At 28.3% G+C, this 57,671-nt stretch carries 61 protein-coding genes (1 of these 61 running past the window's edge); 33 read left to right on the forward strand and 28 right to left on the reverse strand.

The features are described 5' to 3' along the window. Nucleotides 1–101 precede the first annotated feature (101 nt). Nucleotides 102–1,100 carry a hypothetical protein gene (locus L988_RS08470; RefSeq protein WP_156110645.1) on the reverse strand — a complete coding sequence of 333 codons (999 nt, stop codon included), beginning with the start codon at nucleotides 1,098–1,100 and terminating at the stop codon, nucleotides 102–104. 122 nt (nucleotides 1,101–1,222) lie between these two features. Beyond that, on the reverse strand, nucleotides 1,223–1,957 hold the full coding sequence (locus L988_RS08475) for a MipA/OmpV family protein (protein WP_047383395.1): 735 nt from the start codon (nucleotides 1,955–1,957) through the stop codon (nucleotides 1,223–1,225). Nucleotides 1,958–2,186: 229 nt separating this feature from the next. Between L988_RS08475 and L988_RS08480 the strand changes: the two genes are divergently transcribed. Next, nucleotides 2,187–3,047 carry an alpha/beta hydrolase gene (locus tag L988_RS08480; protein WP_047383397.1) on the forward strand — a complete coding sequence of 287 codons (861 nt, stop codon included), beginning with the start codon at nucleotides 2,187–2,189 and terminating at the stop codon, nucleotides 3,045–3,047. Between the two features lie 31 nt (nucleotides 3,048–3,078). Beyond that, nucleotides 3,079–3,423, forward strand: a complete 345-nt coding sequence (locus L988_RS08485; protein ID WP_047383399.1) for a hypothetical protein — start codon at nucleotides 3,079–3,081, stop codon at nucleotides 3,421–3,423. Nucleotides 3,424–3,661: 238 nt separating this feature from the next. Here the strand turns inward: L988_RS08485 and L988_RS08490 are convergent, their stop codons facing one another. Then, the gene (locus L988_RS08490) at nucleotides 3,662–4,843 is read right to left on the reverse strand and encodes a MalY/PatB family protein (RefSeq protein WP_047383401.1); all 1,182 of its coding nucleotides are present in this window, start codon (nucleotides 4,841–4,843) and stop codon (nucleotides 3,662–3,664) included. A gap of 195 nt (nucleotides 4,844–5,038) precedes the next feature. Between L988_RS08490 and L988_RS08495 the strand changes: the two genes are divergently transcribed. From L988_RS08495 to L988_RS08505, 3 genes are all read left to right on the forward strand, one after another. Continuing rightward, the gene (locus tag L988_RS08495; RefSeq protein ID WP_047383403.1) at nucleotides 5,039–7,075 is read left to right on the forward strand and encodes a TonB-dependent receptor; all 2,037 of its coding nucleotides are present in this window, start codon (nucleotides 5,039–5,041) and stop codon (nucleotides 7,073–7,075) included. Between the two features lie 72 nt (nucleotides 7,076–7,147). Then, nucleotides 7,148–7,552 (forward strand): nucleoside-diphosphate kinase, encoded by a 405-nt coding sequence (gene ndk, locus L988_RS08500; RefSeq protein ID WP_047383405.1) that lies wholly within the window; start codon nucleotides 7,148–7,150, stop codon nucleotides 7,550–7,552. A 78-nt stretch (nucleotides 7,553–7,630) separates the two neighbouring features. Further along, nucleotides 7,631–7,858, forward strand: a complete 228-nt coding sequence (locus L988_RS08505) for a hypothetical protein (protein ID WP_047383406.1) — start codon at nucleotides 7,631–7,633, stop codon at nucleotides 7,856–7,858. 11 nt (nucleotides 7,859–7,869) lie between these two features. Here L988_RS08505 and L988_RS08510 read toward each other — a convergent pair whose 3' ends face one another. Further along, nucleotides 7,870–8,247, reverse strand: coding sequence for a YkvA family protein (locus tag L988_RS08510; protein WP_047383408.1), 378 nt, complete (start codon nucleotides 8,245–8,247; stop codon nucleotides 7,870–7,872). Between the two features lie 207 nt (nucleotides 8,248–8,454). Here L988_RS08510 and L988_RS08515 point away from each other — a divergent pair, with 207 nt between their 5' ends. Further along, on the forward strand, nucleotides 8,455–8,757 hold the full coding sequence (locus L988_RS08515) for a hypothetical protein (protein WP_047383410.1): 303 nt from the start codon (nucleotides 8,455–8,457) through the stop codon (nucleotides 8,755–8,757). Nucleotides 8,758–8,845: 88 nt separating this feature from the next. On the opposite strand, the gene L988_RS08520 is transcribed toward L988_RS08515, so the two are convergent. Beyond that, nucleotides 8,846–10,177, reverse strand: a complete 1,332-nt coding sequence (locus L988_RS08520) for an MATE family efflux transporter (protein ID WP_052191772.1) — start codon at nucleotides 10,175–10,177, stop codon at nucleotides 8,846–8,848. 95 nt (nucleotides 10,178–10,272) lie between these two features. Between L988_RS08520 and L988_RS08525 the strand changes: the two genes are divergently transcribed. Then, entirely contained in the window at nucleotides 10,273–10,890 is a 618-nt protein-coding gene (locus L988_RS08525) for a Crp/Fnr family transcriptional regulator (RefSeq protein ID WP_047383412.1), read from the forward strand. 17 nt (nucleotides 10,891–10,907) lie between these two features. On the opposite strand, the gene L988_RS08530 is transcribed toward L988_RS08525, so the two are convergent. The 3 genes from L988_RS08530 to L988_RS08540 all read right to left on the reverse strand — a co-directional run bounded on the left by L988_RS08530 (nucleotide 10,908) and on the right by L988_RS08540 (nucleotide 13,990). After that, a complete protein-coding gene (locus L988_RS08530) occupies nucleotides 10,908–11,168 on the reverse strand; it encodes a metalloregulator ArsR/SmtB family transcription factor (protein WP_047383413.1) in 261 nt (86 codons plus the stop codon). 79 nt (nucleotides 11,169–11,247) lie between these two features. Further along, nucleotides 11,248–11,955 carry a glycerophosphodiester phosphodiesterase gene (locus L988_RS08535; RefSeq protein ID WP_047383415.1) on the reverse strand — a complete coding sequence of 236 codons (708 nt, stop codon included), beginning with the start codon at nucleotides 11,953–11,955 and terminating at the stop codon, nucleotides 11,248–11,250. Between the two features lie 85 nt (nucleotides 11,956–12,040). Further along, nucleotides 12,041–13,990 (reverse strand): molybdopterin-dependent oxidoreductase, encoded by a 1,950-nt coding sequence (locus tag L988_RS08540; protein ID WP_047383417.1) that lies wholly within the window; start codon nucleotides 13,988–13,990, stop codon nucleotides 12,041–12,043. A gap of 91 nt (nucleotides 13,991–14,081) precedes the next feature. Between L988_RS08540 and L988_RS08545 the strand changes: the two genes are divergently transcribed. Then, nucleotides 14,082–15,458: an MATE family efflux transporter gene (locus L988_RS08545; protein ID WP_047383419.1), complete on the forward strand. Its 1,377-nt coding sequence runs from the start codon at nucleotides 14,082–14,084 to the stop codon at nucleotides 15,456–15,458. A gap of 348 nt (nucleotides 15,459–15,806) precedes the next feature. Continuing rightward, entirely contained in the window at nucleotides 15,807–16,004 is a 198-nt protein-coding gene (locus tag L988_RS08550; protein WP_047383421.1) for a hypothetical protein, read from the forward strand. 93 nt (nucleotides 16,005–16,097) lie between these two features. Here L988_RS08550 and L988_RS08555 read toward each other — a convergent pair whose 3' ends face one another. After that, on the reverse strand, nucleotides 16,098–17,051 hold the full coding sequence (locus tag L988_RS08555; RefSeq protein ID WP_047383424.1) for a carbohydrate kinase family protein: 954 nt from the start codon (nucleotides 17,049–17,051) through the stop codon (nucleotides 16,098–16,100). 169 nt (nucleotides 17,052–17,220) lie between these two features. Here L988_RS08555 and L988_RS08560 point away from each other — a divergent pair, with 169 nt between their 5' ends. The 5 genes from L988_RS08560 (at nucleotide 17,221) to L988_RS08580 (ending at nucleotide 22,438) form a co-directional block, all read left to right on the forward strand. Next, nucleotides 17,221–18,435 (forward strand): DEAD/DEAH box helicase, encoded by a 1,215-nt coding sequence (locus L988_RS08560; RefSeq protein WP_081982712.1) that lies wholly within the window; start codon nucleotides 17,221–17,223, stop codon nucleotides 18,433–18,435. Between the two features lie 33 nt (nucleotides 18,436–18,468). Continuing rightward, a complete protein-coding gene (locus L988_RS08565; RefSeq protein WP_047383426.1) occupies nucleotides 18,469–19,050 on the forward strand; it encodes an HD family hydrolase in 582 nt (193 codons plus the stop codon). Between the two features lie 213 nt (nucleotides 19,051–19,263). Further along, entirely contained in the window at nucleotides 19,264–19,536 is a 273-nt protein-coding gene (locus L988_RS08570) for an HU family DNA-binding protein (protein ID WP_047383428.1), read from the forward strand. 73 nt (nucleotides 19,537–19,609) lie between these two features. Next, complete coding sequence (locus L988_RS08575) at nucleotides 19,610–21,199, forward strand: NAD(P)/FAD-dependent oxidoreductase (RefSeq protein ID WP_047383430.1); 1,590 nt, start codon at nucleotides 19,610–19,612, stop codon at nucleotides 21,197–21,199. Nucleotides 21,200–21,229: 30 nt separating this feature from the next. Beyond that, on the forward strand, nucleotides 21,230–22,438 hold the full coding sequence (locus tag L988_RS08580; RefSeq protein ID WP_047383432.1) for a radical SAM protein: 1,209 nt from the start codon (nucleotides 21,230–21,232) through the stop codon (nucleotides 22,436–22,438). Between the two features lie 65 nt (nucleotides 22,439–22,503). On the opposite strand, the gene L988_RS08585 is transcribed toward L988_RS08580, so the two are convergent. Further along, complete coding sequence (locus L988_RS08585) at nucleotides 22,504–23,058, reverse strand: DJ-1 family glyoxalase III (RefSeq protein ID WP_047383434.1); 555 nt, start codon at nucleotides 23,056–23,058, stop codon at nucleotides 22,504–22,506. Between the two features lie 103 nt (nucleotides 23,059–23,161). Here L988_RS08585 and L988_RS08590 point away from each other — a divergent pair, with 103 nt between their 5' ends. From L988_RS08590 to L988_RS08620, 7 genes are all read left to right on the forward strand, one after another. Further along, a complete protein-coding gene (locus L988_RS08590) occupies nucleotides 23,162–23,803 on the forward strand; it encodes an epoxyqueuosine reductase QueH (RefSeq protein ID WP_047383435.1) in 642 nt (213 codons plus the stop codon). Then, the gene (locus L988_RS08595; protein ID WP_047383436.1) at nucleotides 23,796–24,716 is read left to right on the forward strand and encodes a TIGR01212 family radical SAM protein; all 921 of its coding nucleotides are present in this window, start codon (nucleotides 23,796–23,798) and stop codon (nucleotides 24,714–24,716) included. Before L988_RS08590 ends, L988_RS08595 begins: the two co-directional genes overlap by 8 nt. Then, the gene (locus tag L988_RS08600) at nucleotides 24,716–25,573 is read left to right on the forward strand and encodes a MurR/RpiR family transcriptional regulator (protein WP_047383438.1); all 858 of its coding nucleotides are present in this window, start codon (nucleotides 24,716–24,718) and stop codon (nucleotides 25,571–25,573) included. The genes L988_RS08595 and L988_RS08600 overlap by 1 nt, the downstream gene beginning before the upstream one ends. A 117-nt stretch (nucleotides 25,574–25,690) precedes the next feature. Further along, nucleotides 25,691–26,521: a glucosamine-6-phosphate deaminase gene (gene nagB / locus L988_RS08605; protein ID WP_047383440.1), complete on the forward strand. Its 831-nt coding sequence runs from the start codon at nucleotides 25,691–25,693 to the stop codon at nucleotides 26,519–26,521. Nucleotides 26,522–26,536: 15 nt separating this feature from the next. After that, nucleotides 26,537–27,676: an N-acetylglucosamine-6-phosphate deacetylase gene (gene nagA, locus L988_RS08610; RefSeq protein WP_047383441.1), complete on the forward strand. Its 1,140-nt coding sequence runs from the start codon at nucleotides 26,537–26,539 to the stop codon at nucleotides 27,674–27,676. A gap of 87 nt (nucleotides 27,677–27,763) precedes the next feature. Next, on the forward strand, nucleotides 27,764–28,309 hold the full coding sequence (locus L988_RS08615) for a YeeE/YedE thiosulfate transporter family protein (protein WP_255359933.1): 546 nt from the start codon (nucleotides 27,764–27,766) through the stop codon (nucleotides 28,307–28,309). A gap of 2 nt (nucleotides 28,310–28,311) precedes the next feature. Beyond that, complete coding sequence (locus L988_RS08620) at nucleotides 28,312–28,887, forward strand: YeeE/YedE thiosulfate transporter family protein (RefSeq protein WP_047383443.1); 576 nt, start codon at nucleotides 28,312–28,314, stop codon at nucleotides 28,885–28,887. Nucleotides 28,888–28,930: 43 nt separating this feature from the next. On the opposite strand, the gene L988_RS08625 is transcribed toward L988_RS08620, so the two are convergent. From L988_RS08625 to L988_RS08635, 3 genes are all read right to left on the reverse strand, one after another. Continuing rightward, nucleotides 28,931–29,761, reverse strand: coding sequence for an NAD(P)H-hydrate dehydratase (locus tag L988_RS08625; protein WP_052191773.1), 831 nt, complete (start codon nucleotides 29,759–29,761; stop codon nucleotides 28,931–28,933). A gap of 155 nt (nucleotides 29,762–29,916) precedes the next feature. Further along, nucleotides 29,917–30,909, reverse strand: a complete 993-nt coding sequence (locus L988_RS08630; protein ID WP_047383445.1) for a tyrosine-type recombinase/integrase — start codon at nucleotides 30,907–30,909, stop codon at nucleotides 29,917–29,919. Nucleotides 30,910–30,950: 41 nt separating this feature from the next. Further along, nucleotides 30,951–31,631 carry a pseudouridine synthase gene (locus L988_RS08635; RefSeq protein WP_047383447.1) on the reverse strand — a complete coding sequence of 227 codons (681 nt, stop codon included), beginning with the start codon at nucleotides 31,629–31,631 and terminating at the stop codon, nucleotides 30,951–30,953. Nucleotides 31,632–31,876: 245 nt separating this feature from the next. Here L988_RS08635 and L988_RS08640 point away from each other — a divergent pair, with 245 nt between their 5' ends. After that, complete coding sequence (locus L988_RS08640) at nucleotides 31,877–32,419, forward strand: hypothetical protein (protein ID WP_047383450.1); 543 nt, start codon at nucleotides 31,877–31,879, stop codon at nucleotides 32,417–32,419. Between the two features lie 68 nt (nucleotides 32,420–32,487). Here L988_RS08640 and nfo read toward each other — a convergent pair whose 3' ends face one another. Further along, nucleotides 32,488–33,354, reverse strand: a complete 867-nt coding sequence (nfo, locus tag L988_RS08645) for a deoxyribonuclease IV (RefSeq protein WP_047383452.1) — start codon at nucleotides 33,352–33,354, stop codon at nucleotides 32,488–32,490. Nucleotides 33,355–33,497: 143 nt separating this feature from the next. On the opposite strand from nfo, the gene L988_RS08650 reads away from it, so the two are divergent. The 3 genes from L988_RS08650 to L988_RS08660 are packed head-to-tail and all read left to right on the forward strand — an operon-like array spanning nucleotide 33,498 to nucleotide 37,946. Then, nucleotides 33,498–34,592, forward strand: a complete 1,095-nt coding sequence (locus L988_RS08650) for an alanyl-tRNA editing protein (RefSeq protein ID WP_047383454.1) — start codon at nucleotides 33,498–33,500, stop codon at nucleotides 34,590–34,592. 59 nt (nucleotides 34,593–34,651) lie between these two features. Continuing rightward, complete coding sequence (rlmN, locus tag L988_RS08655; RefSeq protein WP_047383456.1) at nucleotides 34,652–35,698, forward strand: 23S rRNA (adenine(2503)-C(2))-methyltransferase RlmN; 1,047 nt, start codon at nucleotides 34,652–34,654, stop codon at nucleotides 35,696–35,698. Between the two features lie 28 nt (nucleotides 35,699–35,726). Continuing rightward, nucleotides 35,727–37,946: a transglycosylase domain-containing protein gene (locus tag L988_RS08660; RefSeq protein ID WP_052191774.1), complete on the forward strand. Its 2,220-nt coding sequence runs from the start codon at nucleotides 35,727–35,729 to the stop codon at nucleotides 37,944–37,946. Nucleotides 37,947–38,024: 78 nt separating this feature from the next. On the opposite strand, the gene L988_RS08665 is transcribed toward L988_RS08660, so the two are convergent. Genes L988_RS08665 through L988_RS08680 form a run of 4 tightly spaced genes read right to left on the reverse strand, consistent with a single transcriptional unit; the run spans nucleotide 38,025 to nucleotide 42,537 of the window. Next, complete coding sequence (locus tag L988_RS08665) at nucleotides 38,025–38,822, reverse strand: Cof-type HAD-IIB family hydrolase (protein ID WP_047383458.1); 798 nt, start codon at nucleotides 38,820–38,822, stop codon at nucleotides 38,025–38,027. A 24-nt stretch (nucleotides 38,823–38,846) separates the two neighbouring features. Then, complete coding sequence (locus L988_RS08670) at nucleotides 38,847–39,587, reverse strand: MipA/OmpV family protein (RefSeq protein WP_047383460.1); 741 nt, start codon at nucleotides 39,585–39,587, stop codon at nucleotides 38,847–38,849. A gap of 16 nt (nucleotides 39,588–39,603) precedes the next feature. Next, nucleotides 39,604–41,406 (reverse strand): polysaccharide deacetylase family protein, encoded by a 1,803-nt coding sequence (locus tag L988_RS08675; RefSeq protein WP_047383462.1) that lies wholly within the window; start codon nucleotides 41,404–41,406, stop codon nucleotides 39,604–39,606. 15 nt (nucleotides 41,407–41,421) lie between these two features. After that, on the reverse strand, nucleotides 41,422–42,537 hold the full coding sequence (locus L988_RS08680; RefSeq protein WP_081982828.1) for an aminopeptidase: 1,116 nt from the start codon (nucleotides 42,535–42,537) through the stop codon (nucleotides 41,422–41,424). A 126-nt stretch (nucleotides 42,538–42,663) separates the two neighbouring features. On the opposite strand from L988_RS08680, the gene L988_RS08685 reads away from it, so the two are divergent. Then, nucleotides 42,664–43,404 (forward strand): YaaA family protein, encoded by a 741-nt coding sequence (locus L988_RS08685; RefSeq protein WP_047383464.1) that lies wholly within the window; start codon nucleotides 42,664–42,666, stop codon nucleotides 43,402–43,404. 22 nt (nucleotides 43,405–43,426) lie between these two features. Here L988_RS08685 and L988_RS13685 read toward each other — a convergent pair whose 3' ends face one another. Together L988_RS13685 and L988_RS08690 are read right to left on the reverse strand one after the other, a co-directional pair. After that, nucleotides 43,427–43,603, reverse strand: a complete 177-nt coding sequence (locus L988_RS13685) for a hypothetical protein (protein ID WP_156111948.1) — start codon at nucleotides 43,601–43,603, stop codon at nucleotides 43,427–43,429. Between the two features lie 123 nt (nucleotides 43,604–43,726). Continuing rightward, nucleotides 43,727–44,491, reverse strand: coding sequence for a DeoR/GlpR family DNA-binding transcription regulator (locus tag L988_RS08690; protein WP_047383466.1), 765 nt, complete (start codon nucleotides 44,489–44,491; stop codon nucleotides 43,727–43,729). 160 nt (nucleotides 44,492–44,651) lie between these two features. Between L988_RS08690 and L988_RS08695 the strand changes: the two genes are divergently transcribed. Then, nucleotides 44,652–46,157 carry an NAD(P)/FAD-dependent oxidoreductase gene (locus L988_RS08695; RefSeq protein ID WP_047383468.1) on the forward strand — a complete coding sequence of 502 codons (1,506 nt, stop codon included), beginning with the start codon at nucleotides 44,652–44,654 and terminating at the stop codon, nucleotides 46,155–46,157. 39 nt (nucleotides 46,158–46,196) lie between these two features. Here L988_RS08695 and L988_RS08700 read toward each other — a convergent pair whose 3' ends face one another. The 4 genes from L988_RS08700 to L988_RS08715 all read right to left on the reverse strand — a co-directional run bounded on the left by L988_RS08700 (nucleotide 46,197) and on the right by L988_RS08715 (nucleotide 50,796). After that, nucleotides 46,197–46,862, reverse strand: coding sequence for an ABC transporter ATP-binding protein (locus L988_RS08700; RefSeq protein ID WP_047383470.1), 666 nt, complete (start codon nucleotides 46,860–46,862; stop codon nucleotides 46,197–46,199). Then, nucleotides 46,855–48,048 carry an FtsX-like permease family protein gene (locus L988_RS08705; RefSeq protein ID WP_047383472.1) on the reverse strand — a complete coding sequence of 398 codons (1,194 nt, stop codon included), beginning with the start codon at nucleotides 48,046–48,048 and terminating at the stop codon, nucleotides 46,855–46,857. Before L988_RS08705 ends, L988_RS08700 begins: the two co-directional genes overlap by 8 nt. Then, complete coding sequence (locus tag L988_RS08710; protein WP_047383474.1) at nucleotides 48,032–49,231, reverse strand: efflux RND transporter periplasmic adaptor subunit; 1,200 nt, start codon at nucleotides 49,229–49,231, stop codon at nucleotides 48,032–48,034. The genes L988_RS08705 and L988_RS08710 overlap by 17 nt, the downstream gene beginning before the upstream one ends. Before the next feature lie 80 nt (nucleotides 49,232–49,311). Further along, a complete protein-coding gene (locus L988_RS08715; protein WP_047383476.1) occupies nucleotides 49,312–50,796 on the reverse strand; it encodes a mechanosensitive ion channel in 1,485 nt (494 codons plus the stop codon). A gap of 257 nt (nucleotides 50,797–51,053) precedes the next feature. Here L988_RS08715 and L988_RS08720 point away from each other — a divergent pair, with 257 nt between their 5' ends. From L988_RS08720 to L988_RS08740, 5 genes are all read left to right on the forward strand, one after another. Beyond that, nucleotides 51,054–51,614 carry a hypothetical protein gene (locus L988_RS08720; protein WP_052191775.1) on the forward strand — a complete coding sequence of 187 codons (561 nt, stop codon included), beginning with the start codon at nucleotides 51,054–51,056 and terminating at the stop codon, nucleotides 51,612–51,614. A gap of 75 nt (nucleotides 51,615–51,689) precedes the next feature. Beyond that, complete coding sequence (locus tag L988_RS08725; protein WP_047383478.1) at nucleotides 51,690–52,262, forward strand: hypothetical protein; 573 nt, start codon at nucleotides 51,690–51,692, stop codon at nucleotides 52,260–52,262. Between the two features lie 73 nt (nucleotides 52,263–52,335). Continuing rightward, entirely contained in the window at nucleotides 52,336–52,635 is a 300-nt protein-coding gene (locus L988_RS08730) for a hypothetical protein (RefSeq protein ID WP_047383481.1), read from the forward strand. A gap of 42 nt (nucleotides 52,636–52,677) precedes the next feature. Beyond that, entirely contained in the window at nucleotides 52,678–52,932 is a 255-nt protein-coding gene (locus tag L988_RS08735) for a hypothetical protein (protein ID WP_047383483.1), read from the forward strand. 348 nt (nucleotides 52,933–53,280) lie between these two features. Beyond that, nucleotides 53,281–53,649 (forward strand): hypothetical protein, encoded by a 369-nt coding sequence (locus L988_RS08740; RefSeq protein ID WP_047383484.1) that lies wholly within the window; start codon nucleotides 53,281–53,283, stop codon nucleotides 53,647–53,649. A gap of 159 nt (nucleotides 53,650–53,808) precedes the next feature. On the opposite strand, the gene L988_RS08745 is transcribed toward L988_RS08740, so the two are convergent. The 3 genes from L988_RS08745 to gltS form a co-directional block, all read right to left on the reverse strand. After that, on the reverse strand, nucleotides 53,809–54,243 hold the full coding sequence (locus L988_RS08745; RefSeq protein ID WP_047383487.1) for a hypothetical protein: 435 nt from the start codon (nucleotides 54,241–54,243) through the stop codon (nucleotides 53,809–53,811). Nucleotides 54,244–54,365: 122 nt separating this feature from the next. Next, complete coding sequence (gene murI / locus L988_RS08750; RefSeq protein ID WP_047383488.1) at nucleotides 54,366–55,166, reverse strand: glutamate racemase; 801 nt, start codon at nucleotides 55,164–55,166, stop codon at nucleotides 54,366–54,368. 23 nt (nucleotides 55,167–55,189) lie between these two features. Further along, on the reverse strand, nucleotides 55,190–56,389 hold the full coding sequence (gene gltS, locus L988_RS08755) for a sodium/glutamate symporter (protein WP_047383490.1): 1,200 nt from the start codon (nucleotides 56,387–56,389) through the stop codon (nucleotides 55,190–55,192). Nucleotides 56,390–56,620: 231 nt separating this feature from the next. Between gltS and L988_RS08760 the strand changes: the two genes are divergently transcribed. Then, on the forward strand, nucleotides 56,621–57,157 hold the full coding sequence (locus L988_RS08760) for an HdeD family acid-resistance protein (protein WP_047383492.1): 537 nt from the start codon (nucleotides 56,621–56,623) through the stop codon (nucleotides 57,155–57,157). Between the two features lie 56 nt (nucleotides 57,158–57,213). Here the strand turns inward: L988_RS08760 and L988_RS08765 are convergent, their stop codons facing one another. Then, on the reverse strand, nucleotides 57,214–57,671 hold the 3' portion of the coding sequence (locus L988_RS08765; RefSeq protein ID WP_047383494.1) for an LD-carboxypeptidase. It continues 448 nt past the right edge of the window; 458 of the gene's 906 nt are visible here — the last part of the coding sequence; its start codon lies beyond the right edge, outside the window; it ends in the stop codon at nucleotides 57,214–57,216.

Below are 57,671 nucleotides of genomic sequence, written 5' to 3' on the forward strand. Positions count from 1 at the left end.
AAGCAGTTCAGATTTCATTGATAACATTGAAACAATCCCTAAGAATACCATCGAAACCATAACCATTACCGTTGCAACTGGTCTACGTATAGCAATACCTGCTAATGACATATATTTTTCACCTCTCCAATTTTTATTTTTTTTATACTATAATCAAAATTGTCAGGTATGTTTTCTTCAGTTATTCGTAAACTTAGTATTCCTCTTGAATATCCGCCTGTTTCTAAATTATTTTTAAGATTATCAACTTTATGTTTAGAGAGATAGAATTTAAAACTATTTTGAGAGTGATACTCAACATTATAATTATTTAGATAGACATTATATTTTTTATAATCAGGTGTTCGAGAAAATATATTATAAAAAGTCCAAATAAAGTTTAAATTTTGAGGTAAATTGTGAACAGTTATCTCATATATTTCATCGTCATTTAGTTCAACAACTTCACCTTCATAATAATTGCCTTTAGTGGGAAATAAAGCTAACTTATATTTATTTTCTATTTCAGAGTTTGAACTACCTTTAAGTTGCTCATAAAGATTGAATGTAGAAACGATAATTCCCTGAATAAAATCAGTAATTTTTTTAGGGGATATCTCTGAACTTAAATTCTCTTTATTTTTAATATTACTTATTTCTTTAATTTTTATATTGCTTATTGAATTATCTTTTAACAAGTCATTTTTATAAAATTCTCTTATTATTAAAATGTAATCATTTGGAGACGTTTGCAACATATTTTTTTGTAAATATAACTTAGGAGAAACTATCAATTCAAATTTATTATCTTTAATATATTTAAAATCTTGAGTAGAGATAACATTAGTTGGAATATTTTCATTATTATTTAAAGAATATAATTGAAATGTTATAAACTCTAAATTTTTTAAAGATCCGGATATAATATATTCAAAATTTTTAGAGAGAAAGAAAGATTGATATCTAACTGTAGGATTATCACCTAAGATTTTTCTATTATTTTTCATCCAATCGATTAATTTTGGTTGAGTAGATAAGAAGTTTGTTAGAAATAGTTCGTTCCCCAATGAGAAACTATCTAAAATAAATCTATTTAACTCCTCGCTTTCTAAACTATCCAAATCTTTATTTACTATAAACTCAGATGTTATTGTGGATAACTCTTTAAATGGAGATTCTGTTTTTGCAAACGAATTTTTTTTAAAAGAAAAAAATAATAAAAAAATATAAAAAAAATATAAAATTAAAGTGCGTATTTTAACCCACCTCCCACTGTCCAGAAGTAATCTTTTTTAACAATAGGAGATTTTTTTATTGTGTTTGACAAAACTTCATAGCTCCCAAATGTATAGATAGAGAATGACTTATTTAATTTTTTTTCTAAAGCCATGGATACTCCCACTGCATAAGTTTCCTTAACAGAATAAGGGGCTGTTATTAAGCTGTTCTTTTTAGCTTCATCAGCTGTTATTCCAAAATAGTAGTTTGAAAAATCTCTAGAATATATATTTCCATAGATTGATGGAACGAAAAGAAAGTTATGGGGTAGAGTTATACTTCTTAATATATTTAAGCTAGTTTTATTTCCCTTCTTTCCAAAATTTGTAGAGAGTGAAAGATAGTTGTCTTCTAAAAATTTATAGTCTAAAGATAGCCCACTCATAATTTGTGATTTTCTTTTTTCAATATTTTGATAGCCAACTTTTAAATCCTTGCCTTTGATTGGATAACCTGCAAAAAATTCACTGCTTATTGAAAGAGATAGTGTTTCATCGCCCCAAAAAGTATATCCAATTTCACTACTTTCAATAAAAAATCCGTTGTATTGAATATCTAAGGTAGGCAAAACATAAGAGTTTTGCTGTTTTTTTGTTTTATAGACTGAATTGTTCACACCACTAGATAAACTTAATGAGAAATTGTTGCTAGCTAAGAGTATTGAAGGTAAAAATAGATTAAAAAATAATAATTTTTTCATAAATAATCTCCCGTTACTTTAATTTATTTTAATTTTAATTCTAAAGGAAAAATTGAAAATTTAATAAAAACATACACAAAATTTAATGAAAAGGTACACGAAAATTAAAAAAAGTGTATCAAATAAAAAAAAATAACCATATTTATGAATTGATATTTTCAATTGACAGCAAATTTAAAAGGTGTTATATATAAATAATATTTAAAACTGAAGGGAGATGTATAGAAAAATGAGAGAGTTTAAAATTTATTCTGATAAAAATATTTTAAAGGGAATTCATTATGAAGCAAATTCTCAAAATAAAAAAAATGGAATTATTCTAATGTGCCATGGATTTGCAGGAGTTCAAAATTTGTTTTTTCCAAAATATGCTGAAAAATTTTCTTTAGAGGGATTTGATGTTATTACCTTTGACTATAATGGGTTTGGAGAAAGTGAAGGAGAAACACAGATAATCCCTACAAATCAGATGAGAGATATTTCAAATGTTATTTTATATTTGAGAAAAAATGAGGATTTTAAAGATAAGCAACTGTATTTATGGGGAACTTCTTTAGGTGGGTTATATGTATTGAAATTAGCGGCTACACTACCTGAAATTTCAGGAGTATATGCACAAATTACATTTTCAGATGGACTAAGAAATAATACATCTTTATTAGATCTTGAAGGAAAGGAGAAGTACTTGAACCAGCTTGAAAATATTAGATATAAGGAGATTTCAGAGAATAAGAGGTTATTACTTCCTCTAAAGAAATTGTTATCTGATTCTCAAAGCAAAACATTTTTAGATAGATATAAAGAGGAGTTTTCAATGCTTTTGAGCACAAAATTATCCTTAGCAACTATTAGTGATATCAATGAGTTGTCGATAGATTCATATTTAGATAAAATAAATGTTCCGGTATTACTTTTAAAAGCCAATAATGATATTGTGAATCTACCTCAGGAGATGGATTTTATATATAAAACATTAAAATGTAATAAAAAATTATTAGAATATGATTGTGGTCATTATGATGTCTATGAAAATGAGGTATTTTTATCATCTATAACTGAACAAATAAAGTGGTTTAGTAAAGAAAAATAAAATAGATTTATAAAAAAGAAAGGGAAGATTTATGTTAGAAAATGAAAAAAATCAAAAGTTGATAATTTTGTTAAGTACACTTTTAATATTTGCAGGATGTACCAGTTCTAAAGTAAAAGAATATACGGGAATGTATACTTATGGTCATGAAGTTGAAATATTTACTGATGATAAAACAGGACAAGAATATTGGATCTATGACGGAGAAAGTGATAAGTTAAATAGGCATATGAACGAATTGTTAATCAAAGGTGAGACCGCTTATTCAGAGGTTAAAGTTAAAATTAAAGGAATTGATAAAGGTAAAGCAACTAATGGGTTGGCAAAAGATGGGGATAGAGTGCTGAAGGTTTTAAAATACGATATAATAAAATAGTGAAAAACTGGAGGTTTTGATATCTCCAGTTTTTATAAATTATGCTTTAATAATATCTTTATATTTCTCTGGATATTTATTAAAAAGAAATTTAACAAAAGAACATTTCGATAAGACATCCTTCCAATGGTTTTACCGTTGTTATCTTCATCATGAAAGATTTTCATTTTCTACCATTTCCTTTGAAAGTCAGTTTTAAATTATTTTAAATATTTAGTATTTCTAATTCACTTTTTATTTATTTACTTCTTAAAGTATTATAAACTCTTTCAAGAGCTTCTTCTAAAATTAATCTAGGACAAGCAACATTTATTCTTTGGAATTTCTCCCCAGTCATTCCAAATAATTTTCCTTCATCAAAAGCAACCTTTGCTTCATTTAATAATAAACTTGTTAATTGTTCATCAGTTAAATTATAATTATTAAAATCTAACCATGCTAAATAAGTTCCTTCTGGAATTACATATTTTACAGCGGGCAATTTTTTATCTAAGAATTCTTTTAAATATATTAAATTGCTATCGATATACTTATTTACATCTTTTAACCATTGTCCTCCACTTGTATATGCTGCTTTTGTTGCTGAAATTGCAAATGGTGATGGATTAGAAACAGCCATTTTATTAGTTATCTCATCTTTCCAAAGCTCTTTTATATTGTCATTAAAAATAAATATATTTGATAGATTAAGTCCTGCTAAATTGAATGATTTACTTGGAGCAGTACAGATTACAAGTAAATTTTTTATAGTATCTTTTAATTTTCCCATTGAATTAAAAGTTATTCCCTCTCTTAATAAATCACAATGAATCTCATCTGAAACTATATAAACATTGTATTTAGAACATATGATAGCTATCTGTTCTAATTCTTTTTGATTCCAAACTCTACCAACAGGATTGTGAGGACTACACAAGATAAGCATTTTATTATTGGGATTTTTAGCTTTCTCTTCTAAATCTTCAAAATCAATTTCATAATATCCATTATTGTTTACTAAGTTATTCTCAACAACTCTTCTATTGTTATTTTTAATCATATTTTTAAATGGATAGTAAACAGGAGATTGAATAATAATTCCATCCTTTTCTTTAGTTAAAGCTCTTATAAGTATTCCCAATGCAGGAACGATTCCAGGGCTATAGAAAATTTCACTTTTATTAACAGAATACCCATATTGTTTATTTACCCAGTTCGTAATAATGTCATAATATTCGTCATCAAAAGAACTATAACCATAGATATTACTGTTAACTCTTTCTTTTAAAGAGTTGACAATTGAATTACAACATTCAAAATCCATATCAGCAACCCACAAAGGTAAAACTTCATGATTTAAATCAGGATACATAAAATTAATAAAATCCCATTTGATTGAATTTGTATTTTTTCTTTCTTTTAAAATATTAAAATTATTCATAAAACCTCCTCATCATATAGTTAAGTAACCTAACTAAAATTCACTTGATACATTTATACTTCATAAATAAAAAAAGTCAAGGTCCTTAACTGAATTTTTTTATATTTTTTAATACTTGACACAAGTGAATAAAAAATATATACTAACACTAATGTTTTGATTATCAAATAATTTGTATAATGAATTGGAGGGGAAATGAAAAAAAGAATAGGATTATTAGCTTTTTTACTAGCAACAACAGGATATGCAGAGGATATATTTTTTAATGAGAGTGATCAAGAAAAAGGACTTGTAAAATTAGAGGAGTCGGTTATAACCACAACAGGGTTTGAAACAAATATAAGAGAAATACCATCAAATGTAACGGTAATAAGCAGTCAAGAGATTCAAGAAAAGGGATACACAAGCGTTGAAGAAGTTTTAGAAAAAATTCCAAGCGTAACTATAACAAAAGGAACCTTTGGAAGTACTGTAGATTTAAGAGGTCAAGGTTCAGATAAAGCTAGAAGTAATGTAAAAATACTTGTAGATGGTGTTTCGATTGTTCCTTTAAATAAAACTCATACAAGAATTCCTTTAGATTCTATAGATTTGAATACCGTTGAGACAATCGAAGTAATTCCAGGTGGAGGAGCTGTACTTTATGGAACAGGAACAGCCGGTGGAGTTATAAATATAATTACAAAATCTGGAAGTGGAATGAAACCTACAAATAGAGTTAATTTTGAAATCGGTTCTCATGGACGAGAAAGAATATCGACTTCTGCAGGAGCATTATTGACAGAAAATTTATTACTTCAGACAAACATAGCTTATGAAGAGGGCGATTCATACTTAGATGAAAAAAATCAAGAGCTTGTAAGTGCGGATATTTTAGCAAAATATAAAATATCTAATAAATCAGATGTTACTCTGAAATTTGAAAAATCAAAAGATAAGAGTCAGGATCCAGGTGGAATGTTAACAAAAGAAGAATATGATGAAGATAGGCAACAAATTGGAAGTTCGGCTTCTGTAAATCAAAATACGGAAATAAATAGAGATATGGTTACAGCTATTTATAATCAAGAGCTGTCTGATTCTTTCAGATTTAGTCTTCAAGGAACTTATCAAAGAAAAAATGATAGATTTTCTTCTGACAATGGTAACAAATCAGTTCAATTTTTAGATAATGAAATAAAAGAAGAGCAAGTAGATATAAAGCCAAAACTCCAATGGAGATATGGAGAGAATAGTAGTTTGGTTATGGGATTTGACTATAGCTATTTGAAATCATCTAGAGATATTGAGGGAGTTGGAAGTAGAAATCAAAATGCTTTAGATAAAAGAGCAAGCGAAAGTTATTCGATTTATGCTTTAAACAGTTATAAGTTAAATAAAATTGAATTGATTCAAGGAGTTAGATATAATCAAACAGAAAATAAGTATGAAACAAGAAATAGATTAAATCCTATAAGAAGTACACCAGAAAGTACAGATACAATGGATAATATGGCGTATGAACTTGCACTTAATTATTTATACTCTGATACAGGGAATAGTTATATAAGATGGGAGAGAGGGTTTAATACACCAAGTCCAACAAGTATTTTTAATAATCCAAATAATTCACAAATAGCAAATGGATTTGAATATGGTCTTTCTGGAGTAAAGGATGAGACTTATGATTCCTTTGAAATAGGAATGAGAGATTATTTCATGTTTTCATATATTAGTCTAGCAGCTTTTTATAGTGAGACTACTGATGAAATTTATAGAGAAGGAAATTCTGCAAATTGGGTATCATATAACTTAGATGAAACTCGAAGAAAAGGAATAGAGTTATCATTTGAACAATATTTAGGAAAGTTCACATTATCAGAAGGATATTCATATATTGATGCTGAAATTACAAAAGGGAACTATAAAGGGAAAAATGTTCCTGGAGTATCTAAGAATAGTTTTCACTTGAGTGCAAAATATGATTTCAATCCAAAAGTAAATACAATTTTGTCAACAGTTTATAAAGATGCGATATATGTGGACAGTAAGAATACCGGGGGTAAAGTGAATGATTATATGGTCACAAATCTAATTGTAAATTATAAGGTTAACGATGCGATGAGACTATATGCTGGAATTAACAATGTATTCAATGAGATGTATGCAGATAGTTTAGATATAGATGGAGATATTTTATATCGAGCAGCGGATGAAAGAAATTATTTTGTTGGAATAAATTATATTTTCTAAAATCAAATAAAGGAAATTAAGTTAAGAAATAGTATCAAATATATAGGATGTAAATACTAAATAGGGGGCACTATGGAAAAAACATTGCTAATAATAAAACCGGATGCAGTTGAAAGAAAGTTGATAGGGGAGATTATTCAAAGAGTTGAAAGAAAAGGATTGGAAATAAAAGCTCTAAAGATGGAAACGATTTCGTTAGAAAAAGCTAAAAAACATTATGAAGATCATAGAGGAAAAGAATTTTATGATAATTTAGTTGAATTTATAACATCTGGTCCACTAGTTTTAATGGTGATAGAGGGTAAAGAGTGTATAAAAATAGTTAGAGCTATGGCAGGAAGCACTTCACCTATAGATGCGGTTCCAGGAACTATAAGGGGAGATTTTTCGTTAGATGTATTAAAAAATATTGTTCATACTTCTGATAGTTTAGAAAGTAGCGAAAGAGAGATTAAAAACTTTTTTAAAAATATTTAATAAATTTTTTATAAAAAAAGGAGTTTATTAAAAATACTGTATAAATAAATATATGCTGAAAAAAGAGAGGTGTATTTTATGGAAAATAAAAAAAAATTAGAAGAGTTAAAAAAAGAAGCTACGGAAAATTTAAAAAAAGTTGAAGAGGTAAAAAAAGAAGAACTTGAAGATTTCTGGGAAAGATTTAAAAAATTAGAAAAAGTTTATAAAGATAATTTTGATAAACTTATAGCAGCAGAACTATTAGATGTTAAGATGTTAATTTTTAAAATTGAAGAAAAATTCAAATCGAAAGATGATAAATAAAAAAGAGCACACTATTCAGTGTGTTCTTTTTTATCGTTTGATATATTAACTCTAGTAAACTCTTTATAATCTCTTAAAACATCAGCATAGCTTCGAGCTACATATCCAATAAGAGTTGCATCATCTACCCATCCAGCGACAGGGATTAAATCTGATACAGCATCAATAGGTGCAATAACATATACTATAGCTGTAGTTAAAATAAAGAAACATTTTTTATCTAGTTTGTATTTTTTATTTTTTGTATCTTTTATTAAATTTATAATAAGAAGTAGATCCTCAGCAGTAGCACCTAAATTCATGGCTTTTTTTACAGCCAATTTCAAATCCTTAGAAGTTAATTTTTTTCCACTAAAGCTTTTAAAAAATTTTAAAATTATTTTATCCATAGACACTCCACTTAAAAATTACTGTATTATAGTATAATTCTTTTTTTAAAATTATTCAAGTTGTTTTTTTATGTGTTGGTGTGATTTCAAAATATACATTAACAACTATAATTAGATTATATGTATATAAAAATTATATTTTTAAAAGATGTAATTATAGAGTATAATTTATATCATGAATAATAATACCATAGGGAGGTACACACTATGAAAAAAGCGGTTTTATTTTTGTTAGCACTTTCCACATTAAGTTATTCAGCACCCAAGACATCATACAAAACAGGAGTGGCCTTTGCACTAGGAAGTTATTTCAATACTCCGGCGGTAAAGGTATTAGAGGCTGACAGAGTTGTTCAGCTAGAAGAGGGCTTATTTGCTCAAAAAATAAAATATCAAACATATAATGATTTTGGTGGACAAATCATAAAAGAAAAAATATTTGTATTAAAACAAATAAATTCTACATATTCATTTGTTGAAAAACTAAATGTAGGAGAAATAGATTTATAATAAAAAAAGACCTGTTAACAGGTCTTTTATTTTCCGAGATTATAGATAGTCCTATAATTAAATAATATATAAAATAAACAATAAAATTCTAAACGAGTATTCTAATATTTTCTTTTTTTAAATATAATAAAGTAATTAAAGCCATTAAACACTCTGTAATTGCGGAAGCTAACCATAAACCCTTTATTCCAAATTTCCATGACAAAATAAAAATCAAAGGAATTGTTAAAAAACATTGTTTAGAAACATTTAATATTAAACTTGTTTTAAATTTTCCAATAGCTTGAAAATATCCTGCTCCAATAACATTTATTCCTAAAAGAAAAATCATAGAAAAATAAATTTTAGAACTATTTATTGCAGTTAATTTTAATTGATAATCAGTTTTTGCAAAAATATTCATAAGAAAATCACTTGCTAAAACAGTTACTAAAAATCCAAGAGTGGCAACAATTGTGCTATATAACAAAGATTTTTTACAAATCTTTTGAACTCTATTTAAATTTTCACGTCCATAGTTATATCCTAAAATAGGTTGTGTTCCTTGATAAATTGCAACAATAGGCAAAAATACTATAAGATATAAACTACTTAAAATTCCAAAAGTAGCAATATATAAATCACCTCCAAGTTTTTTTAAAATAATATTTGTAAGAACAACAACAAGTGCAGTAAAAAACTGGACTAAAAATGCTGGTGTACCAATAATCGTAAGTTCTTTAACTCTCTGCCACTTCAATAGTAGATTGTAAGGTTTTAATTTCAAATGTTCACTGTATTTACTCAAGTATATCAGTTGAGAAATAACAGCTATGAAATTTCCAATAACTGTAGCTAAAGCAGCTCCTTTCATTCCTAAATTTAAAATATTTATAAAGATAGGATCTAAAATGATATTTGTCAAACATCCTATAAGTCCAATTAACATAGCTTTTTTAGGTGCTCCACTGCCAATTATCATTTCATTGGTTCCAACATACATAACCTGTAAAAATATTCCAACTGAAAGTGGTTTTAAATAGCTCATTGTATAATTAAAAAGTTCTCCACTTCCACCTAAAGCTAAAATAACTTTATCTGTAAATAAAAATAGTAAAATAGTTTGAAGTATTCCTATTAAAAATAGTAAGGTGAATCCATTCCCAAGAATATTTTCTCCACGCTTTAAATCTCCTTTTCCTAGATTAATACTCATAAGAACACCGGATCCAATTCCAAATAAAAGTCCTGTGGCTAAATTAAATGTAGAGATTGGCATTGTTAAACTAACGCCCGCAATTCCCATTCTTCCAATATAATAACCTATAAAAAATCTATCGGCTAAATTATAAAAAATATTAACTCCCATTGCAACTAGTGCTGGAAGGGAGTATTGAATAATAAGTTTACTAATTTTTTCTTTTTCTAATTTTTCTAACATGTCAAATTCTCCTTGTATTTAGTCTCTAAATAAGATATCATAGTTTCATCTAAAAAAACCGGATATATATCCGCTAATTAAAAAAAGAGGTTAAAATGAAGAATGAAATAAAATACTATTTAAAAAAATATAATTTAGAAAATTGTATAAAAAATGAATTTTTAAATAAATTATATATAAAAAGATTTCAAAAAGGCGAGATGATATTTTCTGTAGAAGAAGAATCACAAACTATATATTTTTTTGTAGAAGGAAAAGTTAAAGTCTATTCAGCATTTTACGGAAATAAAGAGATTCTTATTGAGTTTACTAAACCTATGCAAATTTTAGGTGAAGTTGAATATATTCAAAATAAAGATATAAATGTAAATGTAGAGGCATTAACACCTTGCATTATGATTGGAATATTAAGAACTGATTTCAAAAAAATGATTAGTCAAAACGATGAGCTTTATGAGCTTCTTTTAAAAACAATAACTGATAAATTAACTACAACGATGAGCAGAGTATTAAGTTATCATCAACAACCTTTAGAAGAAAGAATTTTAGATTATTTAAAAGAATTATCAAATCATAATAAAATAGAAAAAATAAAGTATATAGATATGGCAGAGTATTTAAAAATTTCTGATAGGCATTTAAGAAAAGTTTTGAAAAAACTTGTAGAAGAACAAAAAATTTTAAAAAATGGAAAAAACATTCAAATTTTATAAACAAAAAAAGGATAGATTTAACTATCCTTTAAAATGTTTATCACATCAATAACTTTTTTATTTTTAAGATTATAATAAACCCATCCGCCATTTTTTTTAGAAGCTAAGATATCAGCTTCTTTTAAAATTTTTAAATGTTGAGATAAATTAGATTGTGTAGCATTAAAAAAATCTTGTATTTTACAAACGCAAAGACTTTCTTCATTTGAAAGTAATTTGATTATTTCTAATCTTAGCGGGTGAGCTAAAGCTTTTAGGATTTTCACTTCTTTTTCCATTATATTTCTCCTTCAAATACTTATGATGATTGTATCTAATAATACTATGGTATCGTACAGGAGAGAAAAAGTCAATGAATTATTCTCTTATCTCTTTTGGATAGTTTGTAATTATTCTTGTAACGCCCATTTTTTTTAGTATTTCTGCATCTTTAGATGAATTGACAGTCCAAACGTTTATATCGATATTTTTACTCTTTAGATACTTCACATCTTCTTCAAGGATAAAACTTTTAGCAGGGTGATATGCAGTTAATTCAAATCCTAAATTTTCAATATATTTATCTAAATTAATAAGAGTACTTTCAACTAAAATTCCAATTTTGATAGACGAATCTAGATTTTTTAGATTTTTTAAAAGATTGTGACTAAAAGATGATACTATAATATTTTTAGTTGGATATTGTTGGATTATATCTACTAAAACTTTTTCAGAACCTCTTTCTCTTGAATACTCTTCTTTTAACTCGATATTGATTAACATGTGATCTGGAATTAGATCTAAAGTTTCCTCTAAAGTAGGGATCTTTTCTCCTTTAAACTCTTCACTAAACCAACTTCCAGCATCTAATTTTTTCAACTCTTCTAAAGTGTGTTCTCTAACATATCCATTACCATTCGATGTTCTTTCTAAAGTCCAGTCATGAAAAATAACCATTTTACCATCTTTGGTCTGTTGTACATCAAATTCAAAACCATCACAACCATCAACCATAGCTTTTTTGAATGCTGCAATTGTATTTTCTGGAGCTGTTCCTGAAGCTCCTCTATGTGCTAAAATTTCCATAAATCCTCCCGAGATTAACTTACTTAATAAATTTCAAAATCATTATATTTTTTTTGAACTTAAAAGTCAAATTCATTTACAGGATTTAAACAGAGATTTTTTTTATATTTATAAAAGTATCGTAATATGCTACCTGACCTCCAATGTCTGAAGCTAAACTATTTGTTAAAAAATTAGGATTACCTTGAGCTTTACTCCATTGCATAAAGATATAAGCCTCATCTTTTTTTAAATCGAAATCAATTTTGATTTTTGATTTTATACTTCCATTTTTAGATGAAACAAGAACAATATCCCCCTCCTCTAATTTTTCAGAATTTTCATGAGATATAAATATCTGAGATATATCTTCAATATCACCAACATGTTGATTAAATAGAGAATTTTTAGCATGTGGTGTAATTAGTCTGATGGGATATTCACTAGAATTTTTAGAAGCTTTCATAAGTATAGGCATAGGTTCAGCTCCATCCTTTAATGCGGTTTCACTATATATTTCAATTTTTCCAGAAGGGGTATTAAATTTTTTATCTTCCCAAGCTACATGCCCCTTTTGAATATTAATGTCCCTCTTTTTAAGATCATCTAAAGTTATGTTTAAAGGAGCGAGTACTTTATTTAGATATTCCTCTTTTGAAACAATAGGATAAGATTTTAAATTCATTTTTTTAGCTAAACTTTGGAAAAAGAAATATTCATCCATCTCTTTAGTTTCAGGATCTACAACTTTTTCATTATACATAAGTGAAGGCATAAGCATAGAAGAGTATATAATATCCTCACTTTCTAAAGTATTTGTTACTGGAATTATTAAATCACTGTTCTTAGCAGTATCAGTTAAAAACATATCAAAACAAACTTTAAATGGAATAGATTTATATGCATCTAAAGTTTTATTTAAATCAGGAAGTTGATTCAAAGGATTAGCCTTACTTATAAAAATAGCTTCAATAGTATTTTCTTTTACGAAATTAGCAAAATTTGTGATTGCGAACTCTCTAGAATTAATCGCGTAATTCGAACTAAGGTATGGATCTCTATTTAAAATTTGAGGATATATTTTACTAGAATAAAAAACACCAGCTCCACTTTTTCCAATATTTCCTGTCATAGACATTAAAGCATCGATAGCTCTAACATTATTTCCACCGTTAATATATCTTTGCATACCATAACCTATAAAGGTCATTACATTTCCAATAGATATTAATTTAAATAACTCATTAATTTTTTCGCTTGATACACCACACTCCTCAATCAATTCATTCATATTTAATGTTGAAAGATATTTTGAGAATTTTTCAAATCCATAGATATTTTCATCTATAAAATTTCTATCTACAGTATTTTTTTCTAAAGCTAATCCACTTAGAGCTAAAGCTAAAGCTCCGTCACCTCCAGCTCTCAAATTTATATGAAGATCACTTATTGTTGATGTTTCATTTTTTCTAAAATCAATAGTTACTATTTTAATTCCTAACTTTTTCATTTCAACAAGTTTTTTATAAAGATGAACAGAAGTCACTGCAGGATTTCTAGACCAAAGAATAATTACATTAGCATTTTTCATATCATCTAAATCACTAGTTTGTCTTCCACCAAAATCATAATCATGAGCAGCACATCCAGCAGACCAGCAAGTTCCACCTGTTGCTGTAGATATTCCACCTAAAAAATTAAAAAATATATCGTGAATACCTTTTAATAATCCACCAGCTCCTGACTCGCTATAGTGAATGATTGAATTTGTAAGTCCATCTTTTTTTATTTTTATTAACTTTGAATTTACAATTTCTATTGCATCTTCAAAGCTGATTTCTTTAAATCCCTCTCCTACTTTTAATAGAGGTTTTAAAATACGATTTTCATCATACAAACGATTTAAATGTTTTAAACCTTTTGAACATAAAAATCCATCAGTTAACGAATTGTCTCTACTTCCTTCTAGTTTTACAACTCTTCCATCTTTTTTATAGACATCAATTTTACAAACATCAAAACAATCTAAAGAACAGCTATTTCTAAAAATTTTCATCAAAAACCTCCTAAAAAATTTAAATAAATTATATCATATTTTTAAAAAAAATGTTATGATGAAAGGATGAGAAAAAATTAAGGAGGACAATGTGAAACAAGAATTAACACTACATAATGGAGATATCAAGAGATTACTTGTAAAGTATTCTATTCCTGCCATAATTAGTATGCTAGTAAGTGCCTTATACAATGTTGTGGATAGAATATTTATAGGGAATATGAAAGATGTTGGAGCTTTGGCCATAACAGGAGTAGGGATAACTATGCCAATAGTTACAATAGCTTTAGCCTTTTCAATGTTAATAGGAATAGGAGCTACAGCTAACATCTCAATTAAATTAGGAGAAAAGAGAAGAGATAGCGCTGAAAAAATAATGGGAAATATTATCACACTATCTATAATTTTAGGATTAGTAATAACAATTTTAGGAAGTATATATAAAGATCCTATATTAAAAGCTTTCGGAGCAAGTGAAAATACACTGAAGTACGCAAGAGAATATATAACAATTATACTTTATGGAACTGTTTTTAATATAATGGGATATGCTTTAAATAGTACAATAAGAGCTGATGGGAATCCTAAAATCTGTTCAGCTATAATGGTAATAAGCTGTTTTGTTAATATAGTGCTAGACCCAATTTTTATATTTACATTTGGACTAGGAATAAAAGGAGCTGCAATAGCGACTGTGTTATCACAAGTTATGACAGCAGTTTTATCATTTGCATACTATATGAGTAAAAAATCAAATTTAAAAATTAAAAAAGTTAATTTAGCTTTAGATAAAGATATTGTAAAATTAATTTTGGCAATCGGAATTTCACCTTTTACAATGCAACTAGCAACAAGTATGGTTCAAGTTGTAAATAATAACGCTTTGAAGTTACATGGTGGAGATTTAGCAATAGGTGCTATGGCAACCGTAAATGCTGTCGCGCTACTTTGCTTCATGCCAGTTTATGGAATTTCTCAAGGTGCTCAACCTATTATTGGTTATAATTTTGGTGCTAAGCAATACAAGAGAATGGAAGAAGCTTATAAAATTGCGACATGGTCTGGAATAATAATCTTTGCTATCGCATTATTTTTAGTTGAAGTTTTCCCAGCAGCTATAATTGGATTATTTAATAAAAATCCTGATATTATGGCAATTTCGATTCACGGTATGAGAATATATTTAATGGCGATGCCTGCAATTGCTGTAGGTATGGCTGGAAGTAACTATTTCTTAGCTATAGGAGAAGGGAAGGCAGCGATGTTCTTAAGTTTATTAAGACAAGTTATACTATTAATTCCTTTAATTATGATTTTCTCTAAAATGTACGGATTAACAGGAATATGGTTAGCACAACCTATTTGTGATTTGATTGCTGGAATTGTAACTTTAATAATGGTAACTAAGAATTTAAGTAAATATAACGGATCTCAATCTTCATTATTTAAAATGAGGGTATACGAATAATAAAATAAATATAAAGTAAAAAGGACTCATTTTCTATAAAAAGAAAAATGGGTCCTTTTTTCAAAGAACCCATTTTTCACCACACACACACTTTACTATACATCATAAGGAAATAATGTACTGAGTTTAGTATATATGAAATTAATAAATTTAACAAATATAATAATTATATGATATAGATATATTAAAAATAATATATCTACTCAAAAAAGGAAAAATATTTAAAAATCAGTATATTTAAAGTGTTAAAAATAATTTAATTAAAAATCTATTGACAAAATGAGGAAAATATAATAAATATCTTAATAGAAAGTTAAATACTTTCTCAAAAATTAAAAGGAGATTAAAATGGCTAACGGAAGAATGAACTTTGATCAATTCGAAGATGATGAAATGGATTACATTCCAAAAGAATTTGGAAGAGGAGGAACTAAAGAGGATAAAAAAAAGGTTCTGAAAATGAAAAAGGATTTTAAAGAAAAAAGTAAAAATAGAGTGGTGAATGACAAAAAAAGATTTAATGAGCTTATTTTAGAAGAGGAATAATAATTAAGTAAAAGATAGATTTAAAAGCTGGCTAAGCCAGCTTTTTATATTCAAAAAAAATTAGAAAAAAAATGGACTTTAAAGTCCATTTTTTTAATTTTCTATCCAATTTGTTTTTTCTATAATCTCTGCGATTAATTCATGCCCCATTTTCGGGTGAATAGTCTCTTCGTGAGCTATTGTAACAATTGACATAGCCATAGCAAACTTAACTGTATCTTTTATAGATAAGTCATTCATGTACCCAAATCCTAATCCAGCAACGAAAGAATCTCCTGCTCCAGTTACATTTTTAACTGTAACATCAGTAGCTTTTAAAGTTCCACTTTCTGTTCCATTTGTATAATAGATTCCATCTGCATCTAAACTAATAAATACATTTTTAATTCCTAGAGAAAGGAAGTATTTTCCAACCTTCTCTAAATCTTCTCTAGTATTTATTTTTATTCCTGATAAAACCTCTGCTTCAACTCTATTAGGTTTTATAGTATGGAAATATTTAATTAGATGTTTTACTTTCTCAGCTTTTGTAGAAGAGATAGGATCTAGAATGAAATTAGTTTTTCCATTGAATTTAGTTAAAAGATATTCTAAGTTGCTAGGATCATCCGCATCTAAGAATGTGAAAGCAGCATTTTCAATCATAGGTCCCTTAGAATCTATGAAGTCTGTTGTCATAGCACTAATACTATCTAAATCAGCAACAGCTGAAACCATTTCTCCAGTTTGATCTAGTATCGCCATATATGTAGGTGTACTTTTTCCCTCTAAAATTAGAGAATTAGTCATATCATATCCAATTTTTAAAGAGTGTGTTAACATAGAACGACCAATCTCATCGTCTCCTACAATTGATATAAATTTAGTTTTAATTCCAACTCTGGCCATATTCTCAGCTATATTTCTAGAAACTCCTCCAAAAGATATTTTTATCTTTCCTGGAATAGAATCACAGGCTTTGTATGATGAGTTGCAAAAACCAAACATATCAACAACAGAAGCTCCAAAAACTAGTATATATTTTTGTCCGCTTAGACAATCTTGCATTACAAATTCCTCCTAAATATAAAAAAAATAAATAAATATATTTTAACAGATTTTTTACAAAAGTCAAAGATTAAAATTATAGAATTAAACTTATGTTTATTTATTTCTTTTTTTAGAGATTAATGCTATAATAAACAATTGAAGAATATATGTGATTAAAGGAGAATATGTGAGTAATTTTAATGAATTAAAAGTTAATAAAAATATAGTTGATCTTTTAGCTAAAAAAGGTATAAAAGAACCAACAGAGATTCAAATAGAGGCTATTCCAGTAATTTTAAATGATAAAGATGTAATAGGGCAAGCTTCAACAGGAAGTGGAAAGACATTTGCCTTTGGAATTCCATTAATACAAAAGTTAAATAAATCTGGAAAAGAACCAGGAGCATTAATAGTAGTTCCTACAAGAGAGTTAGCTATTCAAATTGCTGATGAGTTAGAAAAAATAAATTTTGAAAATAAGAAAATACTTCTTACTTATGGAGGGAGAGAGATTGCAGGACAAATTGAAAATCTGAATGCAGGAGTTGATATCGTTATAGGTACACCTGGAAGATTAGTAGATTTGATAGAAAGAAAGGCAATAAATCTTTCTAAGATAAAAACTCTTATTTTAGATGAAGTAGATCAAATGCTACTTATGGGATTCAGAAATGAAATTGATAAAATTATAGAAGTTTGTAATAGAAAAAGACAAACTTTATGTTTCTCAGCAACAATTGATTCAACAGTTAAGAAAATGGCGTACAGAATAACAAAAGAGCCGGTAAATATAGTTATAGAAAGCAAAGAAAATAAATTAGCAAATATAAATCAACATCTAATTAAAACAAGTGATAGAAGAAAGTTAGATACTCTTTGCTCTCTTCTTAATGAAACAAATCCATTTATGGGAATTATTTTCTGTAGAACAAAAGTTAGAGTGGATAGTTTAGAAGAGGAACTTTCGGCAAGAGGATACTCTTGTCAGAAGCTTCATAGTGATATTCCACAAGCTAAAAGAGAAAAAATAATGAAAGCCTTTAAAGATGTAGAGTTTCAATTTTTAGTAGCTACTGATGTTGCCGCTAGAGGTGTCGATATAACAGGTGTAACTCATATCTTTAATTATGATATAACAGAGGACGTAGAGAGCTACATCCATAGAATTGGTAGAACAGGAAGAGCCGGAGAGAAAGGGGACTCATATCTTTTTGTAACTGATAGAAATACAGAGATGTTAGTTGATATTCAAAAGCATATGGGAATAGCTATTCCAGAAAAAGAGATTGAATATGTTACAGGGGTCATGTCAACACTAGAACTTCCTAAAAAGAAATACAATAAGAAAATAAACGCAAGAACAAAAAATATAGAAGAGCAAAAAAAGCGTTATAGAAGATAAAAACGAAACTAAAAAAAGGGGTTGTGTGTTTAAATGGAAAGAATACAAAAGCAGATGGAATTTTTATTTGAAATTGACAAAATAAAGGATGTTTTCAGACAATCTTTAGTTGTTGAAGGAAAAAGAGAGGAAAACGATGCAGAGCACAGCTGGCATATGGCCCTAGTAGCATTAACTATAAAAGAGTATTTTATAGAAGAGGTAGATTTAGAGAAATCATTAAAAATGATACTTATACATGACTTAGTTGAAATTTACGCAGGAGATACTCCCGCTTTTGGTGCTCAAAGAGCAGATAAGAGAGAAGAGGAACTGAAAGCCGCTGTAAAAATTTTCTCTCTCCTACCAGAAGATCAAAAAGAGTATTTCTTAAATTTATGGATAGAATTTGAAGATTGTGAGAGCAATGAAGCTAAATTTGCAAATGTGTGTGATAGATATCAAGGGTTTATGCAAAATTTAACTTCAGATGGTCATACTTGGAAAAAATTTAATGCTCCGTTAGAGATGGTTTTAAAAAGAGCTGAAGTTATAAAAATATATACTCCAGAACTGTATGAAAAATATATGTTACCTCAACTTTTATCATATAAGGAGAGAGGAATAATCAAATAAAATTTTTTTAAAAAGGTTATCTTTAATTGATTTTTATCTACCTTTATGGTATTATTTAGTAGAAAAAAGCAAAAAAACTAAAAAAATCACTATAAACTATTGACATTTAAGGGTTTAGTGAGTATAATCGGTTTAAAGATACCATAAATCAAGGGTTTTCAAGTTTTTGGTTTCTTGTATACTATATTTTATAATAGTTCAAGGAGGGTAACAATGACTAAAAAAGAGTTTATCGAATTATTTGCAAAAACAGGTGAATACACTAAAAAAGATGCAGAGAAAGCAGTTAAGTTATTTTTAGATTTAGTTGAACAAAAGCTAGTTGAAGGTGAACCAGTATCATTTATCGGATGGGGAAAATTTGAAGTAGTTACTAGAGCAGCCAGACACGTAAGAAACCCACAAACAGGTAAGAAAATGAAATTAAAAGAGAAAAAAGTTGTTAAATTTAGAGTTGGTAAAACTTTAGAGGAAAAAATAGGATAATTATGGAATGCTTCGAATACAATTCTTTTGGAGAATAACATTCGAAGCTTTTTTATTGAAAAAGAGGTGTAAAGTGAAAGTTGTTATAAACAATATTAATGTTTCTATTGAGAGAGATCAAAACCTTGAACTGAAAAAAGAGATCATCAAAAGAGGTATTAAAGCAGAAAATATAGAGAGAATAGAATACTCAAAGAGATCAATAGATAGTAGGAAAAAAACGGATATAAAATTTGTTTACAATATAGAGGTAACACTAAAAAGTGATGTAGATGTAGCTACTTTAACAAATGTTAATCTAGCTAAAGAGATTTTAGAAGATGTTTTAACTGCAAAGTCAGGAATAGAAAGAGTTGCTGTTATTGGAGCAGGACCAGCTGGTCTATTTGCAGCTTTAAGACTATGTGAACTTGGAATTAAACCGATTATATATGAACGTGGAGAAAAAGTTGATGATAGAGATAAGACTATCGATGAATTTGTAAAGTTCAGTATGCTAAATCCAAACTCGAATATACAATTTGGAGAGGGAGGAGCCGGAACTTACTCGGATGGAAAGCTAAACACTAGAGTTAAAAGTGGATACATGAATAAAGTTTTCTTAGAGTTAGTAGAGAATGGAGCTCAAGAACAAATTCTTTGGGATTATAAACCACATGTAGGAACAGATATTTTAAAAGTAGTAGTAAAAAATCTGAGAGAGAAAATTATAAAAATGGGTGGAGAGTTTCACTTCAGTACTCTAATAAAAGATATTATTATTTTAGATGGAGTAGTAAAAGGATTAAAACTTCAAAACTTAAAGTCTTCAATTGTAACTGAAGAGATTGAACTGTTTGATCATATTGTTTTAGGAATTGGACACTCTTCAAGAGATACATATAGAATGTTACATTCTAAAGGTGTATTTATGGAAAATAAACCATTTGCTATAGGGGCTAGAATTGAACATCCAAGAGTTGATATAGATGCTATGCAATATGGGAAGATGGCATCTCATCCAAACTTAGAAGCCGCAACGTATAGCTTAACTTATAACAATAGAGAAGAGGAGAGAGGAGTATTCTCATTCTGTATGTGTCCAGGTGGAGTGATAGTTAATGCTGCATCGCAAGAGGGTGGAAGTTTAGTAAATGGAATGAGTTACTCTACAAGAGATGGCAGATTCTCTAATTCGGCTTTAGTTGTAGGAGTAAAAGCAAACGAATTCGGAGATGAGCTATTCTCAGGAATGGAATATCAAGATAAATTAGAAAAAGCAACATACGACGAGGTTGGAAACTATGGAGCTCTTTATCAAAATACATTGGATTTCTTAAAAGGAAAGAAAACAAATAGAAAAATAGAATCGAGTTATGAGATGGAACTTAAGAGTTACGATTTGAATAACCTATTCCCTAAAGTTATAGCTGATAATATGAAAATGGCTATGGGATATTGGGAAAAAACTCAAAGAAACTTTATAAGTGAGCATGCAAACTTAATTGGTCCAGAAACAAGAACTTCTGCACCAGTAAAAATAACTAGAAATGAACTTGGAGAATCAATCAATACAAAAGGACTTTATCCAATAGGAGAGGGAGCTGGGTATGCAGGTGGAATAATCAGTGCCGCCATTGATGGGTTTAAGATTATAGATTTAGCATTTGCAACAAAAGAATAATTAGAGTAGTTAAAGAATAGGAGAGAAATAATGAGAATTTCAAAAAAAGATGCGTTAGAATGGTTTAGCCATTTATCATCTCTTTCAGGAGATAAAACAGAGGTATATAAAAGATTTAATCCGATTATAGAGTCAACTATGAGACAGATTGAGTTAGCAGTAAATAAAAAACATGCTGATATGAAATCTGAAATTGGAGATTTAAAAGATTTAAAAGGAAGAACATTCTTTGTAGGAGATCAGCAAAAGTTTCCAAAAGGTTGTGTTTCTTGCTTATTTGGTGACGGTCTAGGTGGAATAAGAAAAACTCATGAATGTAATTTACTTTGTAAGTTTTGTTACTACCATGATAATATCGATAATCAAGAGCCTATCCCTGATGGAATGTGGGAAATTGGAGAAACTCTTTACTATGAAGAGGATATAGACCTATTATTATCAATACAGAAAAAACCAAGTGGAATTGCATATGTTTATTTAGAACCATTCTTAGAAATTGAAAAATACTATGGAATTATTAAAAAACTTAGTGATGCTGGAGTATATCAACATATGTATACAAACGGATCTCTTTGCACAAGAGAAAACCTACAAAAATTAGGAGAAGCTGGATTAAATGAGTTAAGATTTAATTTAGGTGCTGTTAAGTGTAGTGACAAAGTTATTGAAAACATGGCTATTGCAAAAGAATATATTCCAATGGTAGGAATAGAAACTCCAATGACTCCAGAGTTTTATAGTGAGTTTCTAAAGAAAAAAGAAGCTATTTTAAATACAGGTATAGATTTTATAAATTGTGCTGAACTTCATTTTGGAGAGGACAATATAAATAACTATGTTGGAGAGAGAATGTATATGGCTAGAAGAGGATATATATCTCCACTTTGGTCTAGAGAGATTACATTTAAATTGATGAAAGCGGCTGTTGAAGAAAACTGGCCAGTTGTTGTTCACGATTGTTCAAATCATACAAAATACTCTAGAGAGTTAAATAAAAATTCAAAACAAGGGCAACCTTTTGGTGCTACTACTTATATGAGTGAGTTTGATAGATTCTTACCTCACTTATTCTTAGCAACGTTAGAGGATGAAGATTTCAAATTCTTAAATGAAGATGAGTTACCTGAAAATTTAAAATTAGAAAACTGCATTGATGAAATAGATTTTCTTCTAATTGAAGAGGAAGATGAAATGTATGACGGTTTCTTTGACGAAGAAGATGAAGAGGACGAAGAGTAAAAAAATTAAAAAATGAAGAGGTCTAATATGATCTCTTCATTTTATTTTTATTTAAATATATTTTATTATGCTAACTCCATACCTTTTTTTACTTTTAATATTGCTTCTTCATCTACAAAAATACTAGCTAAAGCAAATCCAAATTCAAGAGATTTTCCAGCTCCTGGAGATGTGATTAAATTTCTGTCAATAATAGCATCCCCCTCCATATAATTAGAACTGTTCATATCATCTTTTACAGAAGTGTGACAAGTGAATTTATAATCTCCAACTAAGTCGTTTATACCTAAAATTGTAGGTCCTCCACATATAGCACCTACGTATCTATTATCATTTAAATATTCTTTTACAATTTCAACAACTTTTTCATCTGTTCTAAGATTAACAAATCCAGGGAATCCACCAGGAATAACAACCATAACTCCCTCTCCTGAATTTATATTTTCAATATTAGTATCAGCTAAAACTTTAACTTTTTGAGCTGATTCAACTTCTAAAGAGTTTTCTAAAGTAGATACAGTTACAACATTTAATCCAGCTCTTCTTAAAATGTCTATTGGTGCCATCGCTTCAATAAGTTCAAATCCATTAGCTAACATAACAAAAATTTTTTTATTCATAAAACACCTCCGAAAAATATTTAATTTAATTATAACAGAAACCTTAAAAAAACACTAGATTATATGATATAATCAATATATAAATGAAAAAAGGAATGATTATATGAAAACAAACTATGAATTAGAGATGCAAAAAGAACTTGATAAGATTGGTATTAATAGTGGGAAAAAATTATTGATACATTCTTGTTGTGCACCGTGTAGCTGTGCAATACTTGAGTATTTAAAAACATATGTAGATATTGATATATATTTTTATAATCCTAATATTACTGAAAAAGAGGAATATATAACAAGATTAGAAGAGCAATATACTTTTAATGATGTTATGGAATTTGGAATGACTATTATAGAAGGAGAGTATAGTCCTGGAAAAGATTTTATAGAAAAAATAAAAGGCTTTGAAAAAGAAAAGGAGGGAGGTGCTAGATGCCATAAGTGCTATAGATTAAGAATGGAAGCTACAGCTAAAAAAGCAAAAGAGCTGGGATACGAATATTTTACAACTGTATTAAGTATCAGTCCTATGAAAAATTCTCAATGGATCAATGAGATAGGGATTGAACTTGAAAAAGAGTATGGTGTTAAATTTTTAAAAGGCGATTTTAAGAAAAAAAGTAGATACTTAAGAAGTGTTACACTTTCTAAAGAACACGAACTATATAGACAAGATTATTGTGGATGTATCTATTCTAAATTGGAAAGAATTGAAAAAGAGAGAGAAAAGGAAAAGATAGATGGTTAAGTATAATAATAGAAGGTTCTATTCACTCAATGATTATTTCAAAGAAACATTCAAAGAGAAAATTTTTAAAGTTTCTTTAGACGGTGGATTCACTTGTCCTAATAGAGATGGTAAAGTTGCTTATGGAGGATGTGTATTTTGTAGTGATGCTGGAAGTGGTGATTTTGCAGGAAGTAGAAAAAAAACTATAACAGAGCAAATAGATGAACAATTAGAATTTCTTCAAGATAAAATAAAGGATAAGAAAGTAATTGCTTATTTTCAAAATTTTACAAATACATATGGTGATGTAAAACATTTAAGAGAGATGTACTATGAGGCATTGAACCATCCTAAAGTTTTAGGATTAGCTATAGGAACTAGACCTGATTGTATTGATGATGATATTTTACAACTTTTAGATGAAATTAATCAAAAATATTTCTTTTGGTTAGAATTAGGATTACAAACTGTGGATGATAAAGTAGCTAAACTTATAAATAGAGGTTATGATTTACCTGTTTATTTAGATACCGCAAAAAGATTAAAAGAAAAAAACATAAAGTTTGTAACACATATGATTATTGGTCTACCTAACGAGGAGAGAGAGAATATTCTAAAAACTGCCAAGTGTATTGTTGATTCTGGTGCTTGGGGAATAAAGATTCATTCTCTTCATATTATAAAAGGAACAAGATTAGAAAAGCTTTATAATGAGATTAAATTTAAAGTTTTTTCTTTGGAAGAGTATGTAGAGATGGTTGTAACAATTTTAGAATCACTTCCAGAAAATATGGTTGTACATAGAATAACTGGCGATGGAAAAAAGGAAGAGGTTATAGAACCTCAGTGGAGCTTAAATAAACGTAAAGTTTTAAATGAAATAGAAAAAGAACTTAAAAAAAGAGAAAATATAAAAATGGAGGATGAATAATGGGTGGTACACTTATAAAATTAAAAGAGTTTCAAGAAAGTTTTACAAAAAATGAGAAAAGAATATCAAATTTTTTATTAGAAAATACAGATGCAATAAAAGTTTTGAATACTTATGATTTAGCAATAAAATGTGATGTAAGTCAGGCTTCAGTTGTTAGATTTGCTAAGAAACTAGGATTTAAAGGATTTCCTGAATTTAAAATAGCTTTAGCTGGTGATTTAGCTATGAGAAACAACGAAAAAGAGATAAATATAATTTATGATGAAATTCAGTTTGAAGACAACACAGAGGTCCTAGCTAAGAAAGTAGTTTATGAAAATATTAAAAGTGTTGAAGATACATATAAAATTTTGAATTTTGAAGAGATTGAAAAGGCTGCTGAAGCTATTGAGAAAGCTAATAGAATATTTATTCTAGGAGCTGGATTCTCAGGAATTATTGCGAGAGATTTCCAATACAAGCTTTGGGAGTTAGGAAAAAATGTTATATTTGAAACTGATCAACATATTCAACTGACAAATGCATCAACAGCAGGAGAGGGAGATGTTGTATTTGTTATATCATATAGTGGGCAAACATTAGATATTTATCAAAGTATTTTAGAATTCAAAGATAGAGGAGTTAAGGTAATCACATTAACTAAATTTGCTACAAATCCAATAAAAGATATCGGAGACATTTCTCTTAGTACAATTGTAGAAAAAAGTAACTTAAGATCTACTTCACTTTCTTCTAGAATGGCTCAACTTACTGTTATTGATATTCTTTATATAAAATTGATTCAAATGGATAGAGATACAGCAAATAGGTTAATTGGTGATGCTGTTGAGAGTGTAAAAAAATTCAAAATGTAAATATAATTCATTAAAATGAAACTCTAAAGAAAAAAAGTTTCGAAAAAGATTGACTTTTAAGAAAATAAATGGTAACTTTATTATAGAATATATAATTAAATCAAGGGAGTGATTTTAATGAGAGTAATTATAACAGAAAAAAATATTGGGGATTGGGCAGCTGTATATGTTGCAAAAAAAATATTAGCTGCAAAGCCAACAGCTGAAAAACCATTCGTATTAGGATTACCTACTGGAGGAACACCTCTAGAAATGTATAGAAGATTAATTCAATTCTGTAAGGATGGAATAATATCTTTTGAAAACATTATTACATTTAATATGGATGAGTATGTTGGATTATCTCCAGCTAATGATCAAAGTTACCATTACTATATGTATGAGAATTTCTTTAAACATATAGATATAAAACAAGAAAATATAAATATACTTAATGGTTTAGCAACTGATTACAAACAAGAGTGTGAAGATTATGAAGCAAAAATAAAATCAGTTGGAGGAATCGATTTATTCTTAGGAGGAATCGGACCTGATGGACATATTGCTTTCAATGAGCCTGGATCATCTTTAAGCTCAAGAACTAGAGATAAAGAGTTAACTATGGATACGATTATAGCTAACGCTAGATTCTTTGGAGGAGATGTAGATAGAGTACCAAAACTTTCATTGACAGTAGGAGTTGGAACAATTCTTGATGCAAAAGAAGTTTTAATAATGGTAAATGGACATGGAAAAGCAAGAGCTTTACATCATGCAGTTGAACAAGGTGTAAATCATATGTGGACTATTAGTGCTCTTCAGTTACATCCAAAAGGAATTATTGTTTCTGACGAAGCTGCTTGTACAGAGTTAAAAGTTGGAACTTATAGATACTTTAAAGATATTGAAAAAGCTAACTTAGATACAGATTTATTAATTGAAGAATTATATAAAAGCTGTGGAAAGTAAGGAGATGGATTGTTAATGAAAGCTATAATAAATGGAGAGTTATTTATAGGAAATAAATTCTATACTGGAAAAGCTTTAGTTCTTGATGGAGAGAGAATAGTAGATATACTGTCTGAAGATGAATTGAAAACTGTGTATGGAGAAATAGAAGTTATTGATGCAGAAAAAGGATATGTAACTCCTGGATTTATAGATTTACAGCTTAATGGTTGTGGAGGAGTTCTTTTCAACGATGATATAAGTTTAAAAACTTTAGAAATTATGCATAAAACAAATTTAAGATACGGATGTACGTCATTTACTCCAACGTTAATTACAACTGGAGATGAAAATATAGAAAAAGCTTTAGAATTAGTTCAAAGTATTGAGAATAAAGGTAAGTATGGAATTTTAGGGTTACATATAGAAGGACCTTATATCTCTAAAGATAAAAAAGGGATTCATAATCCTAAATTTATAAGAAAAGCTGATGAAGCTATGATAGATAAAATTGTTGCTGCTGGAAAAGAAAATGTAAAAATAATTACATTAGCACCAGAAAATACAGAAAAAGGAATCATTTCGAAACTTAATTTAGCAGGTATTCATGTAGCAGTTGGGCATTCTAACGCTACTTATGAAGAAGTGAAAGAAAAAGAAGGTTTCGGAATAACACTTGCAACTCACTTATATAATGCTATGACTTCTTTTAATCATAGAGAGCCTGGAGTTGTAGGAGCTATATTTGATAGTGATATAAAAGCAGGAGTTATTGCTGATGGTTTCCATTGTCATTATTCAGCTATAAAATCAGCTATAAAAATTATGGGTGAAAGATTGTTCTTAGTTACTGATGCTGCTGCACCAGTAGGAACAGATATGGAATATTTCTACTTCGAAGGAAATAAGGTTTACTATAAAGATGGTAAATGTTTTGGAGAGGATGGAACTTTAGGTGGCTCAGCTTTAACTATGGATGCTGGAGTTAGAAATCTAGTTAAATTCTGTGACATAACTTTAGAAGAGGCTATAAGAATGGCAACTCTTTATCCAGCTAAAGCAATTAATATAGATAATGAATATGGAAAAATATCACCTGGATATTTTGCAGATATCGTAATTTTAGATAAACATTTAAAATTGAAAAAAGTTATAGCAAAAGGTGAACTAGTATAGTTTTATAAGGAGTAGAGTGTTCTACTCCTTTTTTTATATAAATTATAAAAAAGAAAAAATAATTTTTTTCCGAATAAAAAGTTACAGATAAAGTTCTATAGAGGAGGAAAAAATATGAAAAACAAATGGATTTTAAAAGGTATTGTTTTAGGTTCAGTTTTTTTTATATCTTTATTTTTGATTAAACCAATTGGAATTTCAACCCAGTTTAGTGTTTTATCTGGAATGATGCAAACATCTTTTCAAGAAGATATAGTTTTCAGAGCTGGAAAAGATTTTTATAGTACTGTGGAGTATTATAATCAAGACGGTATAGCCAAAAGTATTGCTGTTCCATATAATTTTGGTTTAATTTTTGCTTTGGGTATATTTTTAGGAGGTATGCTCGGGAAGATATTTTTTAGAAAAAATAAAGATTTTATAGAGTTGACTAATCTTTTAGAAAAAGATGATATCTCAAGAATTAAGCTTTTTATAGGTGGAGTTTTATTGCTTTTTGGAGCAAGAATGGCAGGTGGATGTACAAGTGGGCATATGATGAGTGGAGTTATGCAACTTGCAATAAGTAGTATAATTTTCACTGTTATTCTTTTTCCGGTGGCTATATTAATTGCCAAAAAGGTAGGTGAGTAAAAATGAAACATTTGATTTTAGGAAACGTACCTTTTTTAGGTTTAATTCTTGGAATTCTATTTGGACTAGGACTTTATTATGCTGGAGCTACAAATAGAGTTGTAATTAGAAATATGCTTAACTTAAAAGATTTAACACTTATGAAAATTATTATATTTGCTATCGGTTGGGGTATGAGTTTAACATATTTAGGAGTGGCTTTTGATTTTATAGACTTAGGTCATTTTAGTATAAAAACTATGAACTTAGGTGTAATTTTGGGTAGTTTTATTTTAGCTTTCGGTTTTGGACTGATAGGACTTTGCCCAGGAACAGCTATAGCCAGTTTTGGAGCTGGATATTTAAAAAGTATTTATGTTATTCTTGGTGGTTTAGTCGGTGCATTTTTATTTACATCATTGTATCCCGTATTTAAAAGTATCGGACTTTTTGAAAATGTTCTTGGTGGCAAAACAACCTTGATATTTTTAAGTGATAATTATAATTTTATATTTCATTCAACTCCTTGGGTGGGAGTTATCATTGGAATAGTCTTGATGTTTATTTCTTTAATGATTCCACATTCGATTAAAAATTAAAAAATATAATAGAGTTATAAGAAAAAGAGATAAGATTAAAATCTTATCTCTTTTTTATTATTTTAGGAAGTATGTTTATTAATTCTGTTGGAGTTACAGAATGATAAGAGTTTGAAAAAAAATCTCCAGCTGAACCATGGAAAAATGTAGATAAAAGTACAGCATCCAAAGAAGAGTATTTTTGACTAATAAAACTTCCAATCATTCCACTTAAAATATCTCCCATACCTCCGTTAGCCATAACACTATTTCCAGTTGTATTTATAAAAAATTTATCTCCTTCTACTATCAGAGTTCTATGATCTTTTAAAATCAAAATGCAATTGTAATTTTTACTGAACTCTTTCCCGATTTCTATTCGATTAGATTTTATATACTCTATATCCAAATCTGTCATCCTAGAAAATTCTCCGTAATGAGGAGTCAAAATTGTTGGGTGATGTCTGGTTTTCAAAATATTCAAATTATTATTTTTACACAAAATAGAAATTCCATCTGCATCTATAATTATAGGTTTTTTATAATTTACTAATAGAGCTTTTAAGAGTTGTTCATTTTTATCATTTATACCAAATCCACATCCAAAAACAATGCTTGAATATTTATCTAAAATTTCTAAAATATTAATCTCATCTAAATCTATTAACATAACCTCATTTAATTTTACCGAGAAAATATCAAAAGTTTCTTTATAGCTTCCTAAAGTTGTAAGACCCGAACCAGATTTTACAGCTCCCATACTAGAAAAAAATCCAGATCCAACCATCCCTTTGCTTCCACACAAAATTAAAGTATGACCAAAATCTCCTTTATACTCATCACCTTTCCGAGGAGTAAATATATTGTTTATTAAATCAGAATCAATAAAATGCATAAAACCTCCTAAAATTATTTCTAATAATTTTTATTCATGATTTATAAAAAGAAAACTACATATAATGTTAATTATATGTAGTTTTATAGCGAAAATAACGATTATTTTCATTAAAATTATTTATATAAATATGTAATTATTAATTTTTAAGGATTTTAGATATCATCATCCATACTTTGCACAGGTATTTTATCAAGCACCCTTTTTTCGATAAGTGATTTTGCATTTATATAAACCTCTGTAACTTTTGTATCAGAATGCCCTAAAAAATCTCTTATCTCTATAAGATCTGCTCCATTTAATGAAAGTTCTGTTGCAATTGCATGACGAATGTTATGAGGACTGATATCTTTATTGATAACAGTTCCCATTTCTTGAATAACATTATACAACCCTCTATAAGAAAGAGGTTTATTTTTTTCGAAAGAGCTATAAAAAAGATACTGTTCTTCTAAACTCTCCTCATCTACTCCATAAACATTAGTCAAATAATTTTTGTAGTCATCTATCTTTTTTATCAAAAAATTGTGTAGTGGTTTATACTGTTCTCTTCCACTTTTTGTTTTTTCTAATTTAACAAAATACTCACCATTTCTTTTTAAGATATGTTTGAATTGTAAAGAGAGTAACTCTTGACTTCTCATTCCTGTATAGAAAAGTGTATGTAAAATCAATGTGTTTCTATACTCCTTTTCTCCATTAATTTTATAATTTTTTAAAATCTCTTTAATATCATCAAATGAAACTTTTAATATGTTATCTAAATTTCGACTTGTTTTAAATAGACCAATATACTTAAATGGATTTTCATATCCATTTTTTTCTAACTCTCTATAAAGAGACTTTAAAGATGAGATAACTTTATTTACAGATGTTTTCTTCATATCTCTTTCATTTATAAGATGAGACAGATAATCTTCAATATCACCTTTTTCAATTCCTGTCATAAGCTCAATTATCTCATCACCTTCTATTGGTGAGTCACCATCATATACATATGTCAAAAAGTCCTTTAAATAAAAAAAGTAATCCTTCATTGTTTTAGGAGATTTATAGATTTCAAATATACTTTTCTTTTCCTCTTTTGGTTTTCTTTTTCTACGTTGGGTACTTATTTCATGTTTTTCTTTAATTATTATCTCGTTCATTATCCCCTCCTAAAAAGGCCTATCATTTTTTTTATGGAAAATTATATTATATCATCTCTTTCGATCTCTCTAACCTCACATGGAACCATATCATCAAGAGTTAATTTCCCAAAAGTTTCTCTTTTAAGATATAGCACTTCATTTCCAACTGCTTTTAACATTTTTTTCACCTGATGGAATTTTCCCTCTTTTATGTTAAGAAGAATCTCTTTAGAGTGAACTACTTCAACTTTTGCAGGTTGAGTTGTATATCCACCGATATCAACTCCTGTTTCTAGTTGAGAAATCTCTCCCTCTCCAATATCATCTCTTAAAACTACACGGTATATTTTATCTACATGCTTTTTAGGAGATGTTACTTCATGAGCCAATTTTCCATCATTAGTAAACATTAGCAATCCCTCTGTATCTTTGTCTAATCTACCTACAGGGAATAGATCTTTTTTATTTACCCAATCAGGTAGTAAATCCATAACAGTTTTTTCTTTTTTATCCTCTGTTGCAGTAATATAACCATCTATTTTATAAAGTTTATAGTATCTGAACTCTTTATATATAACTCTTCTTCCGTTATATTCAACAACACTATTTTTTTCATCTACACTTTTGTTATTATCTTTACATATAGCACCATCTATTGTTATTAAAGCAGAAGATATCATTTTTTTTACTTCACTTCTACTTCCTATTCCACATTCAACTAAAAATTTATCTAATCTCAATTTTGTTCCTCCTGATATTGTTATATTATAATTATAATTCTTAAAAAATATAAAATCAAGTTTTAAATATTTTAAATATTTTTAATGTGTATAAAATTATAAGGTTGTGTTTTAATAAAGCTTTTAAAATACAAATTACAAAACTATAGAAATAATTATTTTTTCGATTTTTTTATTTGTTCACTAATAAGAAATGTGCTATAATAGCTTTGTAAATACAATATTTTATCAAAGGAGATACTGACATGGTAGATTTTAAAAAAATAGATATTTTAATGGAGCATATAGAAAACGGAACTATTCCAGAAAATAAAACATTTAATGAGTTCGCACTAGAGTTTTATCTAGAAACAAGAACATTAACTCTTTCAAAATATTTAAGACTTAAAGATAGAACTTCAAAAATGCCTAAAATTATGAATACTAAAAAAGCTGGTGAAATTATTTTTGAAACTGAAAAAAATGATGAGGTAAGATCTTTTCTTTCTAGAAAAGGGTTTAAGCAGTTACCTGAATTAAATTATACTGCTGTTATGCTACTTAGAAAAGTAGATCTTTTGACTAACTGGCAAAAAATTGTATTTTTCTTTGAAGGTGGAAGAACTATACAAGAGATAAATAGTTCTCTAAAGAAGGAACTTTTACCTATGGAAATAGAAAAACTTGAAAAGTTTATAAAGGATGAATTACGTTTAAATGATCAGGAGTTAAACTGGCTTTTAGGTAAAATTGAAAAAATTGAAAAAGATAAAGCTTTAGCTAAAGCAGTAAAAAAACTGACAAGATAAAATTTATAAAGCCACACTATTAAAACTAATTCTTTAGTAATAGTGCGGCTTTTTATTTAGACATTATATTAATCTATTAAACTTCTAAGTAACTCAATCTCTTTTTTCCAAATAGTTTCATCTATAGTTTCCATAACGATAGGTATATTTCTAAATCTATCATCATTCATGAATCTTTTGAAAAAATTCATACCTATTGTTCCCTCTCCTATACTATGATGTCTATCTTTTTTACTTCCAACTCCAAACATAGAATCATTAAGATGAACTCCTTTTAAATACTTAAACCCTACTATATTTTCAAAAGCTTCCATTGTAGAGTCATACTCTTCATCTGTTGAAAGAGGATAACCTGCAGCTATTGTATGGCAAGTATCTAAACAAACAGCTATTCTGCTCTTATCTTCTATTAAAGATATTATATCTCTTAAGTGTTCAAATTTATATCCCATATTAGAACCTTGTCCAGCTGTATTTTCTAACACTACTATTACGTTAGGAACAACTTTATGTGCTTTGTTTATAGATTCTGCTATCAGCTTTATACATTCATCTTCACTTACCTCTTTCAGATGACTCCCTGGATGAGTATTTAAATATATCAATCCCAATTGATTAACTCTTTGCATCTCATCTATAAAAGCATTCAATGATTTCTCTCTTTTTTCAGGATCTGGACTACCTAGGTTTATCAGATAACCATCATGTGGAAGAATCTGTTCTGGTAAAAACTTATGTCTTCTCATAGCATCTCTAAAAGCTAAAATTTCATCCTCTGTATATTGTTTTGCATCCCATCTTCTTTGATTTTTCACAAACATACCAAATCCATTCGCATCTATATCCATAGCATTTTTAAATGCATTAACTACTCCACCTTGTATAGAAACATGTGCACCCAAGTATGTATTTTTAATTTTTTCCTCTCTAGTCATAACTACACCTCTATATTTATATCTTTTTACATATAGTATAACACAAAGTATACTTTTTGAATAGAGTTTGAATATTGAATAAAACTATTGAAATACTCTCTATAACATTATAAAATAAAGTATCAAGGTTTTTAGGAGGAAAGATGATTAAAGTACTTTCATGTTCAAAAGAGAAAGATAACTGGTTAATAGAGGTTGAAACTCATGATCTATACATAGATGGAAAAGGTGGGCAAATAGGTGATCAAGGTTTTATAGGTGATACTAAGATTATAACTGTTCTTGATGATAAAAAAATTATAGTTGAAGGAGAGTTAGCAGCAGGAGAGTATACATATAGTGTAGATAAAAATAGAGTTTTTGATATTGGAGTTCAACATACAGCTCAACATCTTTTTTCTGCAGTTGCTTATAACGATTACTCTTTAAATACTGTTGGATTTAGAATGACTGAAACTTATACAACCGTAGATTTAGATTCAAAAGATTTAGATGAAAACTTCGTAGATGAATTAGAGAAAAAAATTAATGACTACATAGGAGAGGGGAAAAGTATTCTAGAGAAAGTTGTAACCAGAGATGAGGCCAATGAGATAGATACATTCAGAAAGAAAATTAGTGAGAAAGTTATAGGTGACGTTAGAATCATATCTATTGATGGATTAGATACAAGTGCTTGTGCTGGATATCATGTAAAAAACATATCTGAAATAAGAATATTTAAAATAATCAATTTTGAAAAAATAAAAGGTAATTATACTAGATTTTATTTCTTGGCTGGAGAGAGAGCTATAAATGATTTTGTTTTCAAAAATAAGGTAATAAAAGAGTTAAATAAAGTTTTTAGTTGTAGAGATAACGAGATTCTTTCTATGATTGATAAATTCAATTCTGAAAGAAAAGAAAATGAAAGCAAGATAAGAGATTTAAGTGCCAAGTATTGCGAACTTTTAGCTCCTTCTATCATAAATGAAAGTATTGAAAAGAATGAAACGAAATATATTGTATATAAAGATGATAAACATATAATTGAAAATTTGAACAAAATAATACCTGATAAATATGTTTTTATTGGACTTTGGGAAAATGGTGGAGTTATTTCAAGTAAATCTATTGACTGTGGAGAATTATTAAAGAAGTTTTCTAAAAACATAAATAACATTAAAGGTGGAGGAAAAAACGAAAGAGCTAACTTTAAAGGTGAGGTTTCTGTGGAAGAGATTACAAATATATTGTAAATAATTGGAATATCTGTTATAATGGAAATTAGGTATTTATTAGTAACAATGGAGGAAATATGTCAAATAAAATAAATTTACTGAATTTAAATGAACAAGAGCTTACAGATTTTATCGTTTCTTTAGGAATGAAGAAATTCTATGGAAAACAAATCTTCACATGGTTAAATCAAAAAATTGTAAGAGATATCAACGATATGACAAACATATCATTAAAGGATAGAGAGCTTTTAATAGAAAAAGCTTATATTCCATTTTTAAACTTATTAAAGCATCAAGTATCTAAAATAGATAAAACAGAGAAATTCCTATTCAAATTAGAAGATGGAAATACAATAGAGAGTGTTATCTTAAGACACAAGGACAGAACAACTCTTTGCATCTCATCTCAAGTTGGATGTGCTGTTAAGTGTGGATTCTGTGCTACTGGATTAGGTGGATTCACTAGAAATTTAGATGTACATGAAATTGTAAACCAATTCTATACAATTGAAAGAAGATTATTAAAGCAAGGACTTCAAATAAACAACATTGTATTTATGGGAATGGGAGAACCTATGCTTAATATCGATAACGTTATAAAAGCTATAGATATTCTTTCAAGTGAGAAAGGAGTTAATGTTTCTAAGAGAAGAATTACTATATCAACTTCTGGAATCATTCCTGGAATTGAAAAGTTATTAGAAGAGAGAATCCCAGTTGAATTAGCTATCTCTTTACATAGTGCAATTGATGAAAAAAGAAGTGAGTTAATGCCTATCAATACTAGATATCCATTAGCTGATTTATTCCCAGTATTACAAGAGTATCAAAGACAAACAAAAAGAAGAATTACATTCGAATACATTTTAATAAATGATTTCAACGTATCTGAAAACGATTTAGCTTATTTAGCTGATTTTGTTCATAACTTTGATCACATATTAAACTTAATACCTTGTAATCCTGTTGAAGGAAAAGATTACCAAAGACCTTCTCAAAAGAAGATTGACAAAATACTTAACTATTTAAAAGATTTCAGAAAAGTAAACGCTACTATCAGAGGAGAAAAAGGAACTGATATTGACGGTGCTTGTGGACAATTAAGACAAAAGAACTCAAAGTAATTAAAATAATTGAAAATGGAGATATTTTATGAAATGGAAAATTCTTAAATATGTTGCCATCTTTATTATATCTTTAGGGATTGTTGGAGGGATTGGGGCAGGTCTTTTAGTTAATAAATACTATAAAGAACTGCCAAATATTTCAGAGTTAGTTGAAAATTATAGTCCTCCTATTCCTACTACTATTTATGATAGAAATGGACAAATAATTGATGTTATTTCAAAAGAAACAAGAGAACCTGTGGATATTGAAAAAATTCCACAAAATCTTCAAAAAGCATTTATTGCCATAGAGGACAGACAATTTTTAACTCATTACGGAATTGATCCATTTAGAATTTTAGGGTCTGCAATAGTTAACTTGAAATCAGGTAGAGCTGCTCAGGGTGGAAGTACTATAACTCAACAGTTAGCTAGAAATGCATTTTTATCTCATGAAAAAAAATTCTCTAGAAAAATAAAAGAAATTATAATAACATTTGAAATTGAAAGAAAATACACTAAAGATGAGATAATGGAAAAATATTTAAATGAAATATATTTTGGTGCTGGAGCATATGGTGTTAAAATAGCAGCTCATAATTTTTTCAGAAAAGATATTAAGGATATCAATTTAGCAGAGTCTGCTCTTTTAGCAGGAATACCTAATAGACCTAATATGTATAATCCAAGAACTAACTTGGAAAGATCTTTAAGTAGACAAAAACTGATATTGAGACAAATGTTAAAGTTTAATCTTATAACAGAAGATGAGTTTAATTCTGCTATGAATTATAAATTTGTAAATGAATCAAAAGCTTCTTCAAACGATTATAAAGATAAAAATACTACAATAATATATGATGTTGTAGATAAAAAAATTGAGTTTAATGCTCCTGACTTTACAGATTTAGTTCAAAAGTTTTTATTTGAAAATTTTGAAGAAAAACAAATCTATAATGACGGATTACTTGTTGAAACAACTTTAGATCTAAATATTCAGAAAGTAGCAAAGAATACTTTTGAAAACTTCCCACGTTTAAAAAATGATAAAAAACTTCAAGGAGCGATGGTAACAATCGACGCTAAGAACGGAGAGGTTATAAGTATCATTGGTGGAAAAGGATTCAAAACTGGAAACTTCAATAGAGCAGTTCAAGCTAAGCGTCAAGTTGGTTCCTCTTTCAAACCATTTATTTACTATACTGCTTTAGAAAAAGGGTATGAAGAAAATTTAGTTGTGGAAGATTCGAGAATTGTTTATGGTACTTGGGCTCCAAGAAACTTTGGAGAGAGATATTATAACGGTATGACTTTAATGCAAGGTTTTGATAGGTCTCAAAATATTGTTTCTATAAAACTTTTAAATAAGGTTGGAATTCCAGCTCTTATGGATACAATGAAAAAAATCGATGCTGGATTTGTTGTTCCTAACAATTTAACTGCTGCTTTAGGTACTACAGAGGGAACTCCATTACAAGTAGCACAATCATACGCTGTTTTTGCAAATGGTGGTTACTCTATAAAACCATTCTTCGTTTCTAAAGTAGTTGATAAGTTTGGAAATACACTATACGAAGCAAAGCCTGAGATAGAGCAAAAATTTGATAGTGCAGATATTGCTCTTATGACTAATATGATGAAGAATTCTGTTAAGCAGGGTACGAGTAAAGGTGCTCAAGTTAGAATAAATAATGTTCCGATTGAGCAAGGTGGAAAAACAGGTACAACAAACAATTCAAGAACTGTTTGGTATTCTGGAATGACACCTGATTATGTCACTACAATATATGTTGGATATGATAATAATGATCCTTTAGTTAAAGCTACAGGAGGGGGAGTCGCAGCACCTATCTGGAAAAACTTCTATACAGAGATTATAGAGAAGGGTTACTATACTCCAACTACGTTTAGTTTCTTAGATAACCATGTTAAAAATGGAAATCTTACATACCAAGAGTTAGACCCGATATCAGGGTTATTAAATGGATCAGCTTCAGATAAAACTTTCCTTTTAAGAAGAGGAAGAATAGCTGTAGAGAAAGATAATAAATATTCAAATGGTATAGCAGGACTTTTAGGTTATTATGTTCCTACTCAAACAACAACTTCTAAAACAGAAGCAATGTCTTCTGAAGAAGTGACAGGTCCAGCACCTCAACAACCTGTTGCTCCACAATCACAACAGCAACAGATACAACAAAGACCTCCTCAACAAAAACCAAAAGAGGAGAAAAAAGGATTCTTCCAAAGATTATTTAATTTCTAAAACAGATATCTTTAAAAAAGAATATAAAAAATCCTAGCTTATCTTAAATAAACTAGGATTTTTTTAATTAGATATATCTTATAAGAATAACTCTCTAAGTTTTTGAGCAACTCCGTTCTCAGAGTTTGTTTTAATAACTTCATTATCAGGAAGAAGCGCTTTTAATCTAGGACTTCCGTTCCCCATAATAAATCCTCTTCCAACAGAAGACAACATTTCAAGGTCATTTAATCCATCTCCAAAAGCGATTGTATCTTTAATATCGATACCCTCTCTTTTTAAAACTTCCTCAATTGCACTTGCCTTTGAAACACCCTCTTTCATAATCTCTAAACAAGATCCTAAAGAAAGAGTTATATTAAATCCTTCTGTAAATTGTTTTCTAAGGTTTTTTTCTAAGTGAGAAATATGCTCTTCATTTTCACTTATAAAGAAAAACTTAGTTATATCTCTACCAACTAAATTCTCAAAAGAAGTTACAATGTGATGGAATCCAGATTCTTTATGGAATAATAATGCTTCCTCTAATGGAGATTCTACAAACCACTCTTCATCTAAGTATATATTTTTGTGTAATTCATCACTGTAATTATAATTTAATAAATCTTTTGCTAATTCTGCAGGTATATTGTGAGATATAATCTCATTATTTTCATAATCATGTACCTTAGCACCATTTGAAGTGATTAAAAAACTATCTAATCCAAGCATATCTTTAAATGTCATTGCATCGTTATGATGTCTCCCAGTAGCTATAATAAATTTAACTCCTGAGTCTACAACTTTTTTAATAGTCTTTTGTGTTTCTTCAGAAATAGTGTGATGCTCATTTAAAAGTGTACCGTCTAAGTCACATATAATTGCTTTGTATTTCATTATTTTTTGTTCTCCTCAATTTTTCTAGAAGTAGTACTTTGCTCCTACTCCAACTAAATATAAAACTCCATCTTCAACTATAGGTGAATCAGAAACCTCACTAGAGAATCTCTCTACACCTAAAAAGGCCATAAGTGCTACGTTATCAGTTAATCTATAATCTGCAGTAATATTTAATCCGATAGAGTAAGCAGCATTTGCTTTATAAGAACCTTTTATTTTAGAGTTTCTAGCAGCTTCTTCAGATGTTACACCGAAGTAATAATCTGTATATTCTCCATTATATCCTTTAACATGAACAGATGGAACAACTGTAAGTCTTTCATCTACCTTATAAGCTTTGAAAGCACTTATTTTTCCCTCTCCTCCATGTTCACCAACTTGTGCTGTAAGTCCTGTTCTTATTCCATAGAATCCAGTATCAGCATCTAATCTTAGTCCAAACATTGCTTGGAATTTTCTATCGTCTATATTGTTATAACCTGTTTTTAAATCCTCACCATCAACTGCAAATCCAGCTAAAGGATCTAAGAATAATGATGCCGCAAAAGCATCATCTTGATAAAACTGATATCCTACAGTAACACCTTTAACATAAAAGTCACCATAATTGATATCTAATAGTGGCATTGGATAAGCTTTATCTTCTGCACCTTTATACATACTATCAGATAATCCAATTCCAGCTCCAATTCCAAATTTATTTTCAGCAAATAGAGTTGCTGACATTGTTAATGCTAATAACCCCAATAATATTTTCTTCATATTAATCCTCCCTAAGTTACTTTTTAGCGTAACTTTTTTCCTCTCTTTTAACTTTTATAAAGTTGTATTTACCAGATACTTTTCTTTTAAAGTTGAAAAGGTTATTCGTTGGGAATATTCCTATTCTTCTAATTTCAAAAAGATCATCTGAGAAAGTAATGCTTCCTGAATCTGTTGCTACAGCAAATTCATATCCAGATTCTTGAGATATTTTCTTTACATCCTCATTTAAACTTCCATACGGATATGCAAATGATAATAATCTCTTTCCTATCATATTCTCTATATTGTTTTTAGATAGAATAATCTCTTTTTTAACCTCTTGGAGTGTTAGCTCTGCAAGTTTAGGATGAGTTGATGTATGACCTCCAAACTCTATACCATATTTTTGCATCTCTAATAACTCTTCGATACTCATAAGTGGAAATTCTTTTTCAGGATTGTTTTTATCATCTACATCCCACTTATTATATTTAAGTCCATCCAATATATATATAATACCTTTAAATTGATATTTTTTCAAGATAGGAAAAGCATTTTCATAGTTATCTTTATATCCGTCATCGAATGTTAACATAATCCACTTTTTATCTTTATCAAATCTTTGTTTATACTTATTGTTTAATAAATCTTCAAAAGTTATTGTTTCATACCCTTTACTTTTTAAATATTTCATCTGCTCGTCAAACTGTTTTACAGTTACATAAGTCCCATGAACACCCTTTTCACTTTCATCTTTTATAACTCTGTGATACATAATAACAGGCATCTCATATTTGCTTTTTTTTACTATTTGTTGTTGATAAATTTTTTCTATTTTATGAACAATATTTTCAATAGAAAACTCTGATATAACTTTTTCTCTTAAAGTTGATAACTCTTCCTTACTTATATTAAAACCTTTATCTATTTCAGGAATTACATCCGTCCATCTAAATAGTGGTGTATGATTTAAAGAGATATCACCAAAATTGGATTTTAAAGCTGTATTTAATCTATCGTTAGTTACTATTCCAACAGATTCAGCTTCTCCAATTGCTAAAACTGGAACTTCACAAAGAATAGCTTCAACAGCAACTCTTCCAGCACCTATAACAATTGATGATTCTCTTATTCTGTCAGATACATTATTTACATATCCTAAAAAATCTACATTTCCTGTAAACTTCTTAAATCTCTGAGGAATATCTTTTCCACCGATAACTTGGATTTTAAAATCCTTTCTTCTGTGTAAAATATCTAGAAGATTGTATGTTACATCCCCCTTTGGACCTGATAATCTTCCAATAATAGATATAATCTTTTCATTCTTTGTAGATTGAATCAAAGATTGCTTTTGATACTCTTTTGTATTAATCATATTTCTTAAAACAGTTATATTTTCAGGTTTTACTTTTAAGTCGTTAACAACATGATCTCTTATGTTTTCACAAACACTTAAAGAGTAATCTCCAAATGCCTTAACTATTTTTCTGCTAAGATGTACTGGTTGTCTTCCATGAATAGTTGTTACTAATGGAATTTTAGCGATTCTACAAGCTATTGCACAGCTCCAAGATGAAGCTCTTGAGTGTGCATGAACAACTTGAATATCATTTTCTTTTATAATTCTTAATAGTCTTCTAACTTGACTAACTCTGTGTATAAGTTTTCTTTTATTAAATTCTATTTTTTCATATTGTGCATTTGTTGGTTTTGTTAAAGTATCTGAAACTATATATACTTTATTCCCTCTCCTAATAAGCTCATCACTTAAAACCGTTCCGTACACCTCAGCACCAGTTACTTCTAACTGAGATAGTGCCATAAGTATATTCATTATTAAATCCTCCTACTACTTTAAATTTTCTGGATTTAATACTTCTAACTCTTCGATAACAAAGATTCCGTCTTTTCTAATTAAAACGTCATCAAACCAAATCTCTCCACCACCGAAGTCTGGTCTTTGAATTAGAACTAAATCCCAATGAACTGCTGATTTATTTCCATTGTCTGCAAGTTTATAAGCTTGTCCTGGTGTGAAGTGTATACTTCCAGCTATCTTTTCATCAAACAATGTATCTTTCATAGGTTTTAAAATATATGGGTTTACTCCTAAAGCAAATTCTCCGATATATCTAGCACCATTATCAGTATCTAAAATTTCATTTAGTCTCTCTGTATTATTAGCTGTAGCTTCAACAATTTTTCCATTTTCAAATTTGAAACAAACATTTTCAAAAGTTGTTCCTTGATAAACAGAAGGAGTGTTATAAGTTATAACTCCATTTACTGAATCAATTACAGGAGCTGAATAAACTTCTCCGTCTGGAATGTTTCTAAGTCCACAACATTTAACAGATGGAATATCTTTTATAGAGAACGATATATCTGTTCCTGGTCCTGTTATTCTAACTTTATCTGTTCTATCTAAAAGAGCAGTTAATGAATCCATCGCTTTGCTCATTTTTGAATAGTCTAAATTACAAACATTAAAATAGAAGTTTTCAAATGATTCTAATGATGTATTTGCTAATTGAGCCATAGAGTTATTTGGATATCTTAAAACAACCCACTTAGTATTGTTAACTCTTTCTCCTAAATGAACTGGTTTCATAAAGTAATCTGTATAAACTTTCATTCTACTTGATTCTATATCTGATAACTCAGATGCATTTTCTGCTGCTCTTATAGCAATGTAAGCATCCATGTCTTTCATTCTTTCTAATTCATATTTAGCCATTAATTCAGCTTGTGTTTGGTCCATACCTTTTAATAATTCTCTTGTTACACTTTGGTCTTTAATTGTTACAAAAGGATGTCCACCAACTGCATAAACCTCTTTTACAAGAGCTTTTACTAAGTCTTTCGTGTCTTCTCCAACTGTTTCTATTAAAACTTTTTCACCTTTTTGTACTCTACAAGAGTAAGTAACTAAATTCTTTGCAAGTATTTCAATTCTTTGATCCACGATAACCTCCATTTAATCACATATTTTATTCTATAATTATACACTGAATCTTTATAAATATACAGTTATATTTTAAAAAAAATGATATAATATGCTACAAACAGATTATATTGAGAGGTGGAATTTATGAAACTATTTTTTTCCCCAAGTAAAGGAATGAAATATAAAACATTTCAAAACTTAAAGCAATTTCAAAGTACATCACAAAATGAAAATTTAAAAATAAAAACCAATGAATTAGTAGGTGCATTAAAAGTATTTTCAAAAGATGATTTATCCAAAATTTTTAAAATAAAAGGTTCTCTTCTAGAAGAAACTTATAATCAATATCAGTTTTATTATGAACAAGAGGAGAGGGAAGCAATATCTCTTTATGATGGTGTAAGTTTTAAACAGATTGATTTGGAAAGTTTTTCAAATTCAGAATTTGATTATATCAAAAATAATGTTTTAATATTCTCAGCTTTATATGGAATCAATTTTGGTTCTAATCTTATAAGACCCTACAGATTAGATATGACGAATAAGATTTTAGAGATTTCCCCATACAGTTTCTGGAATGAGGTTATCGAGAATTTTCTTCTCACTTATAAAAATGAGATTTTTATAAACATAGCATCAAAAGAGTTTTCTAAAATTTTAAACCGAAAAATATTCAACGTTATAGATATTGAATTTAGACAAATAGTTGATGAAAAGGTCAAAAATATAAGTACAGAAGCTAAAAAAGCTAGAGGTGCTATGTTAAATTATTTAATCGAAATTAAAGGTAATAATATGTCTCAGATTAAATCTTTTAATCGATTGGGATATCAGTTTTCAGAAGAGGATTCAACTGAAAATGAATTCATATTTCTTAAAAAATAGGTTAGTTTATCTAACCTATTTTTTAGTTATATATTTTTAGTTCTAATGCTATTTCAGCATCTTTTTCTGTTGCTAAAACATACCCCTCATCTTTTATAAGTTTTTTTATCTTTAATATTTGAAACATACTAAATATTCCACCAATTTCAAAACTCACATTTTTTCCATTTTTGTCAATTAAGTTAATATTTTTTTTCATTCGAAACCACCCCTTTATTTCATTTTATTTCGTTTGTGTTTGCATCATGAATTATATTATATAAAAAAGCATGTGTCAAGATAAAACGAAATAAAAAAAACGAAAGTTTACTTTCGTTTGATTTTACTTGATTATTTTTATTCCATTTTCAATTAATTTATCTTCAATATCACTTGGAATATTTTTATCGGTTATTATAGTCATTCCATCTTTTAACTTTGAAAAGTTGAAAATTGAATCTTGGAAAAACTTTTTACTTTGAGTTATTATAAAGCATTCCTGTCCCACTTGAAGAGCTGTATTTTTAAATTTTCCTTCATCTATTGTACAAGTACTAATTTGCATCTTATCTACATTTATTCCACCGATACCTATAAAAACCTTATTAGGGTTAAAACATTCTAGATTTTGTCGAGCCATCTCTCCTATAAAAGAATCTGTTCTCGAATCATAAACTCCCCCTAAAGAGATAATCTCAATTCCTTTATTTTCAGATAAGATTTTTTGTATCTCTAACATATTAGTTATAACTGTTATATTAATTTTTTTCTTTTGTAAAAGTGCAGCAACTAATATCGTAACTGTTGAATCATCTAAAAAGATAATATCTTTTTCTTTTATTAGGCTAATAACTTTTTCAGCAAGTTCTGTTTTCTCATCTAAATCCTCTTTAGCTATATCTTTTAGAACTATTTTATCCACAAGTTTTCTTTTTAAAATTGCCCCACCATGTGTTCTTGTCAATAGATTTTCCTCTTCCATGTTACAAAGGTCTTTACGGATTATGACTTTACTTACAGAAAATAAATCGCTCAACTCATTTACACTTACTTTTTCTTTTTGCTTTAATATATTTAAAATTCTTTGTTTTCTTTCTTCAACAAACATTATTTTAGGCCTCCTAGTAACTATATTAACTGTTTAAATATATAAAAAAATTATATCATAAAAAAGGTTTTTAAAAAAGAAAGTTAGAAATATAGCGTATAAAATTATAGATAATATAATACCTAATATATATTTCAAATGTATAAAGGAGGTGCTAGAAATGAAAAAGGTTGACATTATAATTGTCGGAGCTGGTCCGGGTGGATTAGCCGCTGGATTACTTCTTTCAAGTAAGGGGTACTCTGTTAAAGTTTTTGAAAAGAAACCATATGTAGGTGGAAGAAATTCATCTTTTAAATTAGGTGAATATACTTTTGATTTAGGCCCTACTTTTTTTCTAATGCCTCAGATGCTACAAGATATTTTTACTGAAGCTGGAGAGAGATTAGAAAATTATGTGAATTTAATTGAGATAAATCCAATGTATAGATTAAAATTTTATGGCTTGGATGACTTCAATCCATACTCTCATAATAAAAAGCTTTTGATGTATAGTGAAATGGAAAAGATATTTCCGTACAGTTCTAAAGACTATGATAGATATATCGAAAGAGAGGAAAAAAAGTTTGCTAAATTAGAATCTTGTTTAATGGTTCCATATCTCTCTCCTACAGATTACTTAAAATCTAATTTCTTAAAAGCCGTTCCATATTTAGATGCTTTTAAATCTTTACATGGTGTATTGGGTGGATACTTTAAAGAAGAGGAGCTTAAACTTTCGTTTACATTTCAAGCTAAATACTTAGGGATGTCTCCATGGGTTGCTCCAGGAACCTTTTCTATAATTTCATACTTGGAGCATAAGTATGGTGTCTATCATGTAGAGGGTGGATTAAATAGATTGTCAAAAGTTTTAAGAGAACTTATAGAAAAAAGAAAAGGAGAAGTTTATTTAGATTCCGGTGTTAAAAGGGTTTTATTCGAAGGTAAGAAAGCTATTGGAGTGGAACTTCAAAATGGAGATAGCTATATGGCTGACCACATAATATTAAATGCAGATTTTGCATCAGCTATGAAAAATCTTATACCAGAAAAGCTTAGAGATAAGTATTCAGATAAAGAACTGCAAAAGAAAAGATATTCGTGTTCCACATTTATGCTATATCTCGGTGTAAACAAGGTATATCGGAATATTCCACATCACAGTATTATTTTTGCTAAAGATTACAAGACAAATGTTGGAAAAATAAGTGAATATAAAAATATCGGAGGCGACTTTTCTTTTTATATACAAAATGCTTCCGTAACAGATGAAACTTTAGCACCAAAGGATAAATCTTCAGTTTATATTTTAGTTCCTGTAGCTAACAATAGATCTAATATCAATTGGGAATTAGAAAAAGATGATTTTGTTCAATTACTATTAGATAAAGTTGAAAAGATTGGAGAGTTCAGAGGAATACGAAATCATATTGAAGAATTGAAAGTTATTACTCCTTTAGATTGGGAAGAATATTATGATGTTTATAACGGAGCTGTTTTTAATCTTTCTCATGATTTAGGTCAGATGTTATGGCTAAGACCACATAATAAATTGGAGGGCTACGAAAATCTGTTTCTTGTAGGAGGGGGAACCCATCCTGGAAGTGGACTTCCTACAATTTATGCTTCAGCTAGAATTGTTGCAGATTTAATTGATAAAGAGGTTAAACAAATTTCAAAATAGAAAAAACCTCGAAGATTAACTTAATCTTCGAGGTTTTTTCTATTTTATAACGCCATCACTAATCTCTATAACTCGATCACAAAGTGCTGCAATTTCAGAATTATGAGTTACAATTAAAAATGTAGTTTTATATTTTTTATTTATATCTCTTAAAAGATTATAGATTTGAGAACTAGTTTTAGAATCTAAATTTCCTGTGGGTTCATCTGCTAAAACTATTGCAGGTTTATTTATCAAAGCTCTTGCTATTGCAACTCTTTGTTGTTGTCCTCCTGATATATTTTGAGAATCTCTATAAGCAATATCTTCCAATTTCATATCTCTTAGAATCTCTAAAGCATTCTCCTTTTTATCATGCGAATCTTTACCACTATCTATCCAATTTGGAATAAGTATATTTTCAATAACATTGAATTGAGGAAGTAAAAAGTGAAATTGAAATATAAATCCAATATTTTTATTTCTAAATTGAGATCTCTTTTCAGAATTATAGTGAGATATATTTTCGCCGTTAAAATAGATATCTCCTTTAGATGGAGTATCCAAAGCACCTATTATATTTAAGAGAGTGCTTTTTCCGCTTCCACTTTGACCAATTATTCCTATGAACTCACCTTTCTCTATATTTAAATCTATATTTTTCAAAACATTATTTTTACCATCATAAGATTTGAAAACTTCGACTAATTTTAGAATCTCACTCACCTTTAATCACCTCTATTGGATTTAATTTCATAGATTTTCTACCGGGGATATATGCGGCAATCACTCCTGATATAGTGGAGAAAACTATAACTTTTAAAAGTTGTAAAAACTCAATCTCTATTTTGAAACTAGGTTTTGCTGTTATTTGGAAGATGTTTATTAGAATACTTCCAAATATGCAACCTAAAACAGCTCCTAAAAATCCAACAAAAACTCCTTGAAATAAAAATATGAATCCTATAGAAAAATCTGTTGCTCCAATAGCTTTTAATATTCCAATCTCTTTTGTTTTTTGAACAACGGTTATGTATAAAACACTGGCTATACTCAAAGTTGTTGAGAGTAAAATTACCGTTCTTATAACGGTTGTTGAAATTGTCTGAGATCTTAAAGCATTCAATAGTTGTTTTCCATCTTTCATCCAAGATGTTGCTTTTAAATCTGAAAAATTATTCTCTAAATCATATGCGATGATATCTCCTAAAAAAATATTGTTAAGTTGAATATTTATCTTATTTACATATCCCTTTTTTTGAAAAACTCTTTGAGCTTTTTGCATATCCATATATACCAATCCATTATTTGATACTGAATTTTCTAAATCAAATATTCCATTCACTATAAAGCGTTCTTTCTCTCCGTTTGGAAGAGTGATATTTAAAATATCGTTAGGAGAGAGATTATAATCTTCAGCTACTCTCTTTCCAATTAAAATTTTATTAGACTCAATTATATTTTTACCAGAATAAACTTTATCCTTTACTTTGAAAATTGAATCTCCTACTTCTAAATCAACACCACGTATTTGTAGTGCGATAGATTTCCCACCTCTTTCGTAAAGTGCATTACTCTCTAAAGTTGGAACTATATTTTTTATACTTTTATTTTTTTTTAAACTATTTATTATATTTTCGTAGTTAGCTATCCTATCTCTTTCAATTGAGAAATTTCCATAGTTATAAGTTTCGTTGCTTTTTTTAAGAGCGTTTCTGTTGTCACCATCTTCTACAACTATATGAGCTATATTTCCAAGAACTGTATCTATAATATTATTTTGAAGAGAGACAATTAATAATGAAATAAAAACTTGTACAGCAACTCCTGTTGCTATAGCTGTCAGTAAAAAAAGTGTTTGTCCTTTAGACTTCATTAAAAATTTATAAGCAATTTTAATTTCGTATCTCATAGTCTATCCTCTCACCAAATTCTATATTTTTATCTGGTTTTAAAAAAATTATCTCATCTTCTGAAAGAGTATTATTCTCTTTTAAAACTACTCCATCTAAAACATCAAATGTTTCAACTTCAATCTCTTCTGCTTTTCCTTTCCTTTCTCTCCATATAGATTTTTTTTCATTTTTCGAAACTATATAGTCTTTTGGAACTAGATAACTACTTTCTAAATTTTGACCATTAATCTCTACGTTCACACTGCTACCATATATAAATTTTTCAGAAGAATTTTCAAAATTTCCTTTAAGCTGAAGAACTCCTTTTTTCTCATTTACACTTTTTCCAACAAAATATATATTTCCAACTCCTGTTGTTTTTTCATTTCCAAAAGAATATATTGTAATTTTATCTCCAACTTTTACTTTTTCAGAATATTTTTCATCTAACTCTATCTCTATTATTTTAGATTCTAATGAAGAGATTAAAAAAAGTTCAGAGTATGGTGCGACAGTTTCTCCGATATCGACATATCGTTCTCTTATATATGAATCGTAAGGAGCAAAAATATAATATTTTTTTTCCTGTTCTTTTTCATATTTTAAATTCTCCTCTTTATTTTTTAAGTTTGCTAATACTATTTTTTTATTAGGACCACTCTTAGATGAGAATAAATCGTTCATAGCATTTTGAACTTTAATCTCCTTTTCAATTAAAGTATTACGCTTTGAATTTAGTTCTATTACATTTATATATTTATTTTCATAAAGCTTTGAATATTTCTCAAACTCACTTTTAGCATTCTCATATTCTATTTTAGAGTTTTTTAATAGGAGAGAGAGATTAGAGAGCACTATTGTTTCTGTATTTTCTAATTCAGCTTTTGCAGAGAGAAGCTCTGCTTCTTTTTGTTTAATTGATGCTTCGATATCCGCTGTTAAAAATTTTGCAATTAAATCACCTTTTTTTACAAAATCACCCTCTTTAAAAAATATTTTGTCTATTGTTCCATTTAATGAACTTGAAATGATTGAGTTTTCAATTCCACTAACTACTCCAGAGACAAGGATTTTCTCTGTATAATTTTCTTTTTTAATTTTTATAGCTTCCATTTTTTTAGGTTTTAATACGACATACGACACTACTACTCCACCTAGAAGAAAAAGGAGCGATAGAACTATTTTTTTGCTAACTTTCATAAGATACTCCTCTATTCAAATTTTTTTAAGAAAAATCCTCCTAATATAAGAGTAACTCTTTCATTAGGAGGATTTATTAACTAATCTTCTCTTTGCTCTTCTTTTTCTTTACACTCATCTTTTTTACAACAATTCAACTTTTGAAGTTTTTCCTTTGCTAAATCTTTTCCACCTATACCAAATGCCACTGCAAAAGCTATTGCTATTGCTCCGATAGTAAATCCAAATGCTAAGTTTATAATTTCGTTTGCAATTCCCATTTGTCCAAGTCCCATAGCGCCAACAAAAACTATTATTGCAACTTTAGCTACAAGTGCAATCTGATCTTTATTATCTAACGAGGTATTTCTTATTATTTTTGAAACATAGTTCGCAACTACAATTCCAATCGCAACAATCACAACTCCTAAGAAGATATCTCCTAAAAGAAGTGTCAATTTTAAACTTAAATCTTGAAGTGCTCCAAAGTTTAAAATTTCGATTGATTGAATAATTGCAAAATAAAGTATTAATATTTTTGATATTTTTCCAACTAGTTTTGAATAGTTATTTTCAATTGTTTTTAATCCAGCTTTTTCTAAATATGAATCAAATTTCAAACCAACTAGTAAATTTGTTATAATACTTTCTATTATTTTTCCAAAATATAAAGCGATAACTACTACTAAAGCTACACCAACTAAGTTAGGAACATAATTAAATAAAATGTGTAACATACTTATAACTGGTGAAATTATCAACTCTAATCCTAAATAGTTAAGTGAAGCTGAGAATACTGGTATTAAAATTAAGATGTAAACTATGTTAGATAAAATAGTTGAAAGCTTACCTTCGAATAAAACTTTTCCATCTATACTTAGTTTTTCATCTAAGTTAAACGAGTCTAAAACTCCCTTTAAAATATCTCTTAATTTTGAAGCTATAAACCATCCTACTATTAAAACTAAAGCCGCAGCTATCAAGCTAGGAATATAATTTAAAAACTTAGTTAACATATCTGTTATAGGAATAAGAATTCTATCTAATTTTAAAGCTGCTAAAACTCCTGGTAAAATTAATATAAATACCACTAAAGATATAATTTCACTGAATATTTTTGAAAGTGAAACTCCACTATCTTTTGAATTAATTTTTTCATCGACATTTAATTTTTTGAAGAACATCTCTGAGAACTTTTGAGCTAATTTAGCTAAAATGATTGCGATTATTAGAAGGACAACTCCTCCTAAAACATTTGGTATATATGAGAATATTGGATCTAGTAGATTTAATATTGGATTAACTAATCTGCTAAACCCTAATTTCTCCATTATTATTCCTATTATAAATATTACAAATATATAGTAAATAAATTTAAGAAGTGTCTTTATAGCATAAGTACTACTTCCACCCTCTTTTCCTGTTATTTCATGCTCTAAATTTGAAAATAGTTTTGTTTTTATAAAAAGGTGTTCTAATTTACTAACTACAACAGATGCGATAGCTAGTCCTACCAATAAAATAATGATTGATGCAATAATATTTAGTGTTACATTGTTAAGAATTAAAACTTTAAGCTCTTCCATGTTACCATCCTCCTATCTCTTCTAGTTTATTTATAATCAGGTAAACTATAAATATTGCTATAAAAAAAATCATTGATAACATCATATTCATCACTCCCTAATTAATTTATATGTTTTATTACGCCTCTTTTTTTACTTTTCTTTTTTTATTATTTATTTTTTTAAAATCTATATTTTTTTAAAATTAGTTGTGTTATTATAAAAATTGTTTTAAAGTATGATATAAATTATTGATTTTATAAAAAGGAGATAGATTTATGAATCTAAAGTTTTTTAAAAAATATTTTTTCTTTTTATTCTTATTATATTTGATTATCGGATGTTCTTCATTGGAGAGAAATTGGCAACCAACTCAAACTGCGATCAATAACTCTTTCAAATTACAAACAGGAGATATCATTATAAAAGATAAGCTTTTTTCAGATCCTCTCTCTTGGCTTGGACATAGTTCGGTTATGATTACAGATACTCACATTGGAGATTTTCCAATGCCAGGTAAGGATTATTATACAATTAGTGTCAACGCTTGGTTAAACGAACCTCTAAGGGAAGTTATCGTTCTTAGATATAAAGGCTTTGATGAAACTTTTAAGACCCAATTTTTAAAGAATATTGAAATATATGGTTCTGGAAAATATCGTCTATCGTTATTCAAAGAAAAAGAGCGTGATTTTTATTGCTCTAAATTTGTTTGGTTTTTATTTTATAAAACAGCAAAAGATTTAGGCTATGAACTGAATTTAGATTCTGATAACGGTATTATTATTTTTCCATATGATTTTATAAACTCACCACATTTAACTCAAATAATTCTATAGCTCATTTTAAATTATTGACCTCTTATTTTAAAAAGTGTATAATTGAAGTAGTTTTAATAAATAAAAGGAGAAATGATGGATAGGCAAGTCACAATTGAGTCAGTTAAATTAGTTGAACAACTTAAAAAAATATTCCCTAAAGATGGATACCATCTTATCAGCTTACAAGAAAAGTTTTATGTATGGGAAAAAAATATGGATATATCAAAAGAAAAACCTATAGAGCAGCATGATACTGGAATCAGAGGAAGGGATTTACTTAATAATACTGAAAGGAGTTTTTTTGAAAATCTTTATGGGAATATAAAACCTGAGATGCTTATAAACTTCAATTTAAAACCAAAATTTATTGAAAACAACGACGAATTACTAACTAAAACACTTATTTTAGGTGAAGATTTTATAAACAATAAAAGACAAAGAGTTTTAAAATTTACTTTTTTAAACTTTAGAGAGTTAGATTCAGATGAACTAAAAGAAAAAAAACTTTCTGAAGAGGAATTTATAAACTCGTTATTAAATAGTTTTCATCCAACTCAGATAGAAGATGATGAAGATGATGGCCCTGGATACTACTTCTTTGAGTCCGAAAAAATAGTAATTCCTGGATTAATTATTTTAATTATTTCTATACTTTATATGGTATAAAAATAAAAGGAATTAATTTAATTTATCGTATATACGTTTTGAAATCTATTTAAAATTATTTTGGAGGTTCATTATGTATTACAGAGAATATTTTTTCTATCTTAAAGAAAGACTACCAGAAAAATGTTATGAGGTCCTTAAAGAGTGTTATAAAACACAAAAAAATGATATTGAAGAAAACTTTAAAAAACTACATAACAGTAACAAACAAATTGAATTTACTGATATTCTTCTTCCTATAAAAGAACAATTTTATCATATGGAATATGAGATTCTTTTAAGAGAAGAACTTATCACAAAAGATAGTTCACGAGAAAATCGTTATAAATTGGATCGTTTTGGGATATACCTATTGCACTATTTAAATAATTGATTAGGCAGCAAATATAAAATTAATATAAATATGGAGGAAATAATGAAAGATGCAATGAGTTTTGCAGATACCCTTTATCTTTTAATGGAAGATTTTGAATACACTATTATGGAGCTAGAAGATGATATTTTTTCACTTTTACGTGATGAGTTTCAATTAACACTGAACGAAGAGAATAAAAACTGTTATTTCATTTTAGAAAGTCCTAATCTAAGTCAAAATATTAAATTGTCTGTTGAAAGAGCTGAATATGATGGCGAGGAGTTCTTTCTTGTATCTTCTGTAAAAGTAGCTTAAAAAATATCAAGAGTAGATTTTATATCTACTCTTTTTTATTGTTATTTTTTTGATTTTTAAGTTCATTTTTTGTGCATGTATCTTTTAAAAAAATTCTATTTAAAAACATATTTGACTTTTGTATTCTTTTATAGTACTATATCTTTGAAACCGAATTTGATTGAATAGATCTATATACCCCCCAAAATCTATTTTAATCTTTTTATTTTTAACACTCCCCCGTGTTAATAAAAACTCCTTTTCCCCAAAAGGAGTTTTTTTATTTCACATGATTTATTTTTTTTAAAGGAAATAGAATTATTTTAAGAATAATACTTTCGAGCTTTAAAATATATAGGAGGGATTTATATGAAAAAAATAGTTTTAGGACTTACAATTCTTTTATCACTAACATCACTAGCTAACTCTAAAGAAGATATGATTGAAATGGGACTTATGAGCAGATTTCCTATTTTAACAGATGATACTACAACAGTTAATGTTCATGAATTCGATGTAGACTTAGATCATGAAAAAATAGAGATTAAACTTGAACTTAAAGGTGTTGGAAGAAAAGAGGAGTTTGAAAAAATAGATAAAACTAAACTTGAAGCTATTATGTCGGATATGGCTAAATATGCTCAAAATGAATCTGGTAAAAACCTACCTGTTCATATCGAAGTAGAAGTTGACAGAGATATGATTCCTGATGAAACTTTATACAAAAAAACTTTTTAATATAAAAACAAAATAATAAAAATCAAAAACTAAAAAGGCACCTTTAAATGTTAAACATTAAAGCTGCCTTTTTTTAAAATCTAATACCCCCGTATTTATGTATAATATATCATAAACATTAGTTAATTTCAAGTTTTTTTGTTCAATTTTTGTAGTTTTTCATTCAAAATCATCTATTAAGAAGTTTTTCTTTACTCTATCTGATATCTGATCAAAATATACCGAACGATCAATATAACAATCTATAAAATCTTCATTCAAAATATTATAACTTTCTAATCCCTCTAACAGATCAGAACGATTTATTATTAATCTTCCACTAAATATCTCATTTATATAATTCTTTATATCTTTTGCTGAAAAAATAGAGATATAACTGTCAAAAAAAAGATGCAATCTATTTTTTGTATAATTTTCATAAACTTCTAGTACCTCAACATGATCTTTCATATAGTTTATATTATCAACATATCTTCTAAACTCATCAACTGGTATCACAGATCCAGAAATATAAAATATACTGTCTATATAAACCAGGTACGGCTGTATTTTATGAACTGTTTTTATTCTTTCGTCTGTTAATTTCACTATCATCTCATCCTCCTTTTAATCCCGTATCCGTTATTTTATTATACTGAAATAAAGCAGTTTTTCTTTTCTTATAAATTTAATTTTTATAAAAAAAAGCAATAGCTAATTATGCTATTGCTCTTTTCTTATCCAATTAAAGGTTGGTAAACATTTAAAAGTTTTTCACCTAAAAATCTTTCTCCAACTTTTCTAAACATCTCGATATCTCCGCTTACAAAATAATCTATTCCTATTTTATCTTTTTTAATTTTCTTAAATCCTGTTCTCAGTGCTAATTTATTTAATTCAAATAGAACTTGCATTGCAGCTTCTTCTGCTGGATCAATAATTTTTTTATTTCCAATCAGCTTTTCAATATCCTCCCTTATCAAAGGATAATGAGTACAACCTAAAACCAATGTATCTATATCATTCGGTAATTGTTCTATATAACTTTTTAAAAGCTCTGTATTCCGTTCTGAACTTTCCCATCCTCTTTCTATCATAGGACAAAGAAGTTCACACCCTTTCTGAAAAACCTCATATTTCGAATTTATTGTTTTTATCGCCTTTTCGTAAACTCTACTTTTAGCAGTTAGAGGTGTTGATAAAACACCAATTTTTCTATTTTTACTTTCCTTTATCGCTATTGCAGCTCCAGGTTGTACAACTCCTATTATGGGCACACTTGTAAATCTTTCTCTTAAAGTATCTAGTGCTGCAGCTGTTGCAGTGTTACAAGCTATTACTATGATATCAACTCTATTATCAATTAAAAACTCCCCAATTTCTAAACATAGCTTTTGTATCTCCTCAACACTTTTACTTCCATAAGGTGAATTTAAACTGTCGCCATAATATATTATATCTGCAAAATCTATTTTTTCTTTGATTTTTTTTAAAACGCTCAATCCTCCAACTCCAGAATCAAAAACACCTATTTTCATTCTACCCCTCCATAAACGCTATTTTATTTTCCAAAAATATTTATAAAAATTGTGATTAAAGAAGCATTTGTGAAGTCAATAAATAAAGCTCCAACTAGCGGTAATACAAAGAATGCCGTTGGTGATGGCCCATTAGCCGCTGTAAATGATTCCATATTAGCCATTGCATTTGGAGTTGCTCCCATTCCAAAACCACAATGTCCAGATGACATAACCGCTGCATCGTAATCTTTACCCATTATTCTAAATGTAACAAAATATGCATAAAGTGCCATTATTGCAGTTTGAACTAAAAGTATTACTATTAATGGAACTGCTAATGCAGCTAATTCCCATAATTTCATTGACATCAATGCCATAGCTAAGAATAACTGTAAAGAGATGTTTCCTACCACACTTATAGTGTGTAAAGGAAGTTCAGTATCCTTTGTATCTACAACATTTCTTATTATTGCTGCCACTAACATCGGACCAATATATGCCGGTAAAACCACTCCAACTTTTTTTGCTAAAGGAATTAGTAATCCACCTATCCCCATAGATATAACTATATAAACAATAGCGTGAAAAAGTTTATCCTCTGTTATCTCCTCTTTTAAAACTTCTTTCGAATTATCTTCAGGAATTAAAAACTCCTCCTCTTTATGTCCAACTAAACCATAACGTTGCATCAATTTTTTTGCAACTGGTCCACCTATCATGCATCCTGCAACAAGTCCAAACGTTGCTGAGGCTATTGCAACTGACATAGCTCCTGTTGCCCCTGCGGCTTCTAAAACAGGTCCAAAAGCTCCTGAAGTTCCATGTCCTCCTGTTAAAGGAACAGATCCTGCAGCTATTCCTAAAAGAGGATTAAGTCCAAAGAATTTTGCTAAGCTTACTCCTACTAAGTTTTGAATTATTACTAAAATACTCGCTACACATAAAAATATAAATACTTGAATTCCACCTTTTTTAAGTAATTTTAAACTAGCTAAGAAACCTATTGTAGTAAAAAATGCAATCATCAGTAAATCTTTTAAAGAGCCGTCAAAAGAAAATGAAAATACTCCAGAACTTCTACCAATTAATGTAAATATTGAAAATATCACACCACCAATTACCGGAGCTGGAATAAAGAATTTTTCAAAGAAATAAACTTTCTTTTTTATCCATCTTCCCACTAATAGTAAAACCACTGCTGTTGCTAATGTTTCTGCCATATTAAATTGATACTCTAACATAAAATCCCTCCTTCATATTTTATATATATCAGTTGTGACAAGTATACTTCCAAAAAAACATATTTTCAAATATATAAATAATATATTATACATTAATAAAGTATATACAAATTAGATAAACTCTCTCTAATTAAGATGTCCATAATTTTAATATTATTAAAGGAGATTTTTATTTTTTTAGAATATATAAATTAGATAATATTTTACATTAAATTTTAGGAGGTTATCTCTATGCTTAGTTTTGACAAAAAAATTTTTCTTTATCTTTTAATCACTGGAATTTTATTTAGTTTAGTTGGTATTTTTGGTATTTTCACCCCAACTATTTTTTCCGTTTATATCATTGATATCTTAGCTGCTTTTTTCTTTGTAAGTGGTATAAAAAACTTCACAAAAGGATTTCAATTTAGAAAAGTTCCTAATTTTCATTGGGGGCTATATATTTTTGTAGGTGTATTAGAAGTTATAATCTCAATCTCTTTGTTTAGTCAGCCTTTTTTAAGTCAACTTTATATGATTATATACGCTGGAATATTTATGATTTTCAAAGGTATATTCATTTTTATAAATACTATTATAAATAGAAAAACTTTTCCTGATTCGGTTAAGTTTAGTTTAAACCCAGGAATAACAGATATACTCTTTGGAATTTTATTAGTTGGATTGCCATTTTTCTCTCAAAGATTTATATCTCTTTGTGTTGCATGGTATATACTGTTCAGCGGAGCAAATTTAATTCTATCCGCATTTTACTTTAAACGTTCATAAATAAAAATAAGAGAGCGTTTTCTCATTCAAATGAAATACGCTCTCTTTTTATTTACTTATACATTACTTTTTACTAGAATAGTTTTTCTGACTCCATCAATTTCTAAAATTTTTCCAAATTCTAAAGTTAACATTGGTGTACAGTGTCCTGATTCTAAATTAGAGATCACTGGTTTATCAAACTTTTCAAAATGACTATCAAAAACATCTTTCAGTGACATATCATTATCCGCTGATTTTTCACAATTAGCAAAATCTCCTAAGATGACTCCTGATATTTTTTCAAATACTCCGAAATTTTTCAACTGCCATAACATTCTATCTATTTTGTATGTTGATTCTCCTATATCTTCTAAAAATAGGATTTTTCCAGTATAATCATAATCGAACTCTGTTCCTAAGCTAGAAACTAGAACTGCTAAGTTCCCTCCTATAAGTTCTCCTTTAGAAGATAAGCTATTGTAAAATTTCAACTCTTTCGAGAAATTTTCCAAATGATAATCCTCATTCTTTT

Origin of the sequence: Cetobacterium sp. ZWU0022, from assembly GCF_000800875.1 — a bacterium.
GTDB lineage: Bacteria > Fusobacteriota > Fusobacteriia > Fusobacteriales > Fusobacteriaceae > Cetobacterium_A.

Excerpts from the sequence above, each read along its gene's own strand:
- ndk (WP_047383405.1), top strand. The coding sequence starts at position 7,148 with ATGGAAAAAACATTGCTAATAATAAAACCGGATGCAGTTGAAAGAAAG.
- L988_RS08600 (WP_047383438.1), top strand. The coding sequence starts at position 24,716 with ATGGGTGGTACACTTATAAAATTAAAAGAGTTTCAAGAAAGTTTTACA.
- L988_RS08705 (WP_047383472.1), bottom strand. The coding sequence starts at position 48,048 with ATGAGATACGAAATTAAAATTGCTTATAAATTTTTAATGAAGTCTAAA.
- L988_RS08725 (WP_047383478.1), top strand. The coding sequence starts at position 51,690 with ATGGATAGGCAAGTCACAATTGAGTCAGTTAAATTAGTTGAACAACTT.
- L988_RS08535 (WP_047383415.1), bottom strand. The coding sequence starts at position 11,955 with ATGGAAATTTTAGCACATAGAGGAGCTTCAGGAACAGCTCCAGAAAAT.
- nfo (WP_047383452.1), bottom strand. The coding sequence starts at position 33,354 with ATGACTAGAGAGGAAAAAATTAAAAATACATACTTGGGTGCACATGTT.
- L988_RS08485 (WP_047383399.1), top strand. The coding sequence starts at position 3,079 with ATGTTAGAAAATGAAAAAAATCAAAAGTTGATAATTTTGTTAAGTACA.
- L988_RS08650 (WP_047383454.1), top strand. The coding sequence starts at position 33,498 with ATGATTAAAGTACTTTCATGTTCAAAAGAGAAAGATAACTGGTTAATA.
- gltS (WP_047383490.1), bottom strand. The coding sequence starts at position 56,389 with ATGTTAGAGTATCAATTTAATATGGCAGAAACATTAGCAACAGCAGTG.
- L988_RS13685 (WP_156111948.1), bottom strand. The coding sequence starts at position 43,603 with ATGAAAAAAAATATTAACTTAATTGACAAAAATGGAAAAAATGTGAGT.
- L988_RS08505 (WP_047383406.1), top strand. The coding sequence starts at position 7,631 with ATGGAAAATAAAAAAAAATTAGAAGAGTTAAAAAAAGAAGCTACGGAA.
- L988_RS08495 (WP_047383403.1), top strand. The coding sequence starts at position 5,039 with ATGAAAAAAAGAATAGGATTATTAGCTTTTTTACTAGCAACAACAGGA.
- L988_RS08555 (WP_047383424.1), bottom strand. The coding sequence starts at position 17,051 with ATGCAAGATTGTCTAAGCGGACAAAAATATATACTAGTTTTTGGAGCT.
- L988_RS08515 (WP_047383410.1), top strand. The coding sequence starts at position 8,455 with ATGAAAAAAGCGGTTTTATTTTTGTTAGCACTTTCCACATTAAGTTAT.
- L988_RS08570 (WP_047383428.1), top strand. The coding sequence starts at position 19,264 with ATGACTAAAAAAGAGTTTATCGAATTATTTGCAAAAACAGGTGAATAC.
- L988_RS08510 (WP_047383408.1), bottom strand. The coding sequence starts at position 8,247 with ATGGATAAAATAATTTTAAAATTTTTTAAAAGCTTTAGTGGAAAAAAA.
- L988_RS08735 (WP_047383483.1), top strand. The coding sequence starts at position 52,678 with ATGAAAGATGCAATGAGTTTTGCAGATACCCTTTATCTTTTAATGGAA.
- L988_RS08760 (WP_047383492.1), top strand. The coding sequence starts at position 56,621 with ATGCTTAGTTTTGACAAAAAAATTTTTCTTTATCTTTTAATCACTGGA.
- L988_RS08665 (WP_047383458.1), bottom strand. The coding sequence starts at position 38,822 with ATGAAATACAAAGCAATTATATGTGACTTAGACGGTACACTTTTAAAT.
- L988_RS08565 (WP_047383426.1), top strand. The coding sequence starts at position 18,469 with ATGGAAAGAATACAAAAGCAGATGGAATTTTTATTTGAAATTGACAAA.
- L988_RS08745 (WP_047383487.1), bottom strand. The coding sequence starts at position 54,243 with ATGATAGTGAAATTAACAGACGAAAGAATAAAAACAGTTCATAAAATA.
- L988_RS08585 (WP_047383434.1), bottom strand. The coding sequence starts at position 23,058 with ATGAATAAAAAAATTTTTGTTATGTTAGCTAATGGATTTGAACTTATT.
- nagA (WP_047383441.1), top strand. The coding sequence starts at position 26,537 with ATGAAAGCTATAATAAATGGAGAGTTATTTATAGGAAATAAATTCTAT.
- L988_RS08530 (WP_047383413.1), bottom strand. The coding sequence starts at position 11,168 with ATGGAAAAAGAAGTGAAAATCCTAAAAGCTTTAGCTCACCCGCTAAGA.
- L988_RS08480 (WP_047383397.1), top strand. The coding sequence starts at position 2,187 with ATGAGAGAGTTTAAAATTTATTCTGATAAAAATATTTTAAAGGGAATT.
- murI (WP_047383488.1), bottom strand. The coding sequence starts at position 55,166 with ATGAAAATAGGTGTTTTTGATTCTGGAGTTGGAGGATTGAGCGTTTTA.
- L988_RS08740 (WP_047383484.1), top strand. The coding sequence starts at position 53,281 with ATGAAAAAAATAGTTTTAGGACTTACAATTCTTTTATCACTAACATCA.
- nagB (WP_047383440.1), top strand. The coding sequence starts at position 25,691 with ATGAGAGTAATTATAACAGAAAAAAATATTGGGGATTGGGCAGCTGTA.
- L988_RS08640 (WP_047383450.1), top strand. The coding sequence starts at position 31,877 with ATGGTAGATTTTAAAAAAATAGATATTTTAATGGAGCATATAGAAAAC.
- L988_RS08590 (WP_047383435.1), top strand. The coding sequence starts at position 23,162 with ATGAAAACAAACTATGAATTAGAGATGCAAAAAGAACTTGATAAGATT.
- L988_RS08525 (WP_047383412.1), top strand. The coding sequence starts at position 10,273 with ATGAAGAATGAAATAAAATACTATTTAAAAAAATATAATTTAGAAAAT.
- L988_RS08675 (WP_047383462.1), bottom strand. The coding sequence starts at position 41,406 with ATGAATATACTTATGGCACTATCTCAGTTAGAAGTAACTGGTGCTGAG.
- L988_RS08475 (WP_047383395.1), bottom strand. The coding sequence starts at position 1,957 with ATGAAAAAATTATTATTTTTTAATCTATTTTTACCTTCAATACTCTTA.
- L988_RS08690 (WP_047383466.1), bottom strand. The coding sequence starts at position 44,491 with ATGTTTGTTGAAGAAAGAAAACAAAGAATTTTAAATATATTAAAGCAA.
- L988_RS08685 (WP_047383464.1), top strand. The coding sequence starts at position 42,664 with ATGAAACTATTTTTTTCCCCAAGTAAAGGAATGAAATATAAAACATTT.
- L988_RS08595 (WP_047383436.1), top strand. The coding sequence starts at position 23,796 with ATGGTTAAGTATAATAATAGAAGGTTCTATTCACTCAATGATTATTTC.
- rlmN (WP_047383456.1), top strand. The coding sequence starts at position 34,652 with ATGTCAAATAAAATAAATTTACTGAATTTAAATGAACAAGAGCTTACA.
- L988_RS08720 (WP_052191775.1), top strand. The coding sequence starts at position 51,054 with ATGAATCTAAAGTTTTTTAAAAAATATTTTTTCTTTTTATTCTTATTA.
- L988_RS08695 (WP_047383468.1), top strand. The coding sequence starts at position 44,652 with ATGAAAAAGGTTGACATTATAATTGTCGGAGCTGGTCCGGGTGGATTA.
- L988_RS08490 (WP_047383401.1), bottom strand. The coding sequence starts at position 4,843 with ATGAATAATTTTAATATTTTAAAAGAAAGAAAAAATACAAATTCAATC.
- L988_RS08550 (WP_047383421.1), top strand. The coding sequence starts at position 15,807 with ATGGCTAACGGAAGAATGAACTTTGATCAATTCGAAGATGATGAAATG.
- L988_RS08710 (WP_047383474.1), bottom strand. The coding sequence starts at position 49,231 with ATGAAAGTTAGCAAAAAAATAGTTCTATCGCTCCTTTTTCTTCTAGGT.
- L988_RS08620 (WP_047383443.1), top strand. The coding sequence starts at position 28,312 with ATGAAACATTTGATTTTAGGAAACGTACCTTTTTTAGGTTTAATTCTT.
- L988_RS08625 (WP_052191773.1), bottom strand. The coding sequence starts at position 29,761 with ATGCATTTTATTGATTCTGATTTAATAAACAATATATTTACTCCTCGG.
- L988_RS08630 (WP_047383445.1), bottom strand. The coding sequence starts at position 30,909 with ATGAACGAGATAATAATTAAAGAAAAACATGAAATAAGTACCCAACGT.
- L988_RS08670 (WP_047383460.1), bottom strand. The coding sequence starts at position 39,587 with ATGAAGAAAATATTATTGGGGTTATTAGCATTAACAATGTCAGCAACT.
- L988_RS08580 (WP_047383432.1), top strand. The coding sequence starts at position 21,230 with ATGAGAATTTCAAAAAAAGATGCGTTAGAATGGTTTAGCCATTTATCA.
- L988_RS08715 (WP_047383476.1), bottom strand. The coding sequence starts at position 50,796 with ATGGAAGAGCTTAAAGTTTTAATTCTTAACAATGTAACACTAAATATT.
- L988_RS08540 (WP_047383417.1), bottom strand. The coding sequence starts at position 13,990 with ATGAAAATTTTTAGAAATAGCTGTTCTTTAGATTGTTTTGATGTTTGT.
- L988_RS08660 (WP_052191774.1), top strand. The coding sequence starts at position 35,727 with ATGAAATGGAAAATTCTTAAATATGTTGCCATCTTTATTATATCTTTA.
- L988_RS08520 (WP_052191772.1), bottom strand. The coding sequence starts at position 10,177 with ATGTTAGAAAAATTAGAAAAAGAAAAAATTAGTAAACTTATTATTCAA.
- L988_RS08730 (WP_047383481.1), top strand. The coding sequence starts at position 52,336 with ATGTATTACAGAGAATATTTTTTCTATCTTAAAGAAAGACTACCAGAA.